At 63.2% G+C, this 57,018-nt stretch carries 48 protein-coding genes and 1 pseudogene (2 of these 49 cut by a window edge); 33 read left to right on the top strand and 16 right to left on the bottom strand.

Translation table 11 applies throughout. The annotated features are described in order from the left end of the window. A protein-coding gene (locus E0E00_RS00885) for an ABC transporter ATP-binding protein (protein ID WP_130810546.1) crosses the window boundary here: on the top strand, positions 1-1,605 show its 3' portion. 159 nt of this gene lie to the left of the window's left edge; only the last 1,605 of its 1,764 coding nucleotides appear in the window; its start codon lies beyond the left edge, outside the window; it ends in the stop codon at positions 1,603-1,605. A gap of 132 nt (positions 1,606-1,737) precedes the next feature. Here the strand turns inward: E0E00_RS00885 and E0E00_RS00880 are convergent, their stop codons facing one another. From E0E00_RS00880 to E0E00_RS00865, 5 genes are all read right to left on the bottom strand, one after another. Next, a complete protein-coding gene (locus E0E00_RS00880) occupies positions 1,738-2,397 on the bottom strand; it encodes a response regulator transcription factor (RefSeq protein WP_130810544.1) in 660 nt (219 codons plus the stop codon). Continuing rightward, the gene (locus E0E00_RS00875) at positions 2,394-3,335 is read right to left on the bottom strand and encodes a sensor histidine kinase (protein ID WP_130810541.1); all 942 of its coding nucleotides are present in this window, start codon (positions 3,333-3,335) and stop codon (positions 2,394-2,396) included. Before E0E00_RS00875 ends, E0E00_RS00880 begins: the two co-directional genes overlap by 4 nt. A 66-nt stretch (positions 3,336-3,401) precedes the next feature. Next, positions 3,402-3,566, bottom strand: a complete 165-nt coding sequence (locus E0E00_RS14215) for a hypothetical protein (protein ID WP_165443480.1) — start codon at positions 3,564-3,566, stop codon at positions 3,402-3,404. Positions 3,567-4,172: 606 nt separating this feature from the next. Continuing rightward, the gene (locus tag E0E00_RS00870; protein WP_130810539.1) at positions 4,173-4,904 is read right to left on the bottom strand and encodes an ABC transporter ATP-binding protein; all 732 of its coding nucleotides are present in this window, start codon (positions 4,902-4,904) and stop codon (positions 4,173-4,175) included. A gap of 80 nt (positions 4,905-4,984) precedes the next feature. Then, positions 4,985-5,764, bottom strand: coding sequence for an ABC transporter permease (locus E0E00_RS00865; RefSeq protein ID WP_130810537.1), 780 nt, complete (start codon positions 5,762-5,764; stop codon positions 4,985-4,987). A 383-nt stretch (positions 5,765-6,147) separates the two neighbouring features. On the opposite strand from E0E00_RS00865, the gene E0E00_RS00860 reads away from it, so the two are divergent. Continuing rightward, the gene (locus E0E00_RS00860; protein WP_130810535.1) at positions 6,148-6,759 is read left to right on the top strand and encodes a hypothetical protein; all 612 of its coding nucleotides are present in this window, start codon (positions 6,148-6,150) and stop codon (positions 6,757-6,759) included. A gap of 274 nt (positions 6,760-7,033) precedes the next feature. On the opposite strand, the gene E0E00_RS00855 is transcribed toward E0E00_RS00860, so the two are convergent. From E0E00_RS00855 to gpmA, 3 genes are all read right to left on the bottom strand, one after another. Continuing rightward, positions 7,034-7,519, bottom strand: coding sequence for a hypothetical protein (locus E0E00_RS00855; protein ID WP_130810533.1), 486 nt, complete (start codon positions 7,517-7,519; stop codon positions 7,034-7,036). Positions 7,520-7,732: 213 nt separating this feature from the next. Then, entirely contained in the window at positions 7,733-7,954 is a 222-nt protein-coding gene (locus E0E00_RS00850) for a helix-turn-helix domain-containing protein (RefSeq protein WP_130810531.1), read from the bottom strand. 141 nt (positions 7,955-8,095) lie between these two features. Beyond that, complete coding sequence (gpmA, locus tag E0E00_RS00845) at positions 8,096-8,860, bottom strand: 2,3-diphosphoglycerate-dependent phosphoglycerate mutase (protein WP_130810529.1); 765 nt, start codon at positions 8,858-8,860, stop codon at positions 8,096-8,098. A gap of 115 nt (positions 8,861-8,975) precedes the next feature. Here gpmA and E0E00_RS00840 point away from each other — a divergent pair, with 115 nt between their 5' ends. Together E0E00_RS00840 and E0E00_RS00835 are read left to right on the top strand one after the other, a co-directional pair. Continuing rightward, the gene (locus E0E00_RS00840; RefSeq protein ID WP_130810526.1) at positions 8,976-9,191 is read left to right on the top strand and encodes a FeoB-associated Cys-rich membrane protein; all 216 of its coding nucleotides are present in this window, start codon (positions 8,976-8,978) and stop codon (positions 9,189-9,191) included. Positions 9,192-9,345: 154 nt separating this feature from the next. After that, complete coding sequence (locus E0E00_RS00835; RefSeq protein WP_130810524.1) at positions 9,346-10,686, top strand: glutamine synthetase family protein; 1,341 nt, start codon at positions 9,346-9,348, stop codon at positions 10,684-10,686. 236 nt (positions 10,687-10,922) lie between these two features. On the opposite strand, the gene E0E00_RS00830 is transcribed toward E0E00_RS00835, so the two are convergent. Together E0E00_RS00830 and E0E00_RS00825 are read right to left on the bottom strand one after the other, a co-directional pair. Next, the gene (locus E0E00_RS00830) at positions 10,923-12,737 is read right to left on the bottom strand and encodes a glycoside hydrolase family 3 N-terminal domain-containing protein (RefSeq protein ID WP_207302595.1); all 1,815 of its coding nucleotides are present in this window, start codon (positions 12,735-12,737) and stop codon (positions 10,923-10,925) included. A 727-nt stretch (positions 12,738-13,464) separates the two neighbouring features. Continuing rightward, positions 13,465-13,959: an IS1 family transposase gene (locus tag E0E00_RS00825; RefSeq protein ID WP_130810522.1), complete on the bottom strand. Its 495-nt coding sequence runs from the start codon at positions 13,957-13,959 to the stop codon at positions 13,465-13,467. 271 nt (positions 13,960-14,230) lie between these two features. Here E0E00_RS00825 and E0E00_RS00820 point away from each other — a divergent pair, with 271 nt between their 5' ends. From E0E00_RS00820 to E0E00_RS00765, 13 genes are all read left to right on the top strand, one after another. Next, complete coding sequence (locus tag E0E00_RS00820; RefSeq protein WP_371683358.1) at positions 14,231-14,959, top strand: ABC transporter substrate-binding protein; 729 nt, start codon at positions 14,231-14,233, stop codon at positions 14,957-14,959. A 6-nt stretch (positions 14,960-14,965) separates the two neighbouring features. Then, entirely contained in the window at positions 14,966-15,085 is a 120-nt protein-coding gene (locus E0E00_RS15245) for a transporter substrate-binding domain-containing protein (protein ID WP_371683373.1), read from the top strand. Positions 15,086-15,191: 106 nt separating this feature from the next. Further along, complete coding sequence (locus tag E0E00_RS00815) at positions 15,192-16,043, top strand: ABC transporter substrate-binding protein (RefSeq protein WP_130810520.1); 852 nt, start codon at positions 15,192-15,194, stop codon at positions 16,041-16,043. Positions 16,044-16,125: 82 nt separating this feature from the next. Continuing rightward, positions 16,126-17,631, top strand: coding sequence for an amino acid ABC transporter permease (locus tag E0E00_RS00810; protein ID WP_242622148.1), 1,506 nt, complete (start codon positions 16,126-16,128; stop codon positions 17,629-17,631). Next, positions 17,621-18,487: an amino acid ABC transporter ATP-binding protein gene (locus tag E0E00_RS00805; protein ID WP_242622074.1), complete on the top strand. Its 867-nt coding sequence runs from the start codon at positions 17,621-17,623 to the stop codon at positions 18,485-18,487. The genes E0E00_RS00810 and E0E00_RS00805 overlap by 11 nt, the downstream gene beginning before the upstream one ends. Before the next feature lie 183 nt (positions 18,488-18,670). Beyond that, positions 18,671-19,345, top strand: a complete 675-nt coding sequence (locus E0E00_RS00800; protein WP_130810516.1) for a response regulator transcription factor — start codon at positions 18,671-18,673, stop codon at positions 19,343-19,345. Positions 19,346-19,585: 240 nt separating this feature from the next. Then, positions 19,586-21,133: a S1C family serine protease gene (locus E0E00_RS00795; RefSeq protein WP_242622073.1), complete on the top strand. Its 1,548-nt coding sequence runs from the start codon at positions 19,586-19,588 to the stop codon at positions 21,131-21,133. 135 nt (positions 21,134-21,268) lie between these two features. Then, complete coding sequence (locus tag E0E00_RS00790; protein WP_130810514.1) at positions 21,269-22,537, top strand: DUF2130 domain-containing protein; 1,269 nt, start codon at positions 21,269-21,271, stop codon at positions 22,535-22,537. Positions 22,538-23,074: 537 nt separating this feature from the next. After that, the gene (locus E0E00_RS00785; RefSeq protein WP_130810512.1) at positions 23,075-23,413 is read left to right on the top strand and encodes a metal-sensing transcriptional repressor; all 339 of its coding nucleotides are present in this window, start codon (positions 23,075-23,077) and stop codon (positions 23,411-23,413) included. A 76-nt stretch (positions 23,414-23,489) separates the two neighbouring features. Beyond that, positions 23,490-26,120 carry a heavy metal translocating P-type ATPase gene (locus E0E00_RS00780; protein WP_130810510.1) on the top strand — a complete coding sequence of 877 codons (2,631 nt, stop codon included), beginning with the start codon at positions 23,490-23,492 and terminating at the stop codon, positions 26,118-26,120. 185 nt (positions 26,121-26,305) lie between these two features. Further along, positions 26,306-27,187, top strand: a complete 882-nt coding sequence (locus tag E0E00_RS00775) for an ROK family protein (RefSeq protein ID WP_130810508.1) — start codon at positions 26,306-26,308, stop codon at positions 27,185-27,187. Positions 27,188-27,482: 295 nt separating this feature from the next. Then, the gene (locus E0E00_RS00770; RefSeq protein WP_130810506.1) at positions 27,483-27,794 is read left to right on the top strand and encodes a helix-turn-helix transcriptional regulator; all 312 of its coding nucleotides are present in this window, start codon (positions 27,483-27,485) and stop codon (positions 27,792-27,794) included. After that, positions 27,791-29,089: a type II toxin-antitoxin system HipA family toxin gene (locus E0E00_RS00765; RefSeq protein ID WP_130810504.1), complete on the top strand. Its 1,299-nt coding sequence runs from the start codon at positions 27,791-27,793 to the stop codon at positions 29,087-29,089. The genes E0E00_RS00770 and E0E00_RS00765 overlap by 4 nt, the downstream gene beginning before the upstream one ends. Positions 29,090-29,329: 240 nt before the next feature. On the opposite strand, the gene E0E00_RS14830 is transcribed toward E0E00_RS00765, so the two are convergent. Further along, on the bottom strand, positions 29,330-30,010 hold the full coding sequence (locus tag E0E00_RS14830) for an ATP-binding protein (protein WP_242622072.1): 681 nt from the start codon (positions 30,008-30,010) through the stop codon (positions 29,330-29,332). Between the two features lie 124 nt (positions 30,011-30,134). Beyond that, a pseudogene (locus E0E00_RS15240) lies at positions 30,135-30,413 on the bottom strand (AAA family ATPase); the annotation flags it as partial. A gap of 687 nt (positions 30,414-31,100) precedes the next feature. On the opposite strand from E0E00_RS15240, the gene ligA reads away from it, so the two are divergent. The 6 genes from ligA (at position 31,101) to E0E00_RS00725 (ending at position 38,611) form a co-directional block, all read left to right on the top strand. Then, positions 31,101-33,311, top strand: a complete 2,211-nt coding sequence (ligA, locus tag E0E00_RS00750; RefSeq protein ID WP_130810502.1) for an NAD-dependent DNA ligase LigA — start codon at positions 31,101-31,103, stop codon at positions 33,309-33,311. Between the two features lie 176 nt (positions 33,312-33,487). After that, on the top strand, positions 33,488-34,309 hold the full coding sequence (locus tag E0E00_RS00745) for a polyphosphate polymerase domain-containing protein (RefSeq protein WP_165443479.1): 822 nt from the start codon (positions 33,488-33,490) through the stop codon (positions 34,307-34,309). A 44-nt stretch (positions 34,310-34,353) separates the two neighbouring features. After that, a complete protein-coding gene (locus tag E0E00_RS00740) occupies positions 34,354-35,049 on the top strand; it encodes a DUF4956 domain-containing protein (RefSeq protein ID WP_130810498.1) in 696 nt (231 codons plus the stop codon). After that, positions 35,039-36,787: a carbohydrate-binding domain-containing protein gene (locus tag E0E00_RS00735; RefSeq protein WP_130810496.1), complete on the top strand. Its 1,749-nt coding sequence runs from the start codon at positions 35,039-35,041 to the stop codon at positions 36,785-36,787. Before E0E00_RS00740 ends, E0E00_RS00735 begins: the two co-directional genes overlap by 11 nt. A 92-nt stretch (positions 36,788-36,879) precedes the next feature. Further along, a complete protein-coding gene (locus tag E0E00_RS00730) occupies positions 36,880-37,551 on the top strand; it encodes a response regulator transcription factor (protein WP_130810493.1) in 672 nt (223 codons plus the stop codon). 7 nt (positions 37,552-37,558) lie between these two features. Continuing rightward, on the top strand, positions 37,559-38,611 hold the full coding sequence (locus E0E00_RS00725; RefSeq protein WP_130810491.1) for a HAMP domain-containing sensor histidine kinase: 1,053 nt from the start codon (positions 37,559-37,561) through the stop codon (positions 38,609-38,611). Between the two features lie 19 nt (positions 38,612-38,630). On the opposite strand, the gene E0E00_RS00720 is transcribed toward E0E00_RS00725, so the two are convergent. Then, on the bottom strand, positions 38,631-39,647 hold the full coding sequence (locus E0E00_RS00720) for a hypothetical protein (RefSeq protein ID WP_130810489.1): 1,017 nt from the start codon (positions 39,645-39,647) through the stop codon (positions 38,631-38,633). 449 nt (positions 39,648-40,096) lie between these two features. On the opposite strand from E0E00_RS00720, the gene E0E00_RS00715 reads away from it, so the two are divergent. The 5 genes from E0E00_RS00715 to E0E00_RS00695 all read left to right on the top strand — a co-directional run bounded on the left by E0E00_RS00715 (position 40,097) and on the right by E0E00_RS00695 (position 47,188). Further along, a complete protein-coding gene (locus E0E00_RS00715) occupies positions 40,097-40,888 on the top strand; it encodes an ABC transporter ATP-binding protein (RefSeq protein ID WP_130811622.1) in 792 nt (263 codons plus the stop codon). Further along, the gene (locus tag E0E00_RS00710; RefSeq protein WP_130810487.1) at positions 40,878-43,022 is read left to right on the top strand and encodes an ABC transporter permease; all 2,145 of its coding nucleotides are present in this window, start codon (positions 40,878-40,880) and stop codon (positions 43,020-43,022) included. The genes E0E00_RS00715 and E0E00_RS00710 overlap by 11 nt, the downstream gene beginning before the upstream one ends. A gap of 738 nt (positions 43,023-43,760) precedes the next feature. Next, on the top strand, positions 43,761-44,813 hold the full coding sequence (locus E0E00_RS00705) for a nucleoid-associated protein (RefSeq protein WP_130810485.1): 1,053 nt from the start codon (positions 43,761-43,763) through the stop codon (positions 44,811-44,813). Positions 44,814-44,964: 151 nt separating this feature from the next. Beyond that, positions 44,965-46,221, top strand: coding sequence for a CHAP domain-containing protein (locus E0E00_RS00700; protein WP_130810483.1), 1,257 nt, complete (start codon positions 44,965-44,967; stop codon positions 46,219-46,221). Positions 46,222-46,240: 19 nt separating this feature from the next. Further along, positions 46,241-47,188 (top strand): hypothetical protein, encoded by a 948-nt coding sequence (locus E0E00_RS00695; protein WP_130810481.1) that lies wholly within the window; start codon positions 46,241-46,243, stop codon positions 47,186-47,188. Positions 47,189-47,218: 30 nt separating this feature from the next. Here the strand turns inward: E0E00_RS00695 and E0E00_RS00690 are convergent, their stop codons facing one another. After that, complete coding sequence (locus E0E00_RS00690) at positions 47,219-48,664, bottom strand: Sapep family Mn(2+)-dependent dipeptidase (RefSeq protein WP_130810479.1); 1,446 nt, start codon at positions 48,662-48,664, stop codon at positions 47,219-47,221. Positions 48,665-48,863: 199 nt separating this feature from the next. Between E0E00_RS00690 and E0E00_RS00685 the strand changes: the two genes are divergently transcribed. Then, on the top strand, positions 48,864-49,307 hold the full coding sequence (locus E0E00_RS00685; RefSeq protein WP_130810477.1) for a hypothetical protein: 444 nt from the start codon (positions 48,864-48,866) through the stop codon (positions 49,305-49,307). A 92-nt stretch (positions 49,308-49,399) separates the two neighbouring features. Here E0E00_RS00685 and E0E00_RS00680 read toward each other — a convergent pair whose 3' ends face one another. Further along, the gene (locus tag E0E00_RS00680) at positions 49,400-50,944 is read right to left on the bottom strand and encodes a C69 family dipeptidase (RefSeq protein WP_130810475.1); all 1,545 of its coding nucleotides are present in this window, start codon (positions 50,942-50,944) and stop codon (positions 49,400-49,402) included. A 249-nt stretch (positions 50,945-51,193) separates the two neighbouring features. Between E0E00_RS00680 and E0E00_RS00675 the strand changes: the two genes are divergently transcribed. Further along, positions 51,194-52,222: a 3-deoxy-7-phosphoheptulonate synthase gene (locus tag E0E00_RS00675; protein ID WP_130810473.1), complete on the top strand. Its 1,029-nt coding sequence runs from the start codon at positions 51,194-51,196 to the stop codon at positions 52,220-52,222. 192 nt (positions 52,223-52,414) lie between these two features. Then, entirely contained in the window at positions 52,415-53,461 is a 1,047-nt protein-coding gene (locus E0E00_RS00670) for a metallophosphoesterase (RefSeq protein ID WP_130810471.1), read from the top strand. On the opposite strand, the gene E0E00_RS00665 is transcribed toward E0E00_RS00670, so the two are convergent. Continuing rightward, positions 53,406-54,446 (bottom strand): bile acid:sodium symporter family protein, encoded by a 1,041-nt coding sequence (locus E0E00_RS00665; protein WP_165443478.1) that lies wholly within the window; start codon positions 54,444-54,446, stop codon positions 53,406-53,408. The two genes, E0E00_RS00670 and E0E00_RS00665, sit on opposite strands and share 56 nt — an antisense overlap. Before the next feature lie 471 nt (positions 54,447-54,917). Here E0E00_RS00665 and E0E00_RS00660 point away from each other — a divergent pair, with 471 nt between their 5' ends. Both E0E00_RS00660 and E0E00_RS14210 read left to right on the top strand, forming a co-directional pair. After that, positions 54,918-55,958, top strand: coding sequence for a dihydrodipicolinate reductase (locus E0E00_RS00660; protein WP_130810467.1), 1,041 nt, complete (start codon positions 54,918-54,920; stop codon positions 55,956-55,958). Between the two features lie 302 nt (positions 55,959-56,260). Further along, a protein-coding gene (locus E0E00_RS14210; RefSeq protein ID WP_165443477.1) for a hypothetical protein crosses the window boundary here: on the top strand, positions 56,261-57,018 show its 5' portion. Its footprint extends 19 nt past the window's final position; the window shows 758 of its 777 coding nt (coding positions 1-758); its start codon is at positions 56,261-56,263; the stop codon falls past the right edge of the window.

Genomic DNA, 57,018 nt, shown 5'->3' with positions numbered 1-57,018 from the left:
ATAGACGGGAGTCCCCTACCAGGCATCCCCCTGTTCCTCCTCGGTACCCTCGCGTTCCTCGTTCTTAGCTTCATCACGCACTACCAGCAGTACCGGGCGACGTACGGTCTGGTCTACGAGGAGGTGAAGGCCATGCGCGTCGGGTTGGCCGAACGGCTGCGCAGGCTGCCCTTGAGTTTCTTCGGCAGGCGTGACCTGGCCGACCTCACCGAGACGGTCATGGGCGACGTGAACCGCATGGAGCACGTGTGGTCCCATGTGCTGGGCTACCTCTACGGCAGCTACGTCTCCACCGCCATCATCGCCGTCGTGCTACTCGCGATGGACTGGCGGCTGGCCATCGCGTGCCTGTGGGGAGTGCCCGTGGCCTTCGCGCTACTGTTCGGCAGCCGGAAGATGGCCGAGCGCAATGCCGAACGCACCAAGGCGGCGGCCCTGGAGGTCTCCGATGGAATCCAGGAGGCGCTCGAGAACATCCGCGAGATTCGCGCCACAAACCAGGAGCAGCGCTTCCTTGATGCGCTGAACGCCAGGATCGACGCGCACGAGCGCACGATGATCAGGGGCGAGCTGGCGACAGGCCTGTTCGTGAACGGTGCGAGCGTGATCATGAGGCTGGGCGTTGCCACGACCATCCTGGTGGGGGCGAACCTGATCGTGTCCGGCCAGGTCGACTTCATGACGCTGTTCCTGTTCCTGCTGGTCATCACACGCGTCTACGCACCCTTCGACCAGAGCCTGGCCCTGATTGCGGAGGTGTTCCTCTCACAGGTTTCTGCCGATAGGCTCATGCAAATCTATGACACGCCAACGGCCGAGGGCGTGATGACGTTTGAGCCCGCAGGCCACGACATCGTGTTCAAGAACGTGGGTTTCGCCTACGACAACGAGCAGGTGCTCAAGGCCGTGAGCTTTACCGCGAAGGAAGGCCAGGTGACCGCACTCGTGGGCCCCAGCGGCTCGGGCAAGAGCACATGCGCGCGCCTGGCGGCGCGCCTGTGGGATGCCACAGAAGGTGCCATCGAGGTGGGCGGCGTGAACATCGCGACAGTCGACCCCGAGGTGCTGCTGGGTGACTACTCGATGGTGTTCCAGGACGTCACGCTGTTCGACGACACGGTTATGGAGAACATCCGTCTCGGCAAGCACGGTGCCACCGACGCGGAAGTGCTTGCGGCGGCTGCGGCGGCCAACTGCGACGAGTTCGTGGACAAGCTGCCTGCCGGCTACGGCACACCCATCGGCGAGAACGGCGCGAAGCTCTCGGGCGGCGAGCGCCAGCGCATCTCGATTGCGCGTGCGCTGCTGAAGGACGCGCCCATCGTGTTGCTCGACGAGGCGACGGCCAGCCTAGACGTTGAGAACGAGACAAAGGTGCAGGGTGCCCTCTCGCGCTTGCTGACAGGCAAGACCGTGCTTGTGGTCGCCCATCGCATGCGCACCGTAGAGGACGCCGACAAAATCGTCGTGCTCTCGGACGGCTCGGTCATCGAGGAAGGCGCGCCCGGCGAGCTGCTCGCGCGCGAGGGCGGCGTGTTCGCCCGCATGCATGCGCTGCAGTCCGCAAGCGCTCAGTGGAGCTTGCAATCCCAAAAGGACGCGTGAGGTTTTCGAACAGCCTAGGAAAGCCCATGTTGAGAGAAGGAGTATTCTGACGCGAAATTGGCAGGCCAGTCCTGTCCCATGTTCCGCCTTTCCGCGCAGCGGCCAGCACTGAAGTGAGCACGCCCCGCGGAATCACCGCCGCCCGGAGCGCCACCACGCGACCGCGACTTGGACGCGGCTGCCGAGGCCGAGCTTGGAGATGATGCGGGAGACGGAGCGCTTGACCGACGTCGGCTCTATGGACATGCGTGCGGCGATTTCCGCGTTGGAGAGGCCCTCGGCGACGAGCGAGGCAACCTCCAGCTCGCGCGGCGGCAGCCGCGAGAACATGTCGGCGCCGCGAGAGCCCGCGGCCTCCGGGATGGCACGGGTGATCACCTCCTTGGTCACGCGCGGCGTGAGTACCGCGTCTCCCGCGCACACGGCATGGACCGCATCGACGATCGCACGTGCGGGCGCGTCCTTGAGCAGGAATCCCGAGGCTCCGACCGCGAGGGCGCCGAGCGCGTAATCGTCCTGATCGTACGTCGTGAGAATGAGCACCCCGACATTCGGCCAGACGCGGTGGATGCGGCGCGTGGCGTCGATGCCGTCCATGATGGGCATGCGCACGTCCATGAGCGCCACGTTGGGAAGCGCGCCAGCGGCGGCGTCGAGCGCTCGCAGCGCTTCGAGCGCCTCCGCGCCGTTCGCGCAGCACGCGACGACCCTGACCGAGGGATCGTGTGACAGCATGAGGGAAAGCCCGTCACGCACGTCCTTCTGGTCGTCCACGAGCATCACGCGGATCATCGCGCGACCCCTTGGCCTGACGGCGGGAGGGCCGCCTCGAGGGACCATCCTCCCTCGTCGGCCCCCCAGCCGATGGTCCCGCCAGCGCTCTCGACTTGATCCGCCAGGCGGCGCAGCCCCGTGCCGCCGCCCGTATCGGCGGAGGCGCCCTCGCCGTCGTCGCGCACCGCGACACGGCACGAGCCGTCCGGGGCGTGCTCGAGAGAGACGGCGATGCAGCCGGCATGTTCGGCATGGCACAGGGCGTTGGTGACGCCCTCCCGCACCACGCGGTACGCAAGCTCGGCCTGACGCGGGTCGTCGGGACGCGCCCCCAGCTCCGAGCAGGGAGCCGCCCTGCCGGCCATGCGCGCCTCGCCGAGCAGCGATGAGATCTGGCCCCACGAGCGCTCGTCCGACGGGGAGAGCCCCGGGGCCTCGCGACCCATCTCGGCCGCCTCGAGGCTGGCGACCGCGCGCCTTGTGTCCTCGAGCCCGGCGCGTGCGAGCTCGTTCACGCGCCGGAGCACCCGGACGACATCGGCGTCGGCCTGCCGCGCCTGGCCGACGCCTTCGGTGAGCGCGATGATGGCCGTGAGGTCGTGACCCACGCTGTCGTGGAGCTCTCCCGCGATCTGCGCACGCGTCTCCGCCCCGCGCTGGCGTCTGCCCGCCTCCTCGGAACGCTCCTCCGCCGACAAGGCAGCCCGCCGCGATCGGGCCGCATCGTGGGCGAGCCACAAGGCAAGTCCCACGAGGGCGGCGAACGAAACCACACCCAAGAAGGCAAAGGGAGTGTTGGCGGAAGCAGGCCCCTGCTGGTCGGGGGCGCTCACAACGAGCAGGGAGAACCCCTCGACGAGGGCAAGCGCCGCGATGAGGGCGGAGGCGCGTGCGGAGCCTCGCGATGGTGCGGAATGCCGCTCTCCCGCAGACGACGGACTTCTCTCTTCGCTCATCTCCGGCCTCCTTCCCAGACGTGAGGCTGTCCCATGCCCGCATGATACCGCATGCCCTCTCCACCCTCACCTGCTCGGACGCCGCGCGAACAGCACGGCGGCAAGGCAGCCCACGACGAGGGCCCACACCGCTACCACCAAGGCCGCCTGCGGCCTCGACATGGCCGCATCGGGATAGGAGACGGTTATCGAGAGGGGATCGAAGAGGAGCACGCCAGCCGTGGTGGGCAAAAAACCGCGCAAGCGCGGTGAGCGACAGGGCCGCGTAGGTCGAGAGCGACAAGCACACCATCGCGAACAGGGGAACCACGACGCTGCGGAAGACGTGCGTGAGGGAGAACGAGATCAGCGCACTTGCCACCCAGAAGAGAACCGCGCCCGCCCAGTCGCGCGCCAGATCGGACGAGAGCCCGGAGCCGAGCACCGAATAGCCCCCGAGCCGCAGCTGCGCCGTCAACGAGATGGCCACCACCGAGACCGTGGCCGCCACGAGGCAGAAGAGCGCCAGCGCGGCAGCCTGCGCCGCGAAAAGCACCGTCCTGCTCGGCATGGCGAGGAGGCTCGCCCTCAGACTGCTTCCCTCGTACTCGCCCGACGCCGCCATCGCCCCCACGACGACCATGCCCAGCTGGCAGGCGGACACCATGTCGAAGCCCATGTTCTCGAAATCCACTCCCGGTGCGAGACCCGGGTCACCCGACAGCATCACCTGCAGGACCGCCGGAGTCTCGAGCCAAGCGAGGGCTATGCCGGCGGCGAGCACACCCGCTACGGTGAGGGGGAGTGACGGACGCGTGAGGAGTTTCAGGCACTCCGCGCGAAAGCACCTCGCGAGCCTCATCGCTCCACCTCCCCGTGTGCGGCATACTGCTCGCGCCCGTGCGTCCAGGAGAAGTACGCCTCCTCGAGGTCCGATGCGTCCTCGACCAGGTCGTCCAGCGCTCCCTGCCGGACGACCCGTCCGGCAGCCATGACGACGAGGTCGTCGGCCGTCTCCTGGACCTCGTGCAGGAGGTGGCTCGTCACGAGCACGGTGCGCCCCTCTTCCGCGAGGCCCCGCACCATGCAGCGCATCCAGACGATGCCCTCGGCGTCGAGGCCGTTCGTCGGCTCGTCGAGTATCACCGTCGCCGGGTCCCCGAGCAGGGCCGCTGCCATGCCGAGGCGCTGCCTCATGCCCAGCGAGAACCCCGAGATGCGCCTGTTGGCAGCCGGGGCGAGTCCGACCGTGCCGATGACCTCGTCGATGCGCGAGCGCGTGATCCCGTTGCTCGCGGCCATCCAAGAAAGGTGCGTACGTGGCGTGCGGAAGCCCGCTGCCCCCGAGCCGTCGAGGAGCGCCCCGACCACCCGCAGCGGCTCTGGGAAGTCGCGGTAGCGCGTGCCGTCGACAAGCGCGGTGCCGGCATCGGCCCCGTCGAGTCCGAGGAGTATGCGCAGGGCCGTGGTCTTGCCCGCGCCGTTCGGGCCGAGCAACGCCGTGACGCGGCCCGGGCCGGCGGAGAACGTGAGGCCGTCCAAGGCTCTGCACGTCCCGTAGGTCTTTTCAAGAGAATCTATCTCAATCATGCGCTCCTCCATGCAATCTTGCCTCATTCCGGGAGGCTTCCACCCATCTCGAACGCCGTACAGGCACCCTCTCCGGCTGCTCACACGCCCCACCTTGCGAGCGATGCCCACGCACCTGCGTAGGCGGTGGCGAGCCAGCAGGCCAGCCCGGCGAGCGCCGAGGGCATGCCGATGCCGCCTGAAGGCGGCGGGACCTGGTAGAGGCAGAGCGCGAGCTGGTCGGGAAGCCACGTCGCAGCAGGCGTGATGCCCCGGAGCACGGACGAGAGCGCGAGCATCATCGCCAGCGCGAGCACCAAGACCGGCATGGACCTGCGCGTGAGCAGGGAAAGGGAGGTCACGAGCACCGAGAGGGCCGTCCACCAGGCGACGAGCACGCCCACACGCACGATTTCGCCGGCACCCGCGTCCGCCCCATCTCCGACCAGGGCGAGGACCATGGCGTGCGTTCCGTACGCTGCGGCGGCGGTGAGCGAGGCCACGGCGGCAGACAGACCAGCCGAGGTCGCGACCTTGGCGGCGAGCAGCCTGCCCCGATCCGGGACGGCGAGGAGCGCCGGGGCCATGCCCTGCGCCTCGTCCATGTAGAGCACGAGCGCGCCCATGAGGGCGAAGCCCACCTGCTGCACGGGGAGCGCGAGCTGGTAGGCCGCAGACGGCACGAGGCCCGCCGCCTCGTCAGGCTTCGACCAGGCCATGTAGGTGAGGTACGCGCTCGAGATGACCGAGAACGCCACGATGGCGAGGGCGGCCACCGTCATCGGGGGATAGGACCTCGCCTTGAGGATCTCCGATCTAATGGGCCCGAAGCAGATGCGTGCCCTTCTCGTTCCCCCGGTCTCGATACCAGCAGCCCGCATGATGCCTCCCGCTGTCTACCTGCCGTATGACACTTTCTTGACATCTCAAGGAAACCACCGATTCCTCTCGCAAGGCGAGGTTCTGGCCGTTTGCCACCCTCGGGTGGCAAACGGGGCAAACTGGTGGAACCATTGGGATATTACCGCCTCGGCTCAGCCCGTCCCGCCCCGAGCAGCATGTCCTCGGTATGCCCCTGCGCATGCCCCACAACGCCCCGGGGCGCTCGCAAGGCGCTTGGAGGAAGGTGATATGATGGGCCTCGTTGGGCGCGGTGACAAACGGTGCCCGTATGCTTCGCCAGCACGGGCAGGCGGACGGTCAAAGACGCCTGCGACGCCCGCAGCCCAGGTTTCACCCATCGCCCCGAAAGGAGAACAGTGCCATGCCGACATGCCCCGGCCCCGAAGCCCCTCGTGTCAAATCTCCCTATGCAGACGCGAGCGCGCAGGAAGCCGTGCGGGGGCTCCTCGACAGGCACTGCTGCATCGTGCTCGGCGTCGTCGTCGCGCTGGCCGTCTGTGCGGCCCTCATTACCGTCCAAGGACCAAGCATCGAGGGCCTCGTCGTGTACGCGGCGGTGTGCCTGTGCGTTTCGTTCGCCGCAGTTGCCCTCAACAGGCGCAACTTCAACAGGTTCTTGTGCATCCTGTCCGCCGACTGCAACGTACGAAAGATGCTCGAGGCGACGTCCCTTCTGATGGAGAAGCGCAAAAGGCGTCGCGAGGAGCCGACCTACGGGGTGCTCTACGCCATGTGCTCGGTGCAGCTCGGCTATGACGACATCGCCCCCCAATGGGTAGACAAGGTGGAGTCCTATCCCAAGCTGAGCATGTCCAACGGGCTTTCAGCATGCAATGTGCGCACGGTCGTGGCCAGGCATCGCAGTGACGGGGACGCTCTGGCGAACGCCCGCGGACGCCTGACCGCTCTCTGCTCGGGTGGGCGCATCTGGGGACGATGGACGCCCTCAGCGTCACGCGTCAACAGAAGGTGAGCATGGAGCGCTGCCGCGGCATGCTCGCGGAGGCGCGCGGTGACATCGTGACCGCGCGCAATCGTTACGGGTTCGTCGCCGAGAACGGCGGGGACTGCTACATGGCCCAGTAGTCCTCCGAGTGGCTAGCCGCGCACGGCGAGTAGCCCGGGCGGGGGTACGTCTACAGACGGCTCTCTGGCTGGGCTTTCGCAAGCTCGTCGAAAACTATGGCGACAAGGGCCGCAGAAACTCTTCGAGTCAGCTTCCATCAGTTGCTCGAAAGCTTGGCCCTTTAAAGGTGGCGGATTGGCATTCTGAGTGCAACAGCATAGCGCCAGGCGACGAGCGTGGCGCACCTCCGGGGGCTACGATGCCGGTCGTCTGGGTCAACGTCGGAAGCCGAGGGGAAATGCGCCACTACAAGCACCTTAGCGCCGAGGAGCCTGACGAGATCGCCAAGCTGCACGCCGAGCCTCTGCCACGGGCCGTCCGCGGAGAGGTCCCTGCCCGACACGCCCCCGAGCGAGCTGTGCCTGTGGCAGTCGGTCCCGCGCCGGATCACGCAGCCGCTTGCGGCCCTCGAGAACATCTCGACCAACTCGTCCCACGGTCCGGGCCTGGCGGGGGGCTTCGGATGCGACAGTGCGCAGCAGTAGCTCGACCTTGCGAGCCTGGCGCACTCGGGCAGGCCGGGGAGGCGGTGCCGCCCCGAAGGCCCGCGCACGATGACCGCCCTCTCGCGGTCCGGGGACGCTCCCCCCCCGTCTTTCAGGGCCATCGATCTTTTTAGGTAGAAGACCTCTGCCTCGGGTCCCTGGACCTGACGCCCGGGCCCTCACGTCGCCCTGGGCCGTGGTCGCGCCGACCCGGGCGGCCCCCTCCCTGCGCTTCGGCCGGAGCGCCTCCCCGCCGCCCTCCCGGTGGGCCCTTGTCCAGTTCTTGGGAGGCGCCAGCGAGGCGACCCCGAACCTCGCCGTTGCCCCCACCCCTGTCATGCCCTCGCCACTCTGGCCTCGAACGGATGGCTCGCGTGCGCCGATCCCATGGCCACCAACCCATCGACCCCGAAGGGCCGGTAAGCGCCGAGCCATTCCCTCACGGCCTTCCGGGGGACACCCAACACGTTGGCTGCCGCCTTGTAGCCCGCACCACCATCGAAGGGGACCGAGGCTCGCAGCCTGGTCTCCGCATCGCAAGGTGTCCTGTCAGCCATGCAGAGGCCTCCCATTTTTTATGTCCGAGAAACGGGAGGCAGCTCAGGGTTGCGGAGCGCGTCATGCCTGCTCGCACAAAAAAGTCCCCCGGCGGTGCGAGCCGCCGGAGGACAACTGCACTGCTGTAGCGACAGCGAAGCCTACTTCTTGGCCTTGCCCTGGTTGGCGACGGCGTTGATCTTGGCCTCGATGGTGGCGGGGTCGCCGATGTAGTGCTTGTCGAGGATGTTCCAGCCCCTGTCGAAGGTATAGGAGCAGGGGACACCGGTGGGGATGTTGACCTTGAGGATCTCCTCGGGGGTGAGGTGCTCGAGCTGCATCACAAGGGCGCGCAGGGAGTTGCCATGCGCGGCAATGAGGGCACGCTTGCCGCCCTCGAGCTGCGGCTTGATCTCCTGCTCGAAGTACGGCCATGCGCGGGCGATGGTGTCCTTCAGGCACTCGGTGTAGGGGAGGTCCTCCTGCGGCACGTCGCGGAACATGGCCTGGACGTGGGGGTCGCGCTCGTCGCCGGGCGTGAGCGCGGGCGGCTGGACATCAAAGGAACGACGCCAGACGAGAACCTGCTCCTCGCCGTGCTCGGCAGCGGCGTCGGCCTTGTTGAGGCCCTGGAGGGCACCATAGTGACGCTCGTTGAGGCGCCAGGTCTTGTGGACGGGCAGCCATGCGCGGTCCATCTCGTCGAGGACGATATTCAGCGTGTGGATGGCACGCTTGAGGAGGGACGTGTAGCAAACGTCGAAGTCGAAGCCCTGCTCCTTCAACGCCTTGCCACCGGCAGCAGCCTCGGTGCGACCGGTGTCGGTAAGGTCGACGTCGGTCCAACCGGTGAAGAGGTTGAGTTTGTTCCACTCGGACTCGCCGTGACGAATAATGACAAGGTGCATGTTCTGATCGTCGGCCATGGGGGTTTCCCTTCTCCTGGGCTTTGCGTGCGCTTTCGCACATCCATACATAGTATGACGCAAATGGGTATAGTTGACATATGTTAACTTAAAACTGCTGTGGTGGGAGGTCGCCATGAGCCCCATCGATGTCATCATCGTTCTTGCCGTCGTAGCCGTGACGGTTCTGTGTGTGCGCGCCGTTGTAAGCGGGAAGGCGGATGGCTGCTCTACCTGTGGAGAGACGGGTTGCTCTGCTCGCAATGGGGGAGGCCGCTGCAAGGCCGCCGACGACATGCTTCGTCGTGCGAACGAGGCCTTCGGTAGCGGGCAGTCGTCCGCCAAGCCCTAGACGCACTCCCTTAAGGGTCGACGGTTGTCCCAACGTGCCCCCCACGTCATAATTCGATGCGGCTGGCCGGAGGTAACAGGCATGAAACACGCTTGTGGGAACGTTATCCCGACTAAGCGAACGTAGCAACGCCCGAACAATCGGGAGGAGACCCATGAGCACCGACAAGGACATCGATTTCGTTCTGCGTACCGTCGAGGAGCGTGACATCCGCTTTGTTCGCCTGTGGTTCACAGACGTGCTGGGCACGCTGAAGTCGTTCGCAATCTCGCCCGAGGAGCTTGAGGAGGCCTTCGAGGAGGGCATCGGCTTTGACGGCTCGTCGATTGACGGCTTTGCTCGTCTCGAGGAGTCGGACATGCTGGCATTCCCCGATGCGGAAACCTTTCAGCTTTTGCCTTGGCGTCCCACCGAGAGTGGCGTCGCGCGCGTGTTCTGCAACATCTGCACGCCCTCCCGCGAGCCTTTCGCTGGCGACTCGCGCGGTTGCCTCGAGCGCGTCTTCGAGCGTGCGGACCACGAGGGCTACGTCTTTAACGTAGGCCCCAAGATCGAGTACTTCTACTTCGACAACGATGTGGAGCCTGTGCCGCTGGACAAGGCCGGATACTTCGACCTCACGCCGACCGACGTTGCCAATGACCTGCGTCGCCAGACAACGCTCACGCTTGAGAAGATGTCTGTCCCCGTGCAGTACTCCTTCCACGGCGGCGGCCTATCTCAGAACGTCATCGAGCTGCGCTTCACCGAGGCCGTGAGTTGCGCCGACAACATAATGTCCTCTCGCTTAGCCATCAAGCAGGAGGCGGCTGCCGAGGGCCTCTTTGCGTCGTTTATGCCGAAGCCCCTCTCCGATGCGCCGGGCTCGGCTCTGTTCCTCTACATGTCGCTCTTCGACCATGACGGAGAGAACCTCTTCTGGGCGCCCAAGACCGAGCACCCCGCGCACCTCTCCGAGCTTGCGCAGCACTTCGTGGCTGGTCTTCTCCACTATGCGCCCGAGTTCACGCTGGTTACCAACCCCACGGTGAACTCCTACAAGCGCTTCATCACCTCCGGCGAGGTTCCCAACTACGCCACGTGGGGCCGCAAGAACCGCTCCGCGTTGGTGCGCGTGCCTACGCACAAGCCCGGCAAGCACGTTGCCACCCGCGTTGAGCTGCGCAGTCCCGACAACACGGCCAATCCCTACCTTGCGCTTGCCGTCACGCTGGCAGCGGGCCTCAAGGGCATTGAGGATGAGCTTCCGCTTCCGGAGGAGGCGACGGTCGATACCTTCTCGCGGAGTCAGCATGAACTTGCAGCCAAAGGCATCGAGCGCCTGCCGCGCACTCTGGGTGAGGCGGTCGAGCGTTTCGAGGAGTCCGACCTTATGCGTGAGACGCTGGGCGAGCATATCTTCAGCTACCTGGTAGAGAGCAAGCGCCGCGAATGGGGTGAGTTCTGCACCACCGTCACCGACTGGGAGCGCGTGCACTACTACGGTGGGGTGTAGCCGAGAGAGCGTTTCTTGTGGGACTGAAGGCGCACTCCGGAGACTCGGCGGGCGCCTTTCTCATTGAGGGGCTTGGGCGGACGCCGCGGCGATTGCGATTGTGCGGACCATGCGGAGAGTGGCCTCGACCTTCTGCAAGAAGGAGCTGGTCCCGGTGGTGCCGAGACCAGCTCCTTGTCGTTTATAGAGGCGGCATTCCTTCACTCCTGCTGGGCTGCCACCTCACCGAGCGTGAATCAGGCGGCCTTGCGCTCGCCGTACCTGCGCCAGGCGACATACCCCAGAGCCGCAAGGCCTGCGGCGGCCGCAATGTCGATACCGACCATGACCTTGAGCCAGTCGGCGACTTCGCCTGAGGGGTCCGTCTCGTAGCGCCAGCTGTTCACCGCCGTGAACAGGATGTTGTGCGCTGTGCGGCGCATCTGGATCACGGAGGTGGCGCTGAAGTCGGTCACGTAGTTCGTGGTTTCCGTCGTTGCCAGCATGATGTCGGTGCCGCCGCGGATGACCTGGTCCGCATTCTGATAGCTATAGTTCGTGCCGGAGAAGTAGTCGGTCTCCACCATGCCCTGGAAGCCCCATTCATCGCGCAGGACACTCTGATTGAGGTTCAAGCTGGCACTCGAATAGGTATTGCCGATGTAGTTGAACGAGCCCATGATGGCCGCGCCTGTCGGGCCGTCCTTCACGACCGTCTCGAAGGGCTTGAGGTAGAGCTCCCTGGTGGACTGTTCGTTCGCCCATGTGCAGAGCTGGCTGTTGCGCTGGGTCTCCTGCTCGTTCGGCGCGAAGTGCTTCGTGAAGGCATAGACGCCCCTCTCCTTTGCCCCCTGGGCCTGCTGGGAGGCAAGCGTGCCGGTAAGGACGGGATCCTCGGAGAAGTACTCGAAGTTCCTGCCGCCGAATGCGGAGCGGTGTAGGTTGATCGAGGGCGCATGCCAGTCGGTCACGTGCATGTCGTGGGCCATGTCGCCGATCGTCTCGCCATACTTGAGAGCCAGCTCTTTGTTCCAGGTGCAGGCGAGGGCGACGTTCGAGGGAAGGCCAATGGAGCTCACACCGGAGAAGTTGTCCTTGAGGGCTGCCGGGCCATCGACATCGGACAGGCGTATCTTTCCAATCGATCCAACCGCTGCGTTTTGATAGCCGCCATTGGCAATGAGGATGTTCATCTCGTCGACGGTGAGCTCGTCGAGAAGCTCGTCCCACTTCGGGTCGTCGTAGTCGAGACCGCGAAGGTCATAGAGGCGAAGGCCGTTGTTCGCGCCCGTCGTGGGCATGACATCAGAAGGATCGTCGAACTGCTTCGGGTCATAGTTACCGTTGTTGTAGTACGTGGCCTTGTACTCGTCGAACATGCTGTAGTTCGTTGGAGCCGCGCGAGCCGTTGCGGCATTCGCGAAGCCGTCTGCCCTCGAGAGATATCCGAGCCCGCCGTTGACATCGTCGAATTCGTTCGTTGCTGCGACCAAGTCGCCGTTGTGCGCGTTGGCGTCCGTGTTGTACACGATGGTCTCGGGTACGTCGACTGTCTGCTCGGAGATGACGGTGTGGGAATCGGAGTTGATGGAGATGGTGTAGCTGCCCGCCTCGAGTACATAGGCCTTGGCATTCTTGTCATCATACGATGCGAGGTCATCGTCATCGAAGCTGATGGGTATCGTCTGGCTCTCGCCCGGTGTGAGGAGCTTCGTCTTCTCGTAGGCAATGAGGTTGGCGCTTGCCTTCTCGATGCCACCGTTCGTGTAGGGCGGGTTGCCGTAGACCCCCACGACATCCTTGCCCGCAGCAGAGCCGGTATTGGTGACTGTCACGGTGAAGCTTACGGTGCCATCCGTATACTGGATAGGGCTCATCTCCTGCGTGAAGGTCGTATAGGAGAGGCCATAGCCGAAGGGGTATTGCACGCTTGCGTCGTAGTCGACAAGGCCCTCGTCTGCGGCCATCTCCCAGAAGCGGTAGCCGACATAGATGCCCTCGGTGTAGTTCACGAAGCGCGGAGAGCTGACACCGCGGGCGGAGTCGATCTGGAATTCCTTGCACATTGTCATATGGGAAATCGCCGAAGTTGTTCCAGGACGGAGCCGTCGTGAGGTCGTAGACGAACGTGTCGGACGCCTTGCCGGAAGGGTTCACCTTGCCGGAGAGCACGTTGCCGAGAGACTCGAAGCCTGCCTGCCTGGGATGGGGTGCCCACACGACGCCCTTGATCTGGGAATACTCATCTCGCCGTTAGACCACGACTGACCTGGCGCCCCTGTCCTCCCAGTAGTCCCAGAAGGACTGCTCCATCTCGACGAGGGCGCGTCTCGTATGGACGTACCTCCCCCCGCGAGCTGGCCGGAGAGCATATCCCCCCTGTCGCGTCCCGAATGCCTCGCCTGCTCGAGCCACAGGAAGCAGGCGAGATAGTGCCCCAGCCACTTCGTCGACGCCCCATGGAAGGGGAGCAGGAACTCCCTGGGCCTCTGGCGCATCGCGTTGGCGAGCCCGAGCTCGCCGTGCGTGGCTTCCTTCGCAACGGTCGCCACGTGCCCGGAGACCCCGAGCGCAGGGAGCACGCGCGCATATCCCGCATGGTCGTCCGTGGCGACCCATGGGCTGCCGGCGACGCCGGCAAGGGCGTCCCTCGGCTCCGCATCGCTCGGGCGCCCCCTGCCGCAGAGCACGGCACATTCGTCTCCGAGGCCGTTCGCGGCGCACTCCACGCAGGCCTTCTCGCCCGATACGCCGCGGGAACGCACGGCGTGGCCGTGCGCGTGGGCCCCCTCGGCATCTTCAGATCGGGCCTCCCCCTGTTGCCCGCGAGCGACTCGTCGAGGTGGGTGCCGCCCGCCTGGCACGATGCGGCGGGGCCATCCCCGAAGGGCTGGAGCGCCGACCCCATCGCCCCGGAGGGCCCCATGCGCATGAACCAGGACGTCCTGAGGCAGACGTGGCAGGCAGAGGCGAGCACCCGAGCGTCATCCCCGCGAGCGCGCCCTCCGCATACGCGGCCCACGTGGCCGCGGAGAGCCTCGACATGGCCAGCACCGATCCCGTCCTCGCCGAGAAGGTCCTGCCGCACGAGCGGCACTTCCATCTCTGGAGCCCGTGGGAGTCGCGCCCCTTGCGGAAGGAGTCCGAAGACCCGCATCCCGGGCACCTCTCCGGAGACCCTGCGAGCGCGGACCCCGCCATCTCCCCGGCCATGAGGGCCTTCAGCCTCTCCAGGAGCTCGCGCTCCTCCGCTATCCCCAGCCTCTGCGGGCGCTGCAGCATCATGGAATCCATCCGGGCCTCCGTCCTGCGATGTCTTTGTTTGGCGGCATGCATCGCAGGCGGGGGCCCGGACAACATTGGGCCCTTCTCAGGTCAATCGTGGTCTAACAGCGAGATGGATATGCATAAATATCTGCAAAAACAAGCGGATGCTCTTTGTCAATCTTGTTAAGAAAGCACCGAGACCAACCGTTCGCGGAGCCGTTGGGTCAAACTACTTCACCAACGGAGGGGTGGTATCAAGGCCGTAATGTTCCCCTCACGTCAGAGAGAAGAGCACCTCATGAAGCAGCTCGCATCACTACTCACGCGCCGCGATTTTCTCGCGTGCGCCATCGCTGCCATGGGCACGACGGCACTTGCTGGATGTGGCTCTGCCTCGTCCTCGACGGGCTCGTCCACCAGCACCGCAACAACTTCAGCATCGCAGGACACCTACACGCTGGTGAAGGACGGACAGCTCACTATCGCGTCCGACCTCGCCAACCCGCCGCTTGACTACACCGACACCTCAGCCAACGAGCCCGCAGGCTTTGAGGTCGAGCTCATGCAGGCCATTGGCGAGAAGCTCGGCCTTACGAGCGTGTACCTCTCGCCCGTGAAGTTTGACACCATCATCCCCACCATCAAGCAGGGCGGTACGGCCGACGTGGGCGTTTCCAATTTCACGATCACCGACGAGCGCAAGGAAGAGATTGACTTCACCGACCCCTACCTCGACTCCAATCAGGGCCTCGTGACCACGAAGGCCGCCACCAAGACCACGCAGGACGATCTTGACTCCACAGACGCCAAGGTGGCCGTGCAAGCCGGTACCACCGGCGAGTCCTGGGTCCAGGAGAACCTCCCCAACGCCACCTGCGTCTCGCTCGACGACCCCGTCGTGGCGCTCACGGGCGTCCAGTCCGGCCTCTACGACGCGGCCGTGGCCGACCTCCCCGTGGTGAAGTACCTCGTGAACAACTCCTTCACGGACTGCCAGGTCTCCATCGAGATTCCTACGGGCGAGTAGTACGGCATTGTTGTTTCCAAGGACAACCCCGCGCTCACGAGCGCAATCAACGACGCCTTGGCACAGCTCGACCAGGATGGCACGCTGAAGGACCTCAAGACCAAATGGTTTGGCACAGACCTGTAACGGTCCATGAACGGTCCGTGACCACGTCTTGTAACGTCGCACAGCAACAATGGGAGCACAAGCACTGCCCGTCACGGGACGGGAGGGACTGGGAGAAGGGAACACCATGAAGAATTCCATGAGCAGGCGTCAGTTCATCCTCGCCGCGGGTGCCCTTGCGGGCAGCGCGGCGCTCGCAGGCTGCGGCGAAAGCTCCACCAGCTCCTCCAGCAGCCAGGGCACAAGCTCGAGCGCCTCGTCCTCCTCGAGCGATGACTCCTATGCGCTTGTGAAGGACGGCACCCTGACCGTCGTGGCCGAGCTGGGTTTTGCACCGTTCGAGTACATGGACGACAAGACCGGCGACCCCGAGGGCTTCGACGTCGACGTCATCAACGCCGTTGCTGAGAGGATGGGCCTCGCGTGCGAGTACCTGCCCAACCAGAAGTTCGACACCCTCGTGCCTCTCATCAAGCAGGGCGGCAAGGCCGACGTTGCGGTGGCCGCCATCACGATCACCGACGAGCGCCTGCAGTCCGTCGACTTCTCCGAGCCCTACCTCGACTCCAACCAGGCCATCGTTGCCCTGAAGGGCTCCACCGAGACCGAAGAGACCCTGAACGATGCCTCCAAGCAGGTCGTGTGCCAGGGCGGTACCACCGGTAACGACTGGATCCAAGAGAACCTTCCCAACGCCACACGCGTCCCCGTCGACGACGTCACGGCCGCTCTCACCGGTGTCCAAACCGGCCTCTACAGTGCGATGGTCGTTGACCTGCCTGTTGCTAAGTACATGCTCACCAACTCCTTCTCCGACCTCGATATCATCGAGGAGATTGCCACGGGCGAGCAGTATGGCATCGCGGTATCGAAGGACAACCCCAACCTTAGGAAGGCCATCAACAAGGCACTCGAGGAAATGAAGGGCGATGGCACAATGGACTCCATCGAGACCAAGTGGTTTGGCTCGACCATCTAGCAGGTATCATCGAGGCACGAAATCAATGGCGGGGCCACATGGCCCCGCTTTCCACTCAGGAGCAAAGATTACCTTGGCACACATGCATGAGAACGTATTGACGGGAGGGGAGGACCTACGCTCCTCGGAGGTCTGCTACGGCTGCGTTACCAGGCGCGTGCCCGCACTCGCCCTTGCGCTTGCAGCTGCGTTCGCCCTCGTCTTCACGCTTGCAGCACTGCCGACGAGCGCGCTGGCCATGACCACCAACAAGGCCACGGCTCGCCCCAACGAGGATGGCGGCACGGGCGTCATTGGTGCGATGGACACCCGTCTTACCTGGGAGGGGACCGTTGGCGATGGCGAGGAGGTCTCCTCAATCACGCTGAGCCTTCCCGACGGCGCGACCTTCGACCATGCCTCCACCCGCGTCACGGTGCTCGACGGCCTCAACCGCACGAGCATCGATGGCGCCGCGACCTCGTCAGGCAACTCGATGAGCGTGCAGTTCTCGGAGAGCATCCCCGCTGGCTCGCTTGTGCGCCTTGAGATCACGGACATGCAGTTCCCCGCTGACGGCGGTGACTATGTTGTCTCGGGTAGCTATACCACCGCAGACGGCCAGTCGCGCACGCTTGATGATTCCGCTGCCATTATGGTGATTGCAAACACGCCGCTCCAGGCGGCTGTAAGCTGGCTTGACGCCCAGCCTTGGGTTGCTGCCTGGAACTCCAACCCGTTCCTCGGCATGTTCTTCAAGCCCCAGCTGCTCCTGACCTCGTTTGCGTCGCTCTTCCCAGGCTGGCTCGTCTGCCTGGGCATCGTGCTTGCGTGCTATCCCTTCGCCATTGTGCTCGGCCTGGCCTTCGCCATGCTCAAGACGAGCCGTTACAAGGCGCTGCGCGCCATCGCTATCTGCTACATCAACATTCTTCGCGGCACTCCGCTCTTCCTGCAGATCTACATCATGTTCTTCGGCCTGCCCATGGTGGGCATCAACATCGACAACAACGTCCTCGGCATCGTCGTGATGGCTGTGAACTCGTCTGCCTACCTGGCCGAGATCTTCCGTGCGGGCATCCAGTCCATCCCCCAGGGCCAGTACGAAGCCGCGGCCTCCCTGGGCATGAATGGCTTCCAGACCATGACCTCGGTCATCTTGCCGCAGACCGTGCGCCGTGTGATTCCCACGGTGACCAGCGACTTCATCACGTCCTACAAGGACACCTCGCTCCTCTCCTCGGTGGGCGTCATGGAACTCATGATGTTCTCGAAGAATCTCACCACCACCACCGGCAACATCACCCCTTACATGGCCGCAGCCATCTACTACCTCATCGTGACGCTGCCGCTCATCAAGGTCGTAGGCATCATCGAGAACAACATCGCCCGCTCCGAGCGCGGCGGTGGCCCAAGGCCCAAGCATCACACCGTGACCAGCGCATCCCGGGAGTCTTCCGCGGCCGAGCAGGACCCCGCGTCTTCCGCTGAGGCCTCCCACGCCGCGCCGCTCAAGGCGGCCCCTGCGGCCGACGTCCTCGCGGCCCTCTCGGCGCCGTTTGTCTCACATCCCACCGTCGACCTCGGAGGTGTCGCAGATGGCGAGTAAGCACCATCACAAGCGCGAGGACATGCCCGTCGTTCCTGATGCCCTTTCCGCAGAGGAGGCGGCGCGTCTCGCCCTTGCCGCCGACCAGGGTCTGACCAAGCACCGCTTCACCGAGGGCGAGCACCCCACCGTGCGCATCGAGCACCTCAACAAGTCCTTCGACGAGACCAAGGTCCTGCGTGACGTTAACTTGGACGTGTGGCCGGGAGAGGTCGTCGTGGTCCTAGGGCCGTCCGGCTCCGGCAAGTCGACCATGCTTCGCTGCATCAACCTGCTCGAGACGCCTACAGCCGGCCACATCCTGATTGAGGACCAAGAGATTACAGGGCAGAGCAAGACCGATGCCAACAAGCTGCGTCGTGAGGTTGGCATGGTGTTCCAGTCGTTTAACCTCTTCCCGCACCTCACAGCCAAGCAGAACGTGATGATTGGCCAGACCAAGGTCTTGAAGCGCTCGAAGGAAGAGGCCGAGGCCGAGGCCATGAAGCAGCTCACGGCCGTTGGCCTTGCCGACCGTGCGGACTTCAAGCCGCCCCAGCTCTCCGGTGGCCAGCAGCAGCGCGTGGCCATCGCCCGCGCCGTTGCCATGCACCCCAACGTGCTGCTCTTCGACGAGCCCACGAGCGCCCTCGATCCCGAGCTGGTCCGCGGCGTCCTCGACGTCATCCGCGATTTGGCTGGGAACTCGGGTATGACCATGATCGTGGTCACCCACGAGATGGACTTCGCCCGTGAGGTCGCCGACCGCGTGGTCTTCATGGAGGATGGTGTGGTAGTCGAGCAGGGTGTGCCCGAGAAGGTCTTCGACCACCCCGAGAACGCGCGTACGGCCGAGTTCCTGGGGTCCATCGGCTAGTCCGCAGCTTGCGGCAACGAGGCGCCATGCCGGCGGCTGCCGGGCATGGCGTTTCGTCTACCTGCACGTTGTTTTGGATTTTCTCGGGCTAGCGCAGCCATGAGTACGTCTGTGCTACTCTGGTTGATGGATTTTATGCGAGACAAGCTGCAATAGCTATGGCACAACCGGCAGGGGGCTAGCGTGCATCACAAGAACATCCTGCTCATATCTGGTACCACACGTCTGCACGATCGCATGCGCGAACTCTCTCATGCAATCGACGTTTCCATCGCCCTTGCGAACGAGGAGACCTTCTCGCAGGCCGTCTCTTCCGGGCATGAGTTTGATCTTGTCATCCTCGATGCTGATGGCATGTCCCAAGATACGCTGGGCGCCGTGGATTCATTTGTTGCCGACAACGGCTTCATCCCAATGCTTCTGGTGCAAGATCCTGACAAGCTTGCCACCATGCGCATGCCCACACAGGGCAAGAACGATTTCATCCTCTCCACGGCTGGCGTCGATGAGCTTGAGGTGCGCTGCTCGCTTCTGCTGTGGCCAGGTGAGGAGAGTGCGCCGGCAGACATCGTGACCGTCGACAACATGACCATTAATCTGGCCACGTATCAGGTCTACATTGACGAGAAGCCCGTTGACCTCACGCTCATGGAGTACTCGCTCCTCTCGTTTTTGGCCACGCACCCGTCGCGTGCGTACTCGCGCGAGACGCTGCTTCACCGCGTGTGGGGCTTTGAGTACTGTGGCGGCACCCGCACGGTCGACGTTCACATCCGTCGCGTGCGCTCCAAGGTTGGTCCGCAGGTCGCTGCCCACATCGTAACCATCCGTGGCGTAGGCTATCTTTTCCGTGTGTAGGCGTTGCCCGCGTGAACCGTATCACTGACTGGTCGCCGGGGCTGCCAAAGGGCAGCTCCTTTTATGCACTGGGGCGAGAAGGACGTGGATTGTGCCCTGGGTTTCAGGAACACAAAAGCCTTGTCACGCGGACGTGGGGATGCGGTGCCGGATGTGGTCCCTCTCGCGTATCGGGGTACATTCACAGACGTACATAGGACGGCCCGCCAGGCCGCCACAGACGAAGGGTGGGACGTTTCCATGGCAGACTTTTCCGCGGGCGAACCCGACGAGGGCATGACGGGCGTGGGCTCGGACCCTCAGCAGAATCAGGGCTCCCAGCCCACACAGGCACGGCCGACGCAGGCCCATGACTACGCGAATTACGGCGGCGGGGGTGCGGCCTATCCTCCAAGCGCTGCCGATGGAAGTGGCGGTAAGCCGGGCAACGACAAGAAGGGCGGCCTGGGCAAGCCCATCGTCGCCGGTGCCCTCTCTGGCGTCGTGGCAGCGCTTGCACTCGTGCTGGCGCTGACCCTTGCCGGCACCTTTGACAAGTCCCCCTCGACCGGCACCAGCCCCTCCTTGGGCAGCTCTACCTCGAGCAGCAGCACCATCAGCATCACGTCGAGCGACACCTCGGCATCGACAGCCGAGGCCGTGGCCGCCAAGGCCATGCCCTCCGTGGCCTCGGTGAACGTCACCTATGACGACGGCTCAGGCCTTGGCTCTGGCGTCATTCTCGACGCCGACGGCAACATCATCACGAACTACCACGTAATCGATGGTGCCACCTCAATCAGCGTGACGATAGGCGGCAAGAGCTACGAGGCCAGCGTTGTTGGCTCCGATTCCTCTTCCGACCTTGCCGTTATCAAGGCAGACCTTAACGGCGACTCCGTGACGCCCATCGAGATAGGCGATTCCTCCAAGCTTAACGTGGGCTCTTGGGTCATGACCATCGGCAGCCCCTTTGGCCTCGACCAGTCCGTCTCCGAGGGCATCGTCTCCGCCCTGTACCGCAACGAGCTCCTGCAGTCCAGCTCGGGCGATACCATCTACACCAACCTCATCCAGGTTGATGCAGCCATCAACCCCGGCAACTCCGGCGGCGCGCTCGTGAACGACCAGGGCCAGCTTGTGGGCATCAGCACGCTTTACTCGTCCAGTACCGAGTCCTTCGCGGGCATTGGCTTTGCCATCCCGGGCAACTACGCCGTCGAGATCGCTAACGAGATCATCAACGACGGGAAGGTCACGCACGCCTACGTTGGCCTCTCGATGCAGACCGTGAACGCCCAGAACGCACGCTCTAACGGCCTGTCCGTGAACCAGGGCGCCTACGTGGCCGAGGTTGTCTCAGGCGGTCCCGCCGACCAGGCTGGCATCGAACGGGGCGACATCATCGTTGCCATGGACGGCGAAGAGATCACCTCCGCAGACGGCATGGTCCTCGCGGTTCGCTCGCATGACATTGGCGATACCGTCACCGTGACGGTTGTGCGTGGCACCGAGACCAAGGACGTCACCGTGACGCTGGGCTCCGACGAGGTGCTGCAGGCAGAGCGCGAACAGCAGGATTCCACCTCGACGAATGGCACCACCGACAACAGCCATGGTCTTAACGGCAACGGTATCGGCACCAACGGCACCACGACGCAGGACGAGCTCGAGCAGTGGATCGAGGAGCGCCTGCAGCAGCGCCAGGACTCCACCGGCTCCTATGCCACCGGCGCCGGGGCCAACTATATGGCGGACGGCGCAGATGGTGACGCAACGGTCGTCTCAGCTGGCGGCTGGGTAGCATAGCCTGCCAGGAACGATCCAAGGCATTTGGCAAGCGCGGCGGGGTCCTGTGGCTCCCGCCGCGTCTTTCCGTTGCGCCTATTTGTGTCGCGCGAGGCGTGTAACCTTTACTCAGGAGTATCGCCAAGAGGAGGTCCCATGGCTGAGGTAAAGTGCCCTAACTGCGGAAAGGTCTTCCAGGTAGACGAGGCGGGCTACGCGCAGATCCTGCAACAGGTCCGCGATGCCGAGTTCAAGCGTCAGCTTGACGAGCAGCGCGCCCTTCTGGAGCAGCGCGAGGCTGCTTCGGTGGAGGCGGTGCGCGCCAAGGCCGAGGGGGACCTGCGTGCCCAGCTTGCCGAGAGGGACGCCTCGATAGCTCGCCTCACCGAGCAGCTTCGCTCTCAGGAGGCGCAGGCCAAGGGTGCGCAGGAGCTTGCTGTGACCCGTGCCACCGCCGAACGTGACAAGCACCTGGTGGAGCTGCAGTCCCGGGTTCAGGAGGTCTCGGCCAAGAAGGATCAAGAGATCGCCGTTCTCAACCAGCGACTGGTCGAGCAGGAGAAGTACAAGGACCAGGAGATCCGCGACCGCGAAGACGAGATCGAGCGCATCAAGAACCAGCGCTCGCGCCTTTCGGTCAAGCTCATCGGCGAGACTCTCGAGCAGCACTGCGAGTCCGAGTTCAACAAGGTGCGCATGATGGCCTTCCCGCGCGCGGAGTTCCACAAGGACAACGATGTGGTCGATGGCAGCAAGGGCGACTACGTCTTTAGGGAGTGCGACGAGTCCGGTACCGAGATTGTCTCGATAATGTTTGATATGAAGAACGAGGACGACAGCTCCGTCAACCGCAAACGTAACGAGGACCACCTTGCCAAGCTCGACCGCGACCGCCGTAACAAGCACTGCGAGTATGCGGTTCTCGTCTCCACGCTCGAGCCCGAGAGCGAGCTGTACAATGCGGGCATCGTGGACGTCTCGTATCGCTATCCCAAGATGTACGTGGTACGGCCGCAGTTCTTCCTGCCCATCATTAGCCTGCTGAGAAACGCGGGCCTGAATGCCGTCTCCGCTCGGCGCGAGCTTGCCGAGGTGCGGCAGCAGAACCTCGACGTCACCAACTTCGAGGAGAAGCTCGAGAAGTTCAAGCAGGGCTTTGGGCGTAACTACGAGCAGGCCTCCAAGCGCTTTGGCGAGGCAATCGAGCAGATTGACCGCTCCATTGCGTCACTCCAGAAGGTGAAGGAGAGTCTCACCAAGTCCGAGAACCAGCTTCGTCTGGCCAATAACAAAGCCGAGGACCTCACCATTAGGCGCTTGACTCGCGGGAACAAGACCATGAAGGCTGCCTTCGAGCAGGCCGCGCAGGTGCGTGCGGATAAGGGGGATTCCGACAACGCCGTCGAGCCGGATTCGGTGGAGTAGCGGGTGGGTGCCTGGGTGTCGTTGAGGGCAGCTATGCCGTGCCGTGCGTACGCACGAGTACGTCTTTCTGCCGAGAGGATGTTCCAGGATTCCTGATGAGGCAAGAAGAGGCTGTTATGCGTACGCATACGTAAGACCTTCCGCCAAATAGGTGGCTCAAGAGGCCTTTTGTGGCAGAGAAGTTCCGTCGTGCGTACGCACAACCCCGAAGTGCTGCCATGGCCTTCTCGCCCAACTGGGGAAACGCGACTGGGACGCCAGAAACCCTTGGTGGTGCGTACGCACAATCCAGGCCTTTTGCCAGGGGGGAGCCCCCAAGACCCTACCTTGGCAACAAAAGCCCATCCTGCGTACGCCAAGCGCACCCTCCCGCCGCGCCCCTCTCAAACCCGTCACGGATCAGGCGGCTTGCTGCCAACCCCTCCACAATCCACCGCCGTCATGGTTGGTTCATACCCATGAGGGGTATATTGTACGCAGTGATAGATGCCCATGAGGGGTATGTGCGACGGACTCTAGCAAGGAGGGGAGTCTCAAATGGAACCATCAGATGCCCGGGTAGAGCTATCTGCCGTCCAGGACGCCAAAGAGTGCTGCCGCAAGAAGCAGACGCCACGCTCCGAGGAGCTCAAACACGACGTCACCTGCCGCATCAACCGAGCCATCGGGCAGCTCAACGGCATCAAGGCGATGGTGGAGGAGGACCGCTACTGCGGTGACGTCCTGACCCAGCTCGCCGCCGTCGAGTCGGCGGTGAGGGCCGTAAGTCGCGAGGTCATGCAGGACCACCTTGAGACTTGTGTGGTCGAGCGCATTCGGGCGGGCGACACCGAGGTTGTCGACGAGGTCATGCGCCTCTTCAAGAAGTTCATGTGAGTCCTGTCCGCAGGCAGGGCCAGACCACAGCAACTCCCTGCTCCCAGGGACGCAACAGCGAAGGGAAGCAAGCACGATGAAGCAAACGTTCGACATTACGGGCATGACCTGCGCGGCCTGCTCGGCGAGGGTTGGCAAGGCCGCATCAGGCGTGCCCGGCGTGAGCGACGCCAACGTCAACCTTCTCAAGAACTCGATGGAGCTCGACTACGACGGCGACCCAAAGACGGCAGCTGCGGTTGTCTCTGCAATCGAGGATGCGGGCTATGGCGCGTCTCCGCGCCAAGCAGTTGGCAACGCCTCCAGGAGCGCGTCTTTCGTCGACCCTCGGGAGGGCGCCCAGAAGGCCATCGACGCAAAGCAGAGGCAGCTCATCTGGTCCATCGTCTTTGGCGTGCCCCTCTTCTACCTGGCCATGGGTCCCATGCTCGGCTGGCCTGAGGTTCCGGGGCTCGACGGCATGCAGGGCATGATGGCATCCGCGGTGACGCAGCTGCTTCTTGCCACCTGCGTGCTCTTTGTCAACCGCGGCTACTTTGTCATGGGCTTCAAGACCCTGGCGCACCTCTCGCCCAACATGGATTCGCTCATCGCCATTGGCTCTGCCGCAAGCTATGCCTACAGCCTGGTTGGCGTCTACCAGATGGCGCTGGCGCTTGGCGCCATGGACCTCGAAACCGCGCACTACGCCATGATGCACTCGCTGTACTTTGACTCGGCCGGCACCATCCTCGTGCTCATCACGCTGGGCAAGTACTTCGAGGCCCGTGCCAAGGGCAAGACGACCTCGGCGATCAGTGCGCTCATGGACCTCGCGCCCAAGACGGCCCGCGTTCGCCGCGGCGGCGAGGAGGTCGAGGTACCCACCGACGAGGTGCGCGTAGGCGACATCGTGGTGGTGCGCGCCGGCGAGTCCGTGCCGGTCGACGGCGTCATCCGTGAGGGCTCGGCCTCGATTGACGAGTCTGCCATCACCGGCGAGCCGGTACCTGCCGAGAAGGGCGTGGGAGGCCGCGTGACCGGCGCTACCGTGAGCCAGCGCGGCTGGTTTGCCATGGAGGCCACGGCCGTGGGCGATGACACGGCACTTGCGAGCATCATCCGCCTCGTGGACGAGGCCACGGGCTCCAAGGCGCCCATCGAGCGTCAGGCTGACAAGATCGCGGGCGTCTTTGTTCCCGTGGTCATGGCAATAGCAGCCGTCACCTTCCTGGGATGGATTGCCATCTTCGCCCCCGCGGACTTCGCGACGGCGTTCAACCATGCCGTCTCCGTCCTGGTCATCTCCTGCCCCTGCGCTCTGGGCCTTGCCACGCCCACGGCAATTATGGTGGGCACGGAGCGCGGTGCCAAGGTGGGTATCCTCATCAAGAGCGCCGAGGCGCTGGAGGGCGCGTGCGACCTCGATACCGTGGTGCTCGACAAGACCGGCACCATCACCGAGGGCAAGCCCCGCGTGACCGACGTCCGCCTGGCTGCAGGGGTGGGCGAGAGGGAGCTGGCGCGCGTTGCCGCAGCGCTCGAGCGCAAGAGCGAGCATCCGCTGGCACAGGCCGTCTGCGACTACGTGGACGAGTCGAATGCAGGTGCCGACAAGGGCGTGGACGCAACGGGCTTCCAGCAGGTCGCGGGTGGTGGCGTGCGCGCGACAGTCGACGGGTCCCCCGCAATCGCAGGCAACGCCCGCCTCATGGCCTCGGCTGGCGTGGACGTCTCGGCGCTCGCGCCGCAGGCGGACGAACTTGCGGCGCAGGCAAAGACGCCGCTCTACTTTGCTCGTGATGGTCGCGTGTTGGGCCTTCTCGGCGTTGCCGACGTCGTGAAGCCAACCTCGGCCTCTGCCGTGGCGCGCCTGCGTCGCATGGGCGTACGCACCGTCATGCTCACGGGCGACCAGGCAAAGACCGCCGAGGCCGTGGCGCGCCAAGTGGGTGTCGACGAGGTCGTGGCCGGTGTGCTGCCCAGCCAGAAGGAGCAGAAGGTTCGCGAGCTCCAGGGCGAGGGCCGCAAGGTGGCCATGGTGGGCGACGGCATCAACGATGCCCCCGCGCTTGCCAGGGCGGACGTGGGCATCGCCATTGGCGCTGGTACCGATGTGGCCATCAGCTCGGCAGACGTGGTGCTCATGCACTCCGACCCGGCTGACGTGGCAACCGCCATCGAGCTCTCCCATGCCACCATGCGAGACATTCGCCAGAACCTGTTTTGGGCGCTGTTCTACAACGCGATCTGCATCCCTGTGGCCATGGGCGTGCTCTCGCCTCTGGGCGTGACGCTCAACCCCATGGTGGGGGCGGCCGCAATGGGCTTCTCGTCCGTGTTTGTGGTCTCTAACGCGCTCAGGCTCTTTGCCTGGAAGCCCAGCCGGGCAAGCGAGGGGGATGTCGCGTCCGCCAACGACAAGGCAATTCCGGCTACCGTGGTGTACGATGCCGCGAATACGGCCGAGGCCAGTAACGTAGCCGCCACAGATGCGGCTAACAGCGAGAGGAGCAATGCTATGGAGAAGAAGCTTAACGTTGAGGGCATGATGTGCGAGCACTGTGTCGCCCATGTGACCAAGGCCCTCGAGGGGGTTCCGGGCGTGAGCTCGGTCAAGGTCTCGCTCAAGGGCAAGGACGCTGTTGTCGAGGCAGACCCCACCGTGACGGACGACGCGCTTGTCGCAGCCGTGAAGGACGCTGGCTACGAGGCCTCCGTCGCCTAGGGCGAAGGTCTCGCCTGCGAGGGCCCTGGTTTTCTCGCTCGAGGCGTTCCTCGCCTAGAAGTACATGCCGTTCAAGGGTCTCGCTGGCATTGTGCCGCGAGGCCCTTATTCTTGTAGACTAGATATGTCTAATTTGGCTGGCGCTTGGTGCTGCGCCTTGCCACGGGACGAACGGGGGAGCACTTATGGCAAGAATCGGCGCGCTCGAGGCGGGTGGAACCAAGATGATCCTCTCTGTGGGGACGCCAGACGGCAAGGTGACCGAGCACGAGGAGATTCCCACCGGAGGTCCCCATGACTGCGTTGGCCGCATGGTCGAGTGGTTTGGCTCCCACAATGTTGATGCCCTTGGCATTGGCGCGTTTGGCCCCACCGGCGTGAACCCATCGCTTCCCAGCTACGGCAAGATCCTCGATACCCCCAAGACCGCATGGTGCCACTTCGACCTCCTGAGCGCCTTCGAGTCCCTGGGCATTCCCATTGGGTATGACACGGACGTCAACGCTGCGTGCCTGGGCGAGGTCACGTATGGCTCGTGCAAGGGGCTCGACACGGTAGTCTACCTTACGATTGGCACCGGCATCGGTGCAGGCGTGATGGTGGGAGGCCGACTCTTGCACGGCATGCTCCACCCCGAGGCAGGCCACATCCTGCTTGAGGTCCAGCCTGGTGATGAGGGCAACTGCGTGTGCCCGTATCATGACCGCTGCCTTGAGGGCTTGGCCGCCGGCCCCTCCATCGAGCACCGCTGGGGCAAGAAGGGCTTCGAGCTGGCAGGTCGCCCGGAGGTATGGGAGCTTGAGAGCACCTACCTTGCCGAGGGCATCTCGACCTACGTGCTGTGCTACTCTCCGCAGCGCATCGTGCTCGGCGGTGGCGTCATGAAGCAGACACAGCTCTTCCCGCTGGTGCGCAAGAAGGTCCTCGAAAATCTGAACGGCTACCTCGTGACGCCGGAGCTTGCGGACATCGACTCTTACATCGTGGAGGCCGGCTGCAGGGGCGACCAGGGCGTCCTCGGCTGCATCGAGCTGGGACGCCGTGCGCTGGAGGCCGCCCGCGGGTAGGTTGCTGGCGCGCGTGGCGTAGGGTGTTCTCAGCCGTGACGCAGGAGCCCGGGCAGGCTGACACGGAAGAGGCCAGAAGCCCAAATCTTCTGACGCTCACCATACATTCGCAGGCCAGAGGATGTTTCCTCTGGCCTGCTCCCTTTTGGCGACAGTTCACGTTTGTGAGGCATGATCTCTGGAGGAATTCGCGGCTTCCGATGTGGAGATTGAAATCTCTATACGATAATATTCGCAAAATAATGCGATACGCGATATATTGCGAATAGTAAGATATTGCGAAGGGCGGAGAGCTATGAATGACAGGGTCACGAACAGCGCACTGGCGGGCAGCATTGTCAGAAGGGTCCGCGAGGACAAGGGCCTCTCGCGAGCGAAGCTTGCCACGGAGGCGGGCGTGAGCGCACGAAGCCTGTACTCGTTTGAGATGGGGGAGTCCGAGAATCTGGGCTTGGGACACTTCCTTAGGATTCTCGACTGTCTCGGGCTCTCGATGTTTATAGGCGAGTCGGATGGCGCTGACGCGAATCATGGCTCGTATGCCGTGCCTGGTTGGAACGACCTCGGCAATCAGTGGCGACTCGATGAGAGGGGGGACACGAGATGAGGGCCAACAGGCAGGCGGTCTTCGTTGGTGGTAACAGGTGCGGGGTCCTGACCGAGGACTCACATGGCTCCATCTCGTTTGCTTACGACCGTGGCTACGACGGAGTCCCGCTGTCTCTATCCATGCCCGTTGGCCTCGCGCGATATGGCAATCGGGTTGTCCGTCCTTTCCTGCAGGGACTTCTCCCCGACGAGGCCTCCACGCGCGCGTCCATCGGAGCGAGGTATGGTGTCTCGGGCGAGAACCCGTTCCGCCTTCTGGGTGTCGTGGGCATGGAGTGTCCTGGAGCTGTGCAGGTTCTGGAGGAGAATGCCGAACCGCCAGCCACGGATGACACGGACGGGTTGGTCGCGCTTACGGATGCCGAGATTGAAGCGAGGCTCCGAGAAGTGAAAGCTGACATGTCCTCCGTTTGGACAGACGTTGACAGTTCGCTGGGACACTGGTCGCTCGGAGGGTGCCAATCGAAGTTTGCCCTCAGGGAGAGGGAAGGAAAGTGGTATGCGTGCTCCGGATCTGCTGCCACTACTCACATCCTCAAGCCGGGAGTTGCAGGTTACGAGGGCCAGGCACTTGTCGAGTACCTATCGATGCGCGTGGCGCGAACAATCGGCTTGCCTGTCGCGGACGTGGAGTACCGTCGCTTCGGGAGCGAGCATGCGATAGTCATCGGACGATACGACAGGGTCACTATGCCTGACGGCACCGTGAGGCGAATCCACCAGGAGGACCTCTGCCAGGCGCTCGGCGTTCCACCTCAGACGAAGTATGCCGAGCAGGGCGGCCCAACGACATCAGACATACTCCGCCTGATGCGAATGACCGGCTCGAACGCGCGCGAGAACGCGTACCGATTCATCTTGTATCTCTTCTTCAACTACCTGATTGGCGCTACCGACGCGCATGCAAAGAACCACTCGCTGCTCCACATCGCTCCCGGAGACATGAGGCTCGCGCCGCTCTACGACGTCGCGACCATTGCGGCCTACGAAAGCCTTGCCCCGCGCAAAAGGAAGCCACTGCGAGCAGCCCTCTCAATTGGAGGAGAGAATCGCTTCGGGATGGTCGGACGCGAGCAGGTTGAAAAGATGGTCCGCGACGGCAACCTCGACGAGCTTGGTATTGGTGCCGGCCTCCTCTGCGAGAGGTTCGAGCTTATGGTAGGCATGCTCCCGGGGGCAATCGCGCGAGAAGCAGATGCCGTGGAGAGCGTGGAGCCCGCCTTCCGGCCCCTGGGCCAGAAGATCGTGAACGAGGTCAGCGCCAACTGCCGAAGATCAATCGAGAGACTGTGAGCCGGCGCTTCCCTGACACGGAAGAGGTCACAAGTTCAAATCTTGTAACGCCCACCACGAAATCGCAGGCCAGAGGCCATGTCCTCTGGCCTGTTTTCTTTTGGACCGCATTTGGACCACGTTCCTGGCAATCAGTCTTCGGAAAAGTCCGTCCCCGATTGTCGCTGAACCACCCACTACGCAATAGTGAAAATATACGGTTTTGCGTAATGGCGGAAGGTTGCCACCATTGCCGTGCGCCTACCCAAGCAGCCATCGGGCGATGTCGACGATGCGTATCCCCTCGTAGCCGTACTCGGAGTGCCTCGTCCTCGCGATGATCATCTTGGGATAGGCGTCATGTATCTGCAGGAGCGGCTCGCATTCCCTCCTGAAGGTCCTCTCGTTCGAGAGGTCGTCGCTCACCTGGATGTAGACCTTCTCGCCCTGCCTCAGCGCAACGAAGTCGACCTCCTTCTTGTATAGGGTGCCCGTGTAGACCTCATAACCGCGACGCAAGAGCTCGATGGCCACGATATTCTCGTAGACGTGGCCCCAGTCCATGTTCTTGGTGCCACGCTTCGCGTACCTGAACGACTGGTCGACGAGGTAGTGCTTGTCGCCTGATGCGAGGTAGCGCTTCCCCCTGATGTCGTAGCGCCGTACGCGGTAGAAGGCGTAGGAGTTGCAGAGGTAGCCGAGGTAGGCACCAATCGTCTTGTCGGAAACCTTCAGGCCGTTCGTCGCGAGTGCCTTGGCGATGTTTCGTATCGAGGTAACGTTCCCGACGTTGTCCATCATGAAGTCGCAGAGCCTCTCGAGTTGCTGCACGTTGCGGATGCGATACTTCTGTCGTATGTCGCGTAGGACGAGCGTATCGAACACGTCTGCCACGTATTTGTATCGGTTGGCTTCGGACGTGTAGGGGTACGAGCCGGCCATGCCCCCCTTCGCGCACGTAGCGGTCGAAAGCTTCGTCAACATCCGTGAGCTCGTAGTATTCGCGAAATTCGGCGAGGGAGAAGGGAAACACCTCCAACTCGAAGGTGCGTCCCGTGAACAGCGTGGCTAGGTCGCTCGAGAGCAGGAAAGCGTTCGATCCCGTGATGTAGATGTCATAGCGCCCCGAGGCGTGGAGGCTGTTGATGCATTTCTCGAATCCCTCGCACATCTGCACCTCGTCGATGAAGACGATGTTCTCGGCGTCGGGACGGTATTGCGACTCGATGTATTCATTGAGCGCGTGATATTCGAGGAGCCCCTCGAACTCAATCAGGTTGAAGTTGACTTGGATGATGTTTGCACTTGGGATGGTCTCGCCGGCGCAATGAGCCAAGGCCTCCATGAGCTTCGACTTGCCGCTGCGACGCACGCCCGTGATTACCTTGATGTCTGGGGTGCCCACGACATTCCGGAGCCTGTCTAGGTATGCCGTGCGTTGTATTAGCTTCATAGATGCGCTCCTATTACGCAAAACAAAAATTAGTCAATATCGCGAAATAGTATACGCCCCGTAGTGCTATGCGACAGGTGCTGCTGTAGCTGGGCGGTGGGCGAGGCCTGACAATTCGGAACGATGGAGTGGGGGCGCGTGCGCGGTTCCCTCTGGCAGCGATGGTAGGCTTGAGATCGCACGACGAGCGAAAGGAATCTCTGACGCGGAAGACCGGAAGTTCAAATCTTCTAACCCCCACCACAAGCTCGCAGGCCAGAGGCTATGTCCTCTGGCTCTCTTTCTATTGGTGTATGCGAAGGCGTACGCGGAGCGTGTAACTCATTTCCGAGCCTGTAGACAAGCAAACGGTACACATTCGTTGCCCGAATCTGTACCGACCTGCGCGGGATACACATTCGGGTCCGAATGTGTATCGGCCACGGGACTCATGCCGCCCTCGGTGGCCGCTCTCGCCTAGCCAGGTGCGATTCGAACGTTCTGCAATCCCCGGCGACGTCCCAAAAGCCGTGGCCCCAAATTCCGTCTCGCGTTTGCGCTACCCTTTCGTAGTGGCTTCCGGGTACGAGAGGAGAAAGCATGGCTGAGAAGACCAGCGAGAACGACGTAGACGTGCCGAGAACGCAAGGCTCGCCCTTCGGCGATGTCGATGCTGATGTCAGCGCAAGCGCTCCGGCTCCCGCGCGCACGCCGCGTGCCCGCGCGGCCGAGCTCAATCGCATCCTCAGCCACGCCGCCTACGCCTACTACGCGCTTGACGCGCCGGAGATGACAGACGCCCAGTTCGACCGCCATCTCCAGGAGCTGCTCGCCCTCGAGAGGGCCCACCCCGAGCTGGTCACGCCCAACTCTTACACCCAGCGCGTGGGTGGCTATGTCTCGGAGCAGTTCGAGCCCGTGCGCCACGCCAGCCGCATGTACTCCATCGACGATGCCATGAACCTGGACGAGCTGGACGAGTGGCTCGCCCGTACCGACGAGGCGCTGGGATCCACGCCTGAGAACCCCGTCGCCTACACCTGCGAGCTCAAGATTGACGGCCTGGGCGTGGCACTCACCTATACGGACGCCCAGCTTGTGCGCGCGGCAACCCGCGGTGACGGCACCGTGGGCGAGAATGTCACGGCAAACGTCCTCACCGTCCACGACGTGCCCCGTGCCCTTGCGTCCGAGGGCCTCTCTCGCGTGGCAGGCGCCGGCCTCGGGCGCTCGATCGAGGTCCGTGGCGAGGTCTACATGCCCAAGCGCTCGTTCGCCCGTCTCAACGAGGCTGCCGACGCTGCTGGCCGTGAGCCCTTTGCCAACCCGAGGAACGCCGCCGCCGGCAGCCTTCGCCAGAAAGACCCCAAGATCACGGCCCACCGCGACCTCGAAACCTTCATCTACGCCGTGGCAGACGAGTCGCCCCTCTCGGTGACAAGCCAATGGGAGTTCCTGCATTGGCTCTCTAGCTGTGGCTTCCATGTGAACCCCAACGCGCGCCGCTGCACCTGCGCGGCCGAGGTGCACGACTTCTGCGCCACGGCGCTGGCGCACCGGGAGGACCTCGACTACGACATTGACGGCGTCGTGGTGAAGGTTGACTCTTTCGCGAGTCAGGCGGCGCTGGGCTTTACCGCCCGCGCGCCGCGCTGGTCCATCGCGTTCAAGTTCCCGCCGGAGGAAAGGCGCACGGTGCTGCGTGACATCCGCATCCAGGTGGGGCGCACCGGCGTGCTCACGCCCGTTGCCGAGTTTGACCCCGTGAGCGTGGCCGGCTCCACCATCGCGCGTGCCACGCTCCACAACATCGACGAGATCCGCCGCAAGAACGTGCGTGTGGGAGACACGATTGTGGTGCACAAGGCTGGTGACGTGATTCCCGAGGTCGTGGGGCCCGTGCTCGAGCTTCGCCCCGCAGGCTCCCAGGAGTTCCAGATGCCCACGCACTGTCCCAGCTGCGGGAGCCCCGTGGTGCGCGAGGAGGGCGAGGTGGCGTATCGCTGCGTCTCCATCGACTGCCCGGCCCAGGCCGTCGAGCGCCTCATCCACTGGGGCAGCCGCAACGCCATGGACATCGATGGCCTGGGAGACGAGCTGGTAGGGCGCCTTGTGGAGCAGGGCACACTTACCGATGTCGCAGACTACTACGACAAGCTCACCGTTGACGCGCTGGCGGCAACCCCCACCGGCCGCGCCTATGAGACGAGCAACAAGGGCCACACGGAGGGCGAGGACATTCTTGTCGGCCGCACCATCGCCGAGAAGGTCATGGCACAGGTGGACGAGTCTCGCTCTCGCGGCCTTGCGCGCGTCCTCTTTGGTCTGGGCATCCGCCACGTGGGCGCAAACGTCGCCGGGCTTCTCGCGCGTCACTTTGGCTCGCTCCAGGCGCTCATGGCGGCGGGCGAGGGCGAGATTGCGGCTATCGACGGCATTGGTCCAAAGATCGCAGCCTCCGTGCGCGAGTTCTTCTCGGTGTCGGAAAACTCCGCTGTGCTCGAGCGTCTGCGAGAGGCGGGGGTGGTCCTGGAAGAGCGGGTCACGGCACCCGAGCGCCCGCAGACGCTTGCGGGTCTTACCTTCGTGCTCACGGGGACGCTTGAGAACTACACCCGCGACGAAGCGGGAGCCCAGCTCAAGGCCATGGGCGCCAAGGTGTCGGGCTCGGTCTCCAAGCGCACGAGTTTCGTTGTGGCGGGCGCCTCCGCCGGCTCGAAGCTCACAAAGGCCCAGTCACTCGGCGTGCCGGTGCTTGACGAGGCGGCGCTTGCGCACGTCCTCATGACTGGCGAGGCGCCACAGGCGTAGCGCGTCGGCCTTTGCGTCACCGGCGCCGGCCCACGTCCCTTTCAGCAAACTAACAACGTTGTCGGACCCTCGTGCCATTGCGGCGCGGGGGTCCGCTGCTCAAGCTCGCTTTAAGTCCCACCTCGTAGATTGTTGCTATGCAATCGAAGCGCAAGGCGGGATGCGGGAGGTGGCGCATGATCACATCGCAGGTAGCACAGCCGTTGCCTGGTCAGGCTCCGGTGCACGTCCAGATGGTCTTCAAGCGCACGGAGGCCAAGTACCTTCTCACCAATGCGCAGCGCTCCCGCCTGGAGCGCCTCATATCCGCGCACGTTGCGCCCGACGAATTCGGCCCCTCTACGGTGCGCAACCTCTACCTGGACACACCCACGCTCCTTCTCGCCCGTCGCTCCCTGGGGCATCCGCTCTACAAGGAGAAGGTTCGCGTGCGCAGCTACCGTGCGGCAGGGGAGCATGACAAGGTCTTTCTCGAGCTCAAGAAGAAGTGCGACGGCGTCGTGTACAAGCGTCGCTGCACCATGGAGCTTGACGACGCCCTTGGCCTGTGCCAATGCCTTCGCGAGCCGTGGACGCAGGTGGAGCTTGAGCTTGCCGTAACCGCTGCGCGCGAGGGTGGCCTTCTCCCCGTGGCCTACGTCGCCTACGACAGGGAGGCGTTTTTCTCCACGGAGGACCGCGATCTTAGGCTCACGTTTGACAGGCGCGTGCGTGCCCGTTGGAGTTCGCTTTCGCTCACCGAAGATGTGGGCGAGCCGGTGCTTTCGCAGGGCCTCAACATCCTCGAGGTCAAGACGAGCAAGGCCATGCCTCTGTGGTTTGTGGCGTTTCTCTCGGAGGAGAGGCTGAGAAAGGCCACCTTCTCGAAGTACGGAACCGCATATCGCCTGCGCTATCCCAAGGGGTATCGTCCCCAGCTGGCACCCGCTCCCGTAATGGTGCCGGGAGGCATCTCACTGCCGGCCACCAATCCAGTGGGGGCCATCGCCAGGGCCTAGCACGCCTAGGCGGGCATCCCATCCAACGCAAAAGGAGGTCTCGCATGCTTGACTCCCTGTTTTCAACTTCCACGGCGACCGCGTCGACGGCCACGAGCGTCGAGTTGCTGCCGCTTCTCGTCTGCACGCTGTGCGCGCTTGTCCTGGGTGCCGTGCTTGCCGCCGTGTACTCGTACCGGCAGCGGCACACGCGCTCGTTCACCATTGCGCTTGTCGTGATTCCTGCCATCGTGTGCGTGGTGATTGCCATGGTGAACGGCAACCTTGGCGCAGGCGTGGCCGTCGCGGGCGCCTTTAGCCTCGTGCGCTTTAGGAGCGCACCCGGCTCTGGCCGCGACATCGCCTACGTGTTTCTCGCCATGGCGGTGGGCCTTGTGGCCGGCATGGGCTACCTTGCCGCCGCAGCGATGGTGACTGTGGTGATTGGTGGGGCCTGCCTTGCGCTGCAGCAGTTCACGGGTCGGTCGCGCACGCACGCGCGCGACCTCAGCCTGCGCATTACCGTCCCGGAGGACCTTGACTACAGCGGCGCCTTCGACGACGTGCTTGCGCGCTACACCACCTACCACGAGCTGGCTTCCGTCAGGACCTGCAACATGGGAAGCCTCTTTAGGCTCACCTACGACGTTGGCATGGAGGCGGGAACGAGCGAGAAGGCCATGATCGACGAGCTGAGGGCTCGCAACGGCAACCTGGAAGTGTCCCTCTCTCATCAGGAGGTGAGCGGCTATGGGCTCTAGGAACATGCACACCGGATTTGGCATCCTTCGCACCTGTGTGGCTGCAGGCCTTGCCCTTGCCCTGACCGTGGCCCCGCTTGTGGGGTGCGCGTCAGCGTCATCGGGGTCCGGCACGTCTGCGGCCAGCGCGGTGTTAACGGACGAGATGGCGGCTACCACTACGGCTGCGACCACGTCCGGCAATGCCGTCACACTGCTCGACACGACGGACGTCTACTCGGACCGCGACCAAAGCGGTGACTACGATGCCTCCGATGCAACCGCTATCACGCTCGCGGACGGTGGTACCACGGTTACGGGCTCGGGCGTTACGGTTGACGACTCGACCGTCACAATCACCCAGGCAGGGACCTATGTCGTCTCGGGTACGCTTTCTGACGGGCAGATCGTGGTTGACGCTGCCGATGATGCCAAAGTGCAGATAGTCCTTTCCGGCACGAGCGTGACCTCCGCGGATGCCGCCGCCATCTACGTTAAGGCTGCCGACAAGGTCTTCCTCACGTTGGCCGAGGGTACCACAAACGCGCTTGCCACCACGGGCTCGTTTGCGGACGCCGGGGATGGCAACAACGTGGACGGCGCGGTCTTCTCGAAGGCTGACCTTACGGTGAACGGCTCGGGGTCCCTCTCGGTCTCAAGCGCGCAGGGGCATGGCATCGTGTGCAAGGACGATCTCGTGATCTATGGCGGGACGGTTGACGTCACGGCTGCCGGCCATGCCATGCAGGGCAAGGACTCCGTAGCCATTGGGGCGGGAACGCTCAAGCTCACGGCGGGCACCGACGCGATCCACTGCGCCAACGACGAGGACGCCGAGAAGGGCTGGGTCTACGTCTCTGGCGGCACCATCACGGCCACGGCCACATCCGACGGCATTGACGCCGGACTCTTCCTCGAGGTGGACGGCGGCTCCATTGACGTTGCCGCTGCAGATGACGGATTGCACGCCGAGTACGGGCTGGTCATAAACGGTGGCACCATCACGGTGAGCCAAAGCTCCGAGGCGCTCGAGGGCTCCTACGTCTCCATCACGGGCGGCGTCATCGATGCCACCGCAACGGATGACGGCATCAACGCGGCGGGGGACCCCACGGAGACGTCTGCGGCCGATGGTGGCGCGGTGGGCGGGGGCATAGGCGGCATGGATGAGAATGACTCCACCGCCTATGTGACCATCTCTGGTGGCACCGTGCGCGTCGATGCCTCGGGTGATGGCATCGACTCCAACGGCAACCTTACGATCTCTGGCGGCGAGACCTACGTGAGCGGACCCACGAATGACGGCAACGGTGCGCTTGACTATGCAGGCAGCGGTACGGTGACGGGCGGCACCATCATCGCGACGGGCTCGACCGGGATGGCCCAAACGCTTGCGGCATCAGGCAGCCAGGGCGTCATGCTCGTCTCGGCGTCCGGAAGCGCCGGCGACTCGATCGAGGTGCTTGACTCTGCGGGTAACGTGCTTTGCTCCACAACCGCGACAAAGCAGTTTGCTTGCGTGGTCGTGAGCTGCGCGGGGCTTGAGTCCAACGGGACCTACACGCTGCGCGTGGGGTCCTCCGAGACGAGTGTCACCTTGAGCGACGGTTCGTACTCGGACGTCTCGGGTGGCTTTGGCGCAGGCGGTGGCATGGGTATGGGTGGGCCTGGCTCGGGTGGTCAGGTGCCGAGCGACACGCAGGCCCCAGGCGGTTCTGGTGGGCAGTCCCAGGCCCCCTCGTCTGCCGCCCAAGGCTAGGTGGCTGCTTCTCGGTGCGTCTTCGTGCTACCCTCATTTCAACGGTTCGGCGCGGTCAGAGAGTGGCCGCGCCGCGTCATATGGGGGTGGGTATGCAGCACCTTGTGGTTGTCGAGGACGACCTGGATATCAAAAACGAGCTTCTCGTACTCCTGCGCCGCAACGGCTACGACGCTCGGGCCATCGAGGGCTTCTCGGACGTGGTGGGGCAGATCCTCAATACCTCACCAGACCTTGTGGTCCTTGACCTTAATCTCCCCGGCATCGACGGACAGTACGTGTGCCGCGAGCTTAGGCGCAAGAGCAGCGTCCCCATTGTGGTGGTAACCAGTCGCGACAACGAAATGGACGAGCTCGTCTCGCTCTCTGCCGGCGCCGATGACTTTGTTCCCAAGCCCTACAACGGCCAAGTCCTCCTCGCCCACATAGCCTCTGTGCTCAAGCGCAGCTCTGCTACAACGCTTGAGTCCTCCCTTGTCATCCACAGAGGGGTCACGCTCGACACGGCGCGCTGCGGGGTGTCGAGCGATGGTCGCACTGCCGAGCTTACGAAAAACGAGTTGCGCATCCTTTCGCTTCTTATGAGAAATGCTGGCTCGGTGGTGTCACGGCAGCGCATCCAGGAGGAGCTTTGGCAGTCCGACGAGTTCGTGGATGACAACACGCTGACGGTCAACGTGAGCCACCTGAGGCAGACGCTGGCGGGCATTGGCGTCACGGGTTTCATTGCCACAAAGCGTGGCATGGGCTACATCATCGAGTAGACCTGCCATGAGATTCGGGTCGTATCTCAAGGACCATGCGGCGGCGATTACCCTTCGCTGCGCAGCCGTCGTGCTTGGGGCATTTATGCTGGTAGGGTATGGAACAGATGCCGGAGCGGCGTGCTTCTCGGCGGCTCTCGTCCTTGTCGCCTGCCTGGCTGCAGACGTTCTTGACTACAGGCGCCGCATTGGCTTCTTGCGTGAGGTGTCGCGCAGCGCGGACGGCCTTGACAGGCCCTACCTCACGCCCGAGCTGCTTGAGCGGCCGGACTTCCTTGAGGGGCGCGTGCTGTACGACGTCCTCGGGCGGGAGTCGAAGGCGATGGCAGACGAGGTGGCGGACCTCCGGACGGCTTCGCGGGAGTATCGCGAGTACATCGAGACCTGGGTGCATGAGGTGAAGACCCCCATTGCGGCGGCGCACCTCGTGGCGCAAAACCACCCCAGCCCCAATGTCGATGCCATGGATGCGCAGGTGACGCGCATAGAGGGATACGTTGAGCAGGCCCTTTACTACGCGCGTGGAAGCTCGCTTGACCGTGACTTCTCCATTCGCGAGGTCGTGCTTGGAGACGTTGTGCGCGATGCGCTGCGTAGGAATGCCCGCGCCCTGATCGACGCGCGCGTTACGCCCGGACTAGGGGAGGGCCTCGACGCCACGGTTCGCGCCGACCCAAAGTGGCTGTCGTTTATCGTGGGGCAGCTCTTGGTGAACGCGGCCAAGTATCGCCGGCCCGAAGACACGGCGGCTGCTGGTCACGTGCGCATCTCCGCGCTGCGACGCAGCCGCGGTATGGATGCGTACGAAACTGTGCTTACGATTGCGGACGATGGCATTGGCATTCCGGAGTCGGATGTGTCGCGCGTCTTTGACAAGGGATTTACCGGGGAGAACGGGCGGCGGTTTGCCAAGTCGACAGGCATGGGCCTCTATCTGTGCCGGGCGCTTTGCCAGAAGATGGGGCTGGGGATATCCCTTGAGTCCCGGGCGATAGGCCCGAACACCGGAACAGAGGTACGCCTTGCCTTCCCTGAGGCAACGACGCAGCGACCAGAATAGCGGTTGCTTGCGCTGCCGGCTATCCGTGCAGTAGCATCTCTAACAGACTGCGGCGGCCCTCTGCAAGCTCTGGTGTGTCAAGCCTCTTGAGGTGCTGACGCATCGTCCTTCCCTTGTGGCCAACAAGATGTTCCCCAATCTTCAAGCGAAGCCTCTCGGCCTCGGCAAAGTCTGTCAGGTCATTGGGGTGGACGGGAATGACCTTGTATCCCAAGGCTTCTATGTCGCTCTTCCTGATTTCGTCTTTGCGTCGTTCGGCCAGCGTGTCGTGACGCTCTCGGCTGTCGTACTCGACGTCCAGCAGAAACTCAGCCCATGCGATGTCTGGCATATAGCTATCCCCATGGGTGAGGTGTCGCTTGTCGGCTGGTACAACCAGCGTCGGATTGAGAGTAGGCTGCGGATACCCCCACCCGCCATAGCGTTGGGGAAGGATGATGACTGTTGCGAGGATGGACTCCATCGGCGAGAAGGAGTTTCCCAATGCCCAGCGAAGTGTGTCGCGCGCTGGTCGTACACCCCGCATGCCGCCGGCTCGCCGAAGGAAGGCGTGTAATCTTCGCGCGGTGGTGAGAGGCTCCAGGAAATACGCACACCCCGAGCCTCTTTCGCCTGGTATCTTCCGGGCATAGGTGCCAAGCAGCTCATCGCAGAGCATGAGCCGTGATGGCAAATCTGGGATTTGGCGGCATTTCCACACAAAATAGCACTCGGGTGAAAGCGTGAAGATGTTATCCCTTAGTCGGACCAGGCTACCCATCGGCAGTTGCTGTGGGAGGAGGTAGGTCTTGGTTGCGCCACTGTTATTTCGATCGCTCGGTGAACTCACGAACAGCTCGACAGGCTCATTCTCTGCGGGATCCAACAGCCATCGCAGATTAATAAGGCTTGTTTTGTCGAACTCCTCGCGGGTGTTGACGCATGAGTTCGGGGGAAGAGTAGTTATCCGGCAGCGTTCGTAGAGCAAATCTCCCGTATGCATGGCAGATATTGCTCGATCGAGAGTAGCCCCGGCGACAATCAACCTCTTTTGCATGGCTTCCTCCCATCACGATGTACTCCGTGAAGCTGAGATTGGCGAAACTACACGCAAAATTGAGGATATGAAGGTTATTTAATTGTCCTGGAGATACTTCCGGCAAGCGATAGGTTTCCATCGGCAAGTGGATAATTATGTTATCCCATTTGAGTGTTGAATGGATGCATTGCGGAGATGCCTGGGTCTCTTCCCACTTATCGCTCAAGTGCACCGGAGGTCTTCAAAACCTCAATTCTGTGTGTAGTTTTGCGATTTCTTGTTACGCGTAGTTACGTTATGCCCTGCGCCAGGGCCTCGCGGCAATCACCGACGCCGTTTCCTTACGAAAACACAAGGTATGATGCAGCTCAATCGATGGCAGTCGCCTGCGCGCTCGCCGAGTATGGTCATGTCAACGAGCGAAAGGAACGTATATGGCTTCATTCACCGTCCCGGCCATCGATGGCATGTCAGACGCAGCGCCATCAGCCTCACCACCAGCCATCCTTACCTGTCAAAACGTCGAAAAGTACTACGGTACCAGGGGAAACATCACAAAGGCCCTCGATGGGGTCTCACTCGAGGTGCGCACAGGCGAGTACGTGGGCATCATGGGAGCATCCGGATCCGGTAAGACGACGCTGCTCAACTGCATCTCGACCATAGACCGACCGACGGCTGGCCACATCCTCATCGAAGGCCAGGACATCACGAAACTCAAGCAGAGCCAGCTCGCGCGATTCCGCCGCGAGCGCCTGGGCTTCGTTTTCCAGGACTCCAACCTCCTAGACACGCTGACGGCTCGCGAGAACATCGCGCTCGCCCTCACGATCAATCGCATCGAGCCGTCCCAGATTGAGGGCCGCGTGGACGAGGTGGCAGCGCGCCTGGGCATCACGGACGTCCTCGCAAAGTATCCCTACGAGATGTCCGGCGGACAGCGCCAACGCGTAGCCGCAGCCCGAGCCATCGTCACACGGCCCTCGCTGGTTCTCGCCGACGAGCCCACTGGTGCGATCGACTCAAAGAACTCCAGAAACCTCCTGGAGAGCTTCGAGCAGATGAACGCTTCGGGCGCGACCATCGTGATGGTAACCCACGACTCCTTTGCCGCAAGCTATGCCAAACGCATCCTCTTCATCAAGGACGGTCGCGTGTTCAACGAGGTCATCCGCGGAGCCAAGACGAGAAAGCACTTCTTCGACCACATCATCGACGTGGTGTCGTTCCTGGGCGGGGAGGCCGCCGATGCTCGCTAAAATCGCCTTCGGCAACGTCCGCAGGTCACTGCGCGACTTCTCTGTCTACTTCTTGAGCCTCGTCTTTGGCATCTGTGTCTTCTATGCGTTCAACTCCATCACGCAGCAATCTGCCGCGCTCGACTTAAACGAGGACTCTCGCCAGGTAATCGCCATGCTTTCGCGGCTCATCGGCGGTGTGTCCGTCTTTGTCGCCGTTGTTCTGGGGCTGCTCGTCGTCTACGCGAACCAGTTCCTCATCCGACGTCGCAAGCGTGAGTTTGGCATCTATCTCACCTTGGGCATGAGTCGTGGCCAGGTGTCGCTCATCGTGATGCTTGAGGCGCTCATTGTTGGCGTAGGGGCGCTTGCCGTAGGGCTTCTTGCGGGAATTCTTCTCTCGCAGATTATGCTTGTGGTGACCGCGCACGTCTTTGCTGTGACCATCTCGGGCTTTTCTCTCGTGTTCTCGCCCACAGCAGCCCTTGCCACGCTTGGCTGCTTTCTGCTCATGTTTGCCGTTACGCTCCTGTTCAACGTGCGTGCCGTCTCCTGCTTCGGGCTCATCGACCTCATCAACGCCGACAAGGTGAGCGAGAAGGCAAGGATTCGCAGCCTGCCGGTCTGTGTCGTGCTGTTTGTGGTATCGCTGGCGCTCATCGGTGTCGCATACCACGAGCTCATCCAGAACGGCATGCTCTACATCGACAGCCAGTTCAGACTTGCCACCCTCCTCGTGAGCGTGGGCACGCTGCTGTTCTTCTTCTCGCTCTCGGGGTTTCTCCTGCGCGCGGTGCAGTCGAACAAGAGGCTCTACCTGCGTGGCCTCAACATGTTCTCGCTACGCCAGCTCAACAGCCGAATCAACAGTGCGTGGCTCTCCATCTCGATCGTGTGCGCGGCTCTGTTCCTGGCAATAACATCTACCTGCGGCGGGTTTGCCATCGCAGACTCGATGAACCAGAGCATTGAGGAGAGAACTCCGTTCGACGCCTCCTTTACGTCCTACACGGCCATGTCTGCGGCGTCACCCGAGACGGACGAGAACGGCGTTGCTCTCGACCAAACGCTTCCGGATAATGTGGCGGCAATGGATGCTGTCGGTGGTGACATGGTTGCGTCCATCCGTGCTGCAGCACCAAGCTGGGACGAGTACGTCGAGCAGAGTTGCCAGATTGACCGTTATTCTGCCGACGGCCTCACGGGAAGCGCCCTCTTGGGAGGTCTGGACGTGAAGATCCCCAAGCAGTTCCAGCAGTCAGGGGATGCCTCACTCGGAATCATGGGCATCTCGCAGCTCAACGCTGCCCTTCGCATGCAAGGCAAGGCGGAGCTCTCTCTCGCCGATGGTCGGGCGATGCTTGTCACGACCAGCCACTCTTACCTCGACTTCTGGTGCGAGATCGCCTCGAAGCGCGGGTCAATCACCATTGCTGGCGAGGAGCTCTCGCTTGTCTCGGCAGACGATGTCGCCCTCTTTGCGGATACCGATGGAGGCTCCTGGTGCTCCATCGTCGTTCCCGACTCATTCCTCGCGACCCATGGAGACCAGCTTTCACGCAGCTATTCCGTCCTCGACGTGACGTATCGCCCGGGCATCTCCGAGCAGGACTTCCTCGATGCGCTTGAGGTGGCGTTCCCGACCGAGGGCTTCCCGACCGAGGGCTCGCTCTCCGATGCCTATGCGCCAACGCTCAGCACCTGGCCGTACTTCAACTACACCACAGCGACAAAGATTCGCACTGCGTCCGTTGGCATTTCGGCCACGATTGCCTACGTAGCCATCTACATTGGCTTTGTGCTTCTCGTCTCCTGCGCTTCGATCCTTGCCATTCAGCAGCTCTCCGCGGCAGCGGATAACGTCACGCGCTATAGAATCCTTCGCGAGCTTGGCGCCGAGCGATTAATGATCGACCGCGCCCTGCTCTTCCAGGTTGCCGTGTACTTTGTCTTTCCGCTGGCGCTTGCCCTTGCGCACTCCTTCGTTGTCCTTGGGGTCATCAAGAACGTTGTGGAGACGCTGGGCATGGCCAACTTTATGCGGCCGACGCTCGTCACGGGTGCGATAGTGCTGGCGCTCTATGGCGGCTACTTCTGGGTGACCTACGAGACCTCAAGAGGAATTGTGGAGCGCTCGGGCGCGAGACGGGAGTAGGCGCGCAAGGGGATGGGATCGGACCAGGAATTGCACCAGTTATCCATTATTCCACTCTTCGCGAAGCAGCGCGCGTGGCGTTCCGTCACGGAGCCAATGGCACCGTTTGCGGTATGGCCGAGGAATCACATGATATGGCCCCAGCGGTTTGGTTATAAAGACAGTAACTAAAGGTTGTCGCCCAGCAAGGACGGCCGATCAAGGAGGTGCATTCCGATGGGCACAGAAGAGATAGCATTCAGGCGCCTGCTTCGGAATGCGTGAAATCACCCCCGAGACGGTAGCAGATCCTTCGCAACGTTAAAGTCGACATGGTGGCACCGCGGATACGCCGAACGAGACGGCGACGTGATTCCCAGAAGGAGCAGGCGCGTTTTTCCCCGGTCGGCGAAGAGCCGACAACTCCAGATGGGTTCCTACTACGCGAGAGGAACAAAGATTGGGCTCGCACCAGTCGAGCCGTTGTGAGATAGCACGTGCCTACAACATACGTCGCATCCCACAGGGGAGCGACCTCCCTAAGGGGGAGAGTCCAAAGTTCTAGAGATTGGGGCGGGCGCCCGGCCGGGCGCCCGCCCCTTGCCATGCCGGGGTCATGGGTGGCTTGCCTGGCAGGGAGGTGTAGCACGAAGGATGCACAGAAAGCCTCGAGGCTAGAGGTCTCGTCTGCGGTGCCTGCGCTAGACTTGGGTGCTTGAGCCGGCACCCGCCGGCAGACCCACGGGAGGGATGAGGCCCATGCTCAGAATCGGCCATGCCATACTGCACGTCTTTGACTTCGAGAGCGGCAGCACGTTCTTCTCGCAAAGCGAGCTTGACCTTGACAACCGCCAGACCCGCTCCTACGTGACGCGAAGGCTGCGCCGCATATGCTCAAGCGCCGAGAGCAAGCACGGGACGTTTGCCCCCGAGAGCAACTTTGCCTCGGGGCTCAAGGAGTACTTTGCTGGACGGGTGTCGTTTGCGGACTTCTCCGTCCAGATTGCCCAGTGGTTCTGGGAGGAGCTGCGACGTGCCGAGGACCTCGAGCAGTGCGACCTTCTCGTTGCGGATTTTACGGACACGGGCGATATGAGAGCCTCGGCCAATGCGGACGAGGACGCCGTTGCCGATGCCTACGAGTCCGAGGGGACGCACCTCTTTGCCGTGGTGCTTTTGCCCAGAAAGCAGGCGTTCATCCACGAGGTGGACGAGAATGGCAACGAGATTGCCCGGCAGGACGCCACGCTTCCCAACCCCACACAGAAGGTCAACACGTATGTGCTGATCAACGCCGAGACCTTGGACATCGACTTCCACGACAAGGAGCGAAGCGCTGCCGGGGAGCCGCGCCAGATCATCCCGGAGCTCTTTTTGCAGTGCACTCAGGAGGCCTCGAGTCACGAGGTTATCGACGAGGTCACGAGCATCGTGGTGGACCTCTCCGAGGAGTACGGCCTTACCGCGGCCGTGGAGGTCTCCCGCGCGAAGGCGGCGCTGGCTCGCCGTGCCGATGCCGACGAGGCCATCCAGCCTGCCGATGTGGGACGCGAGGTCTTTGAGGACAATCCCGAGATGGCGCAGCGCTTCGAGGAGCGCACCCGCGAGCACGAGCTGCCCGAGGAGGTGCCGGTGCGAAGGGGTGCGGCCAATCGACTCACGCGCACGCACCGCATCCGCACCGATACGGGCGTGGAGATTGCGTTTCCCTCCGAGCTTGCCGAGCGTCCCGGCTACATCGATTTCGCGCATCAAGAGGATGGCAGCATCTCGATTGTGATCAGTAACGTTGCCCGCATCGAGAACCGGTAGAACTGGCGGCTGGCGGTTTCGCGCGCCCCTGGCATTGGCGTCGGCACCGCCGCTGGCCGCTTGGCACCGTGTGTTTTTCGTCCTCTCCGCGGCTAACGGGTAGAATGGCATCCGTGACCTAAACGTATCCCAGTCGTACCCAGGAGGCCTTATGCAGACCAGCGGCACCAGCAGCCGACGTGCCAACGAAGCGCTCGCCCCCGCGCGTACCGTCACGCGCAGGGATGCCTTCAGGCTGCTCATCGGTGCTGGGGCACTTGCTCTTGTAAGCCCTGCCACCGCTTTTGCAACTTCCCAGTCGGACATCGACGCCGCCCAGTCGGACGCTGACGCCGCCCAGTCGCAGCTCGACCAGATCGGTCAGGAAGTCTCGGACCTGTCCTCGCAGCTCTCCGATACTGTTGGCAAGATCGATGACGTTTCCGCGCAGATTGACCAGCTTCAATCCGACATCGAGGCCAAGCAGACCGATATCGACGCAAAGCAGAAGGACATCGACGCCAAGCAGGACGAGATTGAAGGGAAGCAGCAGGTCCTCGGCGACCGCATGGCCGCTGCGTTCAAGTCTGGCAATGCCAACACCATCGATCTGCTTCTCTCCTCGGCGTCCTTCGAGGAGCTTACATCAAACATCTACTATCTTGACAAGGTGTCCGAGCAGGACAACTCCATGATCGAGGAGGTCAAGAGCCTCAGGGCCGATCTCGAGGTCCAGAAGTCGCAGCTTGAGGACGACAAGGCCGCGCTCGAAAGCCAGCAGGCCGACCTTTCCTCCCAGAAGGACCAGCTCGGCCAGCTCAAGAGCGACCAGGAGTCCCAGCTTGCCAACGTCCAGGCCAAGCAGCAAGAGGCCCAGGACCTCGTCGGCCAGCTCAACTCCAACGTGCAGAGCCTTATCGACCAGAGAAACGCCGAGCTTCTCGCCGCCCAAGAGGAGGCTCGTCGCGTGGCGGCCAGCCGAGCCTCAAGTGGCTCTTCCAGCAGCAGCTCTGCGAGCGGCACCGCAAGCGTTCCCTCGGGCTCTTCGGGCTCTCAGGCGGCTGTCATCTCCGCCACCTACAGTACGGGGTCGACCGGTGCGGGCTACTGCGCGGCGTGGGTCTCCAACGTCTTTGCCAATGCGGGCATCGGCTCGTTTGGTGGCAACGCCTGCGACATGTACTGGTCGTATTGCTCCAGCTCAGACAAGTCGTCTATCCAGGCAGGCATGATCATTGCCGTACCCACCGAGCCGTACTCCGCCGCCGCGCGCCTGTACGGTCACATTGGCATCTACGTGGGGAACGGCACCGTCCGGCACTGCCTGAGCGGCGTGATCACAACCCAGAGCCTGGACTCGTGGATCAACCAGTTTGGCGTTACCTCCACCCCCAGGTGGGGCTGGCTGGGCGGCGTCGTTCTTGCATAGCCTGCGCGAGAGGGGCGAGGTGACCTCTGTTCCACAGACGCCCGCTCAGGTGACGCTTGGCGTCATCTCTGCTGTGATGGCTATCTTGGGCGGGATCGTCCTGCTTGCGGGCGGCCTTGTGCTCTTTGCTGCCGCAACCGGGCAGGTGGATGCCTTCGATTCGGGGCTGAGCATTGCGGGCATCACGCTTTCTGGCTGGTCGCCTTTGGGCCTTGCGGTAGTGGTTCTCGGTGCCGGGGTCCTGCTCTGCGTGACGGCGTGGTTGGGGCTTGTTGCATCGCGCAGCTCCGGTAGGGTAGGGCCATATCGGTTCCTCTGCTATCTGGTTGGCCTCGTGCTTCTCGTGGCCATCCTCTGGAGCTGGGGTGCCGGAACCGTGCTCATCTTCAATCCCATCGTGCTCTCGGCGACCATCACCTACGTGGTGGTGTGCTCGTCGCTTGCCGACCGCGTGCAGCGCGAGCACGACGAGGGTGTGAGGGGGGAGTCCTTCCTGCTCGACGGTCACCAGCGGGCACTGCGCCTGCTCTCCGAGGTCCTCATGGTCTCGGCAGCCCTAAATGCAGTGATCACGGTAATCCTGTGGTATGCCATCTCGCAACTTGACCCCTCGCAAACGGTGACGCTTGGCTCGGCATCGCTTATGGCGGGGCAGCTTGCGGGCCGTGCCCTCACAGCAGGTCTTGTCTCCTCGGCAGTCAACCTCATTGTGGGGTCCCTGGGCTTTCGAGGCGCTAACCAACCCGAGAAGATTCGCCCGTTTCTCTGGGTATCCGCCATCTCGCTCGCGTATGCGGCAGTCCAGCTCGTGGGCGCAATCCTCTCGTCAGGCTCTCTAGGCAGCGTCCAAACGAGCTCGATCACCGATGCGCTGCTCTACGGCGCCTGCACGTATCTCAGCGTGAAGATTCGCCGCCAGTCGCGTGGCCACAAGGGCGCGGCAACTGGCGGCGAGATGAGCTGTTAGACAGGCGCGATGCCGGCTGAGGCGGACGGGCTACTCCTCGGGCTGGGTGAGTTCCAGCTCCATAAGGCGTGCAATGCTCACGATATAGATCTTGAGCGCGCGCTTGAGGCCCTCCTCAGAGACGCCCTCGTCGGCGCCGTGCTCGGTGCCAACCCAGCTCGGCTCCTTTGCATGGGGCTCGTGAGGGCCAAAGGCGCAGGCCCGGCGGAAGTGGCGCGCATAGGTTCCGCCGCCGATGGTAAACGCCTTGCCCTTGCGGCCCGTGTATTCGGAGTACGTCTTGAGCAGCGTGGTGATTTCGGGCGAGACGGGGTCGATGTAGAAGGGCGCAACGTTGCGCCCCTCCTCGAACGTTGCGTTGTAGAGAGCGGCGAAGCGCCTGAGCTCTATCGTGATGCGGCTGCCCGAGGTCGAGGTGGGATAGCGCGAATCGACCGTCTGCACAAAGCGGTCGCCAACCGTGCGGACGGTGCCGCCAACGCACGTGAGCGCGCCGAACTTGTCGTCTGCTGCCGCGATGCCCAGGGACTTGCCGTCGCTGGCGTGGCAGACCTCCTGCTCGAGGTGCAACCAGAGCCTCTCGGCATCGGTGAGGTTCTCTACATGCTTAAGGAGGTAGTCGGCGAGGGCCCCAATTGCGTTCACGGTGCCTTCCGGCATGGACGCATGGCCTCCCTTGCCGTGTGCGGTCACGCATGCGCGGCCCTCGCCTGCGGCCTTGACGTCAATGCCGTCCCGCGATGGCAGCTTGTCCGCGTCTACGCGCACGACGGCCGTTGCCTGCCCGGGGATTGCGTTTGACACGGTGCCACCGTCAAGAGACTCGATGACACCGTCACCTATGGGTTCGGACGTGAACTTGCCGCTGTAGAGCCCCTTCTCCCCGCAGATGAGAGGGAAGTCCGCGTCGGGGGAGAAGCAAAAGGCCGGCTCGGAGCAGCAGGCGAGGTAGTGCCCGACGTCGGCCATGCCGGTCTCCTCGTTGTTGCCAATGATGCAGCGCAGCGTGTAGGGGAGCGGCGTGCCCATGCTCTCGACGCGACGGGCAAAGAAGTGCGCAGCCCAGAGCGAGAGGACCAGAGGCCCCTTGTCATCGAGCACACCTCGGCCCAGAAGGTAGCCGTCCTTGCGGGTGACATCGAGTGCGGGAACGCTCCAGCCAAGCCCCACGGGCACGATGTCCGAGTGGGCGATGGTGGCCACGTAGGGTGCACCCTCATTGCCGGTCACATCTCCGTAGCCGATGTAGCCGTCGAGGTCTGTCACGGCAAGGTCAAGACGACGGGCGATGCCCTCGGCTGCCATCAGGGCCTCATTGGCCTTGGGACCGTAGGGCTTGCCGGGCTCGGCTGCCGAGAGGTCCTCGACAGACTCGATCTTCACGAGCGTGCGGATGTCTTCTACGACATCCTCCCACACCTCTTCCACGTATGCGTCGACCTCGGCCGTAAGCTGTCCGTCTGTGGTCTGTGCCATACTTCCTCCCAAAGGGTTGCTCATTCGTGCCCCACCATCTTAGACGGTTGTGTGAGGACAGTGGGTCCACGTGCAATTCGGACTCGCACGCAAGGACGCAAGGCGCTGTCGTGCGGGCGGCTGCGCCCTTCGCGAGGCCTCCATGCCTTCCGGCTACAATGCCACCTCCTGCTATCGACACGTAAGGAGGTCCCGGGCAATGAAGGTCACCATGAGAAGGCCCGTGCTCGCCGCCGTCATCTGCTTTGCCGTTGCGCTTGTCGTGAGCGTCGTGTTTCTCGTCTGGTTCAACACCGACCCCGAGACAAACATCACCACGATCCTCTCGAGCCTGCCGCTGAGCTACCTGTACGCTATCTCGTCCGGCCTTGCCGCGTTCTCGGCGGGTGCCCTGGTGGCGCTGGTGGCGGGTTCGATTGCGCACCTGCGCATGTCGAACCTGCCGCGCGTTCTCTTTGCCGCCCTGGGTTGGGTCGTGCTGGGGTTCTTGCTTCTCGCCCCCGTGATTGCGACGGTGGCCACGGGCTCTGTGGCAATCGTGTTTGCGCTGGTGGTATATGGAGCGATTAAGGCACCCGTGGCATTTGCGGCCTTTGGCCTGCTTCTGGGTCTGGGCTTTGCCGAGAAGCGCGAAGCCGCGTAGGGTTCTCGGCCGCTCGCCGGCTGTGGCCAGGCGAGCGTCGGGGGCGGCCATTGCCGCCATCCCAAGCGGCCCTCGTGCCGCCCCCTGTGGCCTTAGCCGTTGTCCTCATCTTGCGCATCTGAGCGCGCGAAGCGATTGGCCATGTGCATGCTGCGCTCGTAGAGGACCTTGGCGAGAAGTTCGTCGGTCTTCTCGCGCGCGTAGTCTGCCACGTGCTGGTTGGCCTCCTCAAGAGTGTCGATCGCAGCGACGCCGTCTAGCCCCTGGCACCCCACGTGCGCATCCGTCTGCGCAAGCGTGCGCTGCCCCTCGGCCTGGATGTCTTGCTGGTAGGCCTCGATGGCGGGCACGCACTCGGCGTAGTTGGCGTCAGCCATCGCAGCGATGAGGCGGTTTGCCCAGTAGAAGCTCTCGGTCGAGACGTGCTTGGGGTCGGTCTGCTCGAGGTAGGCGGGCGTCTGGCTCACCTGTGCGTAGAACGGCAGTAGCGCATTGAATGGGTTCGAGCCAAAGGCGAGCCATTGAACGTAGCGTGCGGCCTTCGGCCCGTAAGGACGCGCCTGCAGCACGGAGAGCTGGCTGTTGCGGTTGATGCCGATGGGACGATAGCGGCCGCGCGTGGCCTCGGTGCCCATGTGCCCGTAGGGGTCAAAGACGGTCCCCTGGTAGTGGAGCGAGAGCACATGCTTCACGTCCTCAACCGTCAGCTTGCGCTCGGGCACGCTTGCCCAGGGGAGGTCGTTGGACTCGGGGCCAAGCGGCGCCTCGGGGGAGTCCCAGCTCTGTGCATGCGGGTTGAGGAAGCGTTGCATGGACCAGGCGCGCGGCGTGTTGTAGAGGTGGTCCTCGTCGGAGTGGCTGCCAAACGCGTCACGCGGGTTGAAGACCATCTCGTCATCGCCTTCGCCACGCAGGGTGAGGTCCAGGTGGAAGCGGCCCATCCAGTCCGCGAGGTCTGGCGAGCACATGTGCCCATTCTGCTCGCCCAGCGCGTCTGCCAGGTCAAACGAATCGATGCCCAGCTGGTTGGGCATCGTGACGTAGCAGTCGTCCGGCACGCGCTTCGCAATCCAGTGATGGCCGCCCACGGTCTCGAGCCACCAGATCTCGTCGACGTCCGAGAAGGCGATGCCGTTCATCTCGTAGGTGCCGTAGCGATTGAGGAGCTCGCCTAGGATGCGCACGCCGTCGCGAGCGGAGCGCGCATAGGGCAGCACCAGCGTGACCATGTCCTCCTCGCCGATGCCTCCGGATTGCTCGGGCTCGAAGCCGTCACTCTCGGGCGTTCCCTTTGCCGGCCGGTAGACGACCATCGGGTCTGCGCCCAGCACGCGCTCGTTTGTCGTGAGCGTCTCGGTTGCGCTCATGGCCACGCCGCGCGTCGAGAAGCCTGCCTCCTCCCAGAGGCCCCGGGAGAGGTCGGCATTGGGCACGGCCGTGTAGCGTACGTCACCCTCTTCTGGCAGTGGCACCGTGAGGTGTGAGATCTTCGAGGTGTAGCTGGTGCGGCCCCTGGGGTCGATGACGCAGAACCGCTTGGGGTTGAACTCGCCGTTTGCGGAGTCCTCGTTTCTGGCGACGATGGTCGACCCATCGTAGCTGGCCTTCTTGCCAACAAGGATGGTGGTGCAGGGCATGGTGCCTCCTTGGCCTGGTGTGGTGTCGGCGCCTTAAGCCGGCGCATCTCTCGCATGCCATAGTATGCCCAGCCGCTCGGCTGCTGGCGTGCGGCTTGTGGGCATGTTACGGAAGGCGCACGAGTGGCCGCTTGCCGATATGCGCCGTCCTTCGCCCACGTCATACTGTGTGAGAACAAATCGCGGCCTTCTCTGTGGCAATTCTTGCCGGAGCGCAGCCCGCGAGCACGACGAGAGGAACCGCCCACCATGACCATGCACTTCAAGCGCCGCCTGCCCATCCCCATGGAGATTCGCGAGGAGATGCCCCTCTCCGCAGAGATGGCGTCGAGAAAGCCCGCCCTCGATGCCGAGGTCGCCGCCATTATCCGCGGCGAGTCCTCGCGCCGCCTGCTGGTGGCTGGGCCCTGCTCGGCCGACCGCGAGGACTCGGTGCTTGACTATGTCACGCGCCTCGCCAAGCTTGCCGATGAGGTCAAGGACAAGCTCCTTGTGGTACCTCGCGTCTACACCAACAAGCCGCGTACGCGCGGCACCGGCTACAAGGGCCTGCTCCACAACCCCGACCCGGATGCCCCGGCGGACCTTCTCGAAGGCGTGAAGGCCATCCGGCGCATGCACCTGCACGTGGTGGAGGCGACGGGCATGTTCACGGCCGACGAGATGCTTTACCCGGCCAACTACCAGTATCTCGTTGACCTTCTCGCCTATGTTGCCGTGGGCGCGCGCTCGGTTGAGAACCAGGAGCACCGCCTGGTGGCAAGCGGCGTGCCCATGCCCGTGGGCATGAAGAACCCCACGGGCGGCTCCACAGCGGTGCTGCTCAACTCCATCTATGCCGCGCAGGCGCGGCAGACCTTCATCTTCCGCAACTGGGAGGTCGAGACCACCGGAAACCCTCTTGCGCACGCGGTGCTTCGCGGCTACGTGGGGCCGGACGGCACGACGTATCCCAACTACCACTACGAGTACCTCGAGCGCCTTGCGGACAAGTACGATCCCGAGAAGTTCGAGTTCCCTGCGGTGATTATCGACTGCAACCACGACAACTCTGGCAAGAGGCCGCTTGAGCAGCCGCGCATCGTGGACGAGGTGCTCGACTCGGTGCGGCGCTCCGAGCGCGTCGCGGGGCTCTTCCGCGGGTTTATGGTGGAGTCCTACCTCGTGGATGGCAGCCAACCCGTGGGCGGTGGCGTGTACGGGCAGTCCATCACCGACGCGTGCATTGGCTGGGAGGGCACGGAGCGCCTGGTACGCGATATGGCCGAGCGCCTGTAAAGTGAGACAGGGAGACAGTCCCCTTGTCTCATTTCAGCAAGCGATAACCTCCCGTTAAGCTCCTGTCGAGCGTTGCGCCGCTTCGGTGTTGCCTGGCCCATTTTGGCCTCCTGAGCGTTGGCGCTTCAGTGGCATTTAAGCCTCGTGTCCTACCTTGGAATTCAAGGTAGCTGAACGACGAGGGGAGCCACCGTGAGCCTCACGAGAAGACAGTTCATCCAGGCGGGTGCCATCGCCTGCGCATCCGTGACCGCCATCGCCGGGCTCACGTCCGCCGATCCGGCCTCCGCAAGCGAGGACGGCCGTGCCCTCGAACCCTTGACCGACGCTGCGCCTGTCGCCGAGGGAATGTACGGCGCGCTTGTCTCGTCCATGGCGGTCATGAGCGATACGCACGTGGACGACGACGAGCCAGACTACGATGGCAACCTCGAGAACGCCCTCGATGACATTGTGCAGCGCTGGGATGCCGTAGACTCAATCGTCCTCAACGGTGACCTGACCAACAACGGCTACCAGTACCAGTACGACATCTTCAAGCGGCGCGCAAAGGCTGCGGGCCTCTCGTTTCCCCAGTCGTTCACCTGCGTGATGGGCAACCACGAGCAGATGGGTGACGACAGCTATACGCCAGAAGGCGTCGAGAGCCTCCACGCCAACTTCCTGGGGAGGACGAACAACAGCTCGGTCTACTACGACCGCTACGTGGGAGGCTCGCATGTGATCGTGCTCGGGCCAGACGAGTACGTCTCGCCCGATGACGTCTCGTCAACTGACACCTTTCGGCTCAGCTCTACGCAGCTGTCCTGGCTCTCGGGCCTTCTCGATGAGGACGAGGCTGCGGGCGCGCCGTCGTTTGTCTTTGTCCACGAGCCCCTGAAGTACACCGTCACGGACTCCTTTCCCGGCGGGTGGGGCCACGACAACTCCCTCGAGGACGACGATGACGTCCGCTCCGTGATCTTCTCGCACCCGGGGACCATCCTCTTCAGCGGTCACACCCATGCGTACCCCGACGTGGTCCAGCGTAGCCGTGGCACCAACCTCTTTGTGGGTACGGGATCTGTGGCCTACGCCTACGCCCAGGGCGAGACCTACCTCGCCGATGACGATAGCTACGACTCATTCGGCTGGTTGGTTCGCCATCACGAGCAGGCCGTCGAGTTCTGCATGCGAGACTTCCTCAACCACGAGTGGGTCTCGGGCTCGCACTACGCGTATTCGCTCGAACAGGTCTAGTACACGTCGCCACCACTGGTGTGCCTGCGTCCTTCTCGCCGGTTTCCGGCGAGAAGGTGCGCGAGAACATGCGGCCAAAGACGGCGGCAAGGAACTGGTTGAAGAGCGTCCCCGTCATCACAGGAAACATGGTCGCTGCGGGAAAGTACGTCTGCGCAATGACGGCACCCGCCGAGATGTTTCGCAGAGCCGAGCAGAACGTGAGCGTCACGGATCGCTCGCGTCCCAGGCCCATGAGGCGCGCTGCCGCAAAGCCCCACAGGTAGCCCGAGGACGCCATGAGCGCGATAAACACCATGACGCCGGCCAGCTCGGGCGTGAGGCTGAACATGAAGTCGTGAAGGCTCGCGGAGTTGGTCGTGATCACCAGGATTACGAAAATGCGGGCGAGAGGGGCCAGGGCAGGGGAGAGCTGCGTCTCGGTGCGACCGTCCGTTACCTGGTTGAGCGCCGTGGCCGCCAAGGCGGGCACGGCAATCATGGCCAGCATGTCAATGAACATGCCGGCGGCGTCCACCTGAACCGTGGCCCCAACCAGAAGGCCAAGCGTTGCAGGGATGGTCACGGGCGAGATGAGCGTCGAGATGAGAAGCGTGCCCAGGGCAAGCGACATGTCGCCTGCGTAGATGCCAATCCACATCGTCGAGGTGACGGCGATAGGCACGGAGTACTCAAGCACGATGCCCGCGACAATACTGGGGTCCGAGAAGAGAAGGCCTCCCAGTACCCGGCCCATGAGGGGCATAAGCACCTGGGAGATAGCTATGGCAGCCAGCATGGGGGCGGGCCGCCTAAAGGTGCGTGCGAGGTTGTGGAAATTGTTCCCCAGCGAACCCTGGAAGGTCACAAAGGCAAACATGGGCGTGATAAGGGGCTTAAGCGGGATAAACACGTTGGGTGCGCAGACGCCAAGCGCCAGGCAGAGTGGGACGAGAAACACCATGTTGTGGGCGATGGTGTCACCCAGGCGCTTCCATGCAGTCATGCGACGCGGCTCCCCTCTCCCTGCAAGGACGAAAGACAGCCTAGGCGCCACGTGTTTCTCCGTTGCGTCAGAGCCGTTGCGAACTGCAACATGCGCAAGAACACCACGCCGGGAGTGGGGCTGGGCGGTCACGCCGATGCTAGTCCTTCTCGTTCGCGGAGTGCAGCAGCTTCTCAAGGCGCTCGCGATTAATCCACACGTGAGCCAGCGCGCAGAGCAGAAAGAGCACCACCATGGCAATGCCCTGGCATGCAGATACCCCTGGCGTGATTCTGGGCCCGAGACAGGACGCACCGTCTGCCCCAGCCAACGCATTGAGTGCTTCGGGCGCATGCCCTTGTCGGCCTTGCCGTTGCCCGCGTATACCCGCCCGCTTGGCGTATGAGGACTGGCGGTGCGCGGATTCTCGGGAACCAAAAGAATAAGCTCCGAGTCCGCGGGGCTAGAGCAGGCTGTGGGGAAGGGGTTCCTATGAGTCAGAGACCAGTTAGGGTTGTCCAATACGGATGCGGCAAGATGGCCAAGTACATCATTCGCTACCTACACGAACACGGAGGTCAGCTGGTTGGTGCCATCGATACCAACCCAGATCGCGTGGGCATGGACGCCGGAGACTATGCCGGTCTGCCGGTGAAGCTCGGCGTCAAGATCTCGGACAATGCGGACGAGGTCCTTGACGAGTGTGCGCCCGACATCGCAATCGTCACGCTCTTCTCGCTGGTAGACGACATTGCGCCCATGGTCGAGAAGTGCGTGGGTCGCGGCATCTCCGTCGTGACCACCTGCGAGGAGGCCACGTTCCCGTGGACTACGTCGGCTGCGACCACCAACCGCCTGGACGCCATTGCCAAGGAGACCGGGGCGACCATCGTGGGTGCCGGCATGGAGGACGTGTTCTGGATTCGCATCGTCGGCTTGCTTGCAGGCGCCTGCAACAGCATCACCAAGATTGAGGGCTCTGTCTCGTATAACGTTGAGGAATACGGTCTTGCCCTCGCTGAGGCGCACGGCGTTGGCCTCACTGCCGACGAGTTCGAGAAGACCCTAGCCCACCCCGAGGAAATCGTCCCCTCCTATGTGTGGAACTCCAACGAGTGCCTGGCCCAGGAGCTGGGCCTCACGGTGAGCGAGGTCATCCAGGAGAACGTCCCCTACATCGCGGAGAGGGACACCTACTCCGAGACCATGGGCGCGACCATCCCCGCAGGCAAGGTCCTTGGCATGAACACGCGCGTCACTACGAGGACCTACCAGGGCATCGATATCGTGACCTCGCAGATTGGCAAGGTCTATGGTCCGGATGATGGTGACCTGTGCGACTGGAAGATCTCCGGCGAGCCTGATACCGCCTTCCACGTTGAGAAGCCCGCCACGGTCGAGCACACTTGCGCAACCATCGTGAACCGCATCCCTACGGTGCTTGCCGCAGCCCCTGGCTACCATACCGTCGACGAGCTCGAGCCGCTGCGCTTCCAGACCGAGCCCATGCGCTTGGACGAGTTCGACTTCTAGGCATATACAGCACGTTGCTCGCACGAAATGCCCCTCCGGCACCGGCTTGGTGCCGGAGGTCTCTTTGCACGCGTCTGTGGCTATCGCCCCTCTGGCGTCAACGCACTCCAAGAAGCACCCCTTCCACTGCGATTCCCAACTAGGTGGTCAATTTGCGTAGGCGAGCAATTCCGAGGAAAGGCGGTCAGCTTTGCCGCAATAATAATTTGCTTCTAAAGGAAAAGGTGTGGCAATTCCCAGCCTACGGGCACGGACTTATGGGCTACGGCCCTCACATCACGCAAGACAGGAGAAAATCGTACATGGCCACAAGAGCAGAGATTATGGAGAAGCTCGGCGAGGTCCAGCATATGCTGAACATTGCCCGTCACAACCGCAAGGAGCAGGAAGAGGCCACCGACGCCAACGTTGCGCGCGTGCTCGCGCTTCTGCGTCTCAAGAGCGAGATTTCCGTCGAGGAGATGTCGACCGTCCTCGGCATTGGCACCGAGTCCCTCGGAACTACGCTTGGTAACATGGCAAGCGATGACCTCGTCGTGGTAACTAAGGACGAGGATGGCAACGCTGGGTCCGTTGCCCTGGGCGAGAAGGGCCAGGAGGAGCAGCCCAAGCTGCGCGACCTCCAGAACGTCGCGCTTGATGGGTTCACGGATGACGAGGTGGACGAGCTCGCCTCACTCCTTGACCGCATTGAGGCTGGCGTTGCAACCGAGATTGGTGGGGACTGGAAGGAGCGCGAGCAGGAGCGCCTTTCCAGGAAGCGCGACGATCGCGGCGACCGCAAGCCGTTTGATCGTGGGGGCGACCGCGGCGACCGTGGTGGCAACGACCGCGGCGGCTACCGCGGCAACAATGACCGGGGCGGGTATCGCGGCAGCTCCGACCGCGGCGGCTACCGTGGCGACCGCGGTGGCTATCGCGGCGGCAACGACCGCGGCGGCTACCGTGGCGGCAGCTACCGTGGCGACCGTGGTGGGTATCGCGGTAACGATCGCGGCGGCTACCGTGGCGACCGCGGTGGCTATCGCGGCGGCAACGATCGTGGCGGCTACAACCGCAA

This window comes from Olsenella sp. Marseille-P4559, from assembly GCF_900605015.1.
Lineage (GTDB): Bacteria > Actinomycetota > Coriobacteriia > Coriobacteriales > Atopobiaceae > Tractidigestivibacter.
Note: the sequence above shows the minus strand (reverse complement) of the source record. Positions and strands in the feature narration are given on the sequence as shown.

Excerpts from the sequence above, each read along its gene's own strand:
- E0E00_RS00880 (WP_130810544.1), bottom strand. The coding sequence starts at position 2,397 with ATGATCCGCGTGATGCTCGTGGACGACCAGAAGGACGTGCGTGACGGG.
- E0E00_RS00875 (WP_130810541.1), bottom strand. The coding sequence starts at position 3,335 with ATGAGCGAAGAGAGAAGTCCGTCGTCTGCGGGAGAGCGGCATTCCGCA.
- E0E00_RS00870 (WP_130810539.1), bottom strand. The coding sequence starts at position 4,904 with ATGATTGAGATAGATTCTCTTGAAAAGACCTACGGGACGTGCAGAGCC.
- E0E00_RS00865 (WP_130810537.1), bottom strand. The coding sequence starts at position 5,764 with ATGCGGGCTGCTGGTATCGAGACCGGGGGAACGAGAAGGGCACGCATC.
- E0E00_RS00860 (WP_130810535.1), top strand. The coding sequence starts at position 6,148 with ATGCCGACATGCCCCGGCCCCGAAGCCCCTCGTGTCAAATCTCCCTAT.
- E0E00_RS00855 (WP_130810533.1), bottom strand. The coding sequence starts at position 7,519 with ATGGCCCTGAAAGACGGGGGGGGAGCGTCCCCGGACCGCGAGAGGGCG.
- E0E00_RS00850 (WP_130810531.1), bottom strand. The coding sequence starts at position 7,954 with ATGGCTGACAGGACACCTTGCGATGCGGAGACCAGGCTGCGAGCCTCG.
- gpmA (WP_130810529.1), bottom strand. The coding sequence starts at position 8,860 with ATGGCCGACGATCAGAACATGCACCTTGTCATTATTCGTCACGGCGAG.
- E0E00_RS00840 (WP_130810526.1), top strand. The coding sequence starts at position 8,976 with ATGAGCCCCATCGATGTCATCATCGTTCTTGCCGTCGTAGCCGTGACG.
- E0E00_RS00835 (WP_130810524.1), top strand. The coding sequence starts at position 9,346 with ATGAGCACCGACAAGGACATCGATTTCGTTCTGCGTACCGTCGAGGAG.
- E0E00_RS00830 (WP_207302595.1), bottom strand. The coding sequence starts at position 12,737 with ATGACAATGTGCAAGGAATTCCAGATCGACTCCGCCCGCGGTGTCAGC.
- E0E00_RS00825 (WP_130810522.1), bottom strand. The coding sequence starts at position 13,959 with ATGGATTCCATGATGCTGCAGCGCCCGCAGAGGCTGGGGATAGCGGAG.
- E0E00_RS00820 (WP_371683358.1), top strand. The coding sequence starts at position 14,231 with ATGAAGCAGCTCGCATCACTACTCACGCGCCGCGATTTTCTCGCGTGC.
- E0E00_RS00815 (WP_130810520.1), top strand. The coding sequence starts at position 15,192 with ATGAAGAATTCCATGAGCAGGCGTCAGTTCATCCTCGCCGCGGGTGCC.
- E0E00_RS00810 (WP_242622148.1), top strand. The coding sequence starts at position 16,126 with ATGCATGAGAACGTATTGACGGGAGGGGAGGACCTACGCTCCTCGGAG.
- E0E00_RS00805 (WP_242622074.1), top strand. The coding sequence starts at position 17,621 with ATGGCGAGTAAGCACCATCACAAGCGCGAGGACATGCCCGTCGTTCCT.
- E0E00_RS00795 (WP_242622073.1), top strand. The coding sequence starts at position 19,586 with ATGGCAGACTTTTCCGCGGGCGAACCCGACGAGGGCATGACGGGCGTG.
- E0E00_RS00790 (WP_130810514.1), top strand. The coding sequence starts at position 21,269 with ATGGCTGAGGTAAAGTGCCCTAACTGCGGAAAGGTCTTCCAGGTAGAC.
- E0E00_RS00785 (WP_130810512.1), top strand. The coding sequence starts at position 23,075 with ATGGAACCATCAGATGCCCGGGTAGAGCTATCTGCCGTCCAGGACGCC.
- E0E00_RS00780 (WP_130810510.1), top strand. The coding sequence starts at position 23,490 with ATGAAGCAAACGTTCGACATTACGGGCATGACCTGCGCGGCCTGCTCG.
- E0E00_RS00775 (WP_130810508.1), top strand. The coding sequence starts at position 26,306 with ATGGCAAGAATCGGCGCGCTCGAGGCGGGTGGAACCAAGATGATCCTC.
- E0E00_RS00770 (WP_130810506.1), top strand. The coding sequence starts at position 27,483 with ATGAATGACAGGGTCACGAACAGCGCACTGGCGGGCAGCATTGTCAGA.
- E0E00_RS00765 (WP_130810504.1), top strand. The coding sequence starts at position 27,791 with ATGAGGGCCAACAGGCAGGCGGTCTTCGTTGGTGGTAACAGGTGCGGG.
- E0E00_RS14830 (WP_242622072.1), bottom strand. The coding sequence starts at position 30,010 with ATGGCCGGCTCGTACCCCTACACGTCCGAAGCCAACCGATACAAATAC.
- ligA (WP_130810502.1), top strand. The coding sequence starts at position 31,101 with ATGGCTGAGAAGACCAGCGAGAACGACGTAGACGTGCCGAGAACGCAA.
- E0E00_RS00745 (WP_165443479.1), top strand. The coding sequence starts at position 33,488 with ATGATCACATCGCAGGTAGCACAGCCGTTGCCTGGTCAGGCTCCGGTG.
- E0E00_RS00740 (WP_130810498.1), top strand. The coding sequence starts at position 34,354 with ATGCTTGACTCCCTGTTTTCAACTTCCACGGCGACCGCGTCGACGGCC.
- E0E00_RS00735 (WP_130810496.1), top strand. The coding sequence starts at position 35,039 with ATGGGCTCTAGGAACATGCACACCGGATTTGGCATCCTTCGCACCTGT.
- E0E00_RS00730 (WP_130810493.1), top strand. The coding sequence starts at position 36,880 with ATGCAGCACCTTGTGGTTGTCGAGGACGACCTGGATATCAAAAACGAG.
- E0E00_RS00725 (WP_130810491.1), top strand. The coding sequence starts at position 37,559 with ATGAGATTCGGGTCGTATCTCAAGGACCATGCGGCGGCGATTACCCTT.
- E0E00_RS00720 (WP_130810489.1), bottom strand. The coding sequence starts at position 39,647 with ATGCAAAAGAGGTTGATTGTCGCCGGGGCTACTCTCGATCGAGCAATA.
- E0E00_RS00715 (WP_130811622.1), top strand. The coding sequence starts at position 40,097 with ATGTCAGACGCAGCGCCATCAGCCTCACCACCAGCCATCCTTACCTGT.
- E0E00_RS00710 (WP_130810487.1), top strand. The coding sequence starts at position 40,878 with ATGCTCGCTAAAATCGCCTTCGGCAACGTCCGCAGGTCACTGCGCGAC.
- E0E00_RS00705 (WP_130810485.1), top strand. The coding sequence starts at position 43,761 with ATGCTCAGAATCGGCCATGCCATACTGCACGTCTTTGACTTCGAGAGC.
- E0E00_RS00700 (WP_130810483.1), top strand. The coding sequence starts at position 44,965 with ATGCAGACCAGCGGCACCAGCAGCCGACGTGCCAACGAAGCGCTCGCC.
- E0E00_RS00690 (WP_130810479.1), bottom strand. The coding sequence starts at position 48,664 with ATGGCACAGACCACAGACGGACAGCTTACGGCCGAGGTCGACGCATAC.
- E0E00_RS00685 (WP_130810477.1), top strand. The coding sequence starts at position 48,864 with ATGAAGGTCACCATGAGAAGGCCCGTGCTCGCCGCCGTCATCTGCTTT.
- E0E00_RS00680 (WP_130810475.1), bottom strand. The coding sequence starts at position 50,944 with ATGCCCTGCACCACCATCCTTGTTGGCAAGAAGGCCAGCTACGATGGG.
- E0E00_RS00675 (WP_130810473.1), top strand. The coding sequence starts at position 51,194 with ATGACCATGCACTTCAAGCGCCGCCTGCCCATCCCCATGGAGATTCGC.
- E0E00_RS00665 (WP_165443478.1), bottom strand. The coding sequence starts at position 54,446 with ATGACTGCATGGAAGCGCCTGGGTGACACCATCGCCCACAACATGGTG.
- E0E00_RS00660 (WP_130810467.1), top strand. The coding sequence starts at position 54,918 with ATGAGTCAGAGACCAGTTAGGGTTGTCCAATACGGATGCGGCAAGATG.